Here is a 45657-nt window from a genome sequence, read left to right as displayed (position 1 = left end):
AAACAAAATGAACAAAATAATGGAAATGGCCAAGGAAATACAACACCTCCAGCAAATAACGGAGGAGGCCAAGGAAATACGACACCTCCAGCGAATAACGGAGGAGGTCAAGGAAATACGACACCTCCAGCAAATAACGGGGGAGGTCAAGGAAATACGACACCTCCAGCAAATAACGGAGGAGGCCAAGGAAATACGACACCTCCAGCGAATAACGGAGGAGGCCAAGGAAATACGACTCCACCAGCGACCACAGAACCAAATACTGGCGGTAATGCAGGAGAGGCCCCTGCTAATAATGGACAATAAGAAAATTTTATAAAAAATATTAAAAAGCACTTAAGATTTGTAAAAATTACAATCTTAAGTGCTTTTTTCTTTTAAATGCAGTAACTATGAGACAATGTATTTTAAATATTAAAAGTACCATAGAAGTTTTGAAAATAAATTGAAGGAAAATGATAAAAAATTTGAGACTGGGGTAACGGAGGATAAGCGTGGCTTTGAAAGGTGGTACTACTTGGATGTGCGCCATGATGCCAAAATGAGGGAGTAATTTGACCTGGAATTTGATATTGTTGCCAAGTTGCAGGAAGTTCAATTCCTACATCGGAACTAGCTGTATGAATGGCTGGAACGTGTATCCCAGGAGTCGAGGGAACGACGGCTGTTACTCTTGAAGAGATCCACATAACATAATCACTCCTAAATTGCGATAATAAAGTAGTATATTCTTTTCACACATATAAAGGTACAAATAAATGGGACTTTAGGCTAAAACATACGTATAAAGTTGTAAGACCAATTTAAATTGATTTTGGACCATTTATTATAAAAAGATACGTCTATTTACGGACGGAAAAGGAACGAAGAAACTGTAAAATGGAGGTGTTAATTGCAATAACTTACGTGTTTATGGAGGAATATGAATGGAACGATTATGGACGAAATCATTTATTCAAATGACTTTCGCAATGTTATTTTTATTTACAGGGTTTTATTTACTTGTTCCAACGCTCCCACTTTTTATTAAAGAGATAGGTGGCAATGAATCACAAGTCGGACTTATGATGGGAATGTTTACAATAGCGGCGGTTGTAATAAGACCGATTATTGGAGGGATGTTGGATCAATATGGTAGAAGATCCTTTACTATTTTCGGGCTCATCTTTTTTGGGTTAACGATGTACTCTTATAATTTAGCGACGACTATTATCCTTTTAGCTATTTTACGTGTTATTCACGGAGTAACATGGGCTGTTTCTACAACAGCTATTGGAACAGCGATAACTGATATTATTCCAGATTCACGCCGTGGCGAAGGTATGGGTTGGTATGGGATGGCTATGACGATTGCAATGGCAATCGGCCCAATGATTGGATTATTGGTTGTACAAAATTATTCATTTCACGGCCTTTTCTTATTAGCAACTCTTTTATCCATTATGGCAGTCTTATTATCATTAATGACGAAAATGCCATTCACACCACAAAAAGAAAAAGGGAAAATGCAACTGTTTGAAAAATCCGTACTATCCATTACGATAGTTGTATTTTTTTTATCATTTGCATATGGAGGGATTACGACGTTTTTACCGCTATTTGCATCGTCAATTGATGTGAATCCTGGGACATTCTTTCTTGTGTATGCAATTGCTTTAACAATTGTAAGGCCAATTTCAGGGAAACTATTAGATAAATTTGGAGAAGTATTCATCATACTCCCAGCATTATGCATTACTATTTTAGCTATCGTTGTATTAACTCTTTCAAATGGTTTGACGGGTGTAATGATTGCAGCAATATTATACGGTATTGGATTTGGCTCAGCACAACCAGCTTTGCAAGCGGCGATGCTTACAATTGTTGACCCGAGTAAAAGAGGAGTTGCTAACGCTTCATTTTTTACTGCATTTGATTTAGGAATTGGATTGGGTGCGATTTTACTTGGAGTTGTTTCGCAAATGTTTGGTTACCGTATTTTATTTGCGGGTAGTGCAATTTCAGGGTTAATTGCTTTAATTATTTTTGTCGTTCTTGTAAAACAACGATTAAGTAAAAAAGAATTTGCGTAAACTGGAGGAACAAAGATGAAAATTTCAATTGATGATAAAGCTCTACAATGGTTTAAAGAAGAATTACGTATATCTTTAGAGATTGTTGCAGAGCAACCAGATGGGGAAATCGTGTCAGTTGAGAAGGAAGGCATTCTATTTTTTGTAGATGTTGATGATCTTTGGTACTTTCAAAACTATGATTTAGTTGTAGGTTATCATGAGGAAATGGAAGAAATTTAATTTAATTACGTAAAATAATAACTTTATTAAAAATAAATAAATTATATATGGAAATTATATTTAGAGAATAGTGAAATAAATATAATGCGAAAAGCGAGCTGTATATGAATACAGCTCGCTTTTTTATTTAGTAAAAGCAATTGCAAAGTAGATACATATTTAATGGGATTATATGAATCAACTTTATATTTTGTTTTAAAGATAAATAAAGAGAAGTCTGTCCTTTCTTTATAAAATATGAAAATTATTGTTGAAAAACTGTATTGTTACATCGGTAAAAGTATAGGAAACTTATCATTATAAAATAAATTGAAATCTTCTAAAAACTCTGATACATTGAAATAGAAATGTAGTTTCGCAATATTGTAAAGGCTTACAGTTATGTGCACGAAGATCTATTAGGATTGGAGGAAATAATGATGAAAGCTGAAGAAAAATTTTCCCCGGGATTAGATGGTATAGTGGCAGCGGAGACGAAGATTTCGTTTCTTGACACAGTAAAAGGTGAAATTGTAATTCAAGGGTATGATTTAATCGAACTCTCAAAAACAAAAGAGTATTTAGACATTGTGCACCTTTTATTGGAAGAACATCTACCAAATGAGGATGAAAAAGCAAAACTTGAAAAGAAATTAAAAGAAGAATACGCGGTACCAGAAGGTGTATTTAACGTATTAAAGGCATTACCGAAAGAAACACACCCTATGGATGGATTGCGTACAGGTGTGTCCGCATTAGCTGGTTACGATAATGATATTGAAAATCGCTCGTTAGAAGTAAACAAAAGCCGCGGATACAAATTATTGAGTAAAGTACCAAACATTGTAGCGAATAGTTATCATATTTTAAATAATGAAGAGCCAATCGAACCACTTAAGGAATTATCATATAGCGCGAATTTCTTCTATATGTTAACAGGTAAAAAACCAACTGAACTTGAGGAGAAGATTTTTGATCGTTCCCTTGTTTTATATAGTGAACATGAAATGCCAAACTCTACATTTACAGCGCGCGTTATTGCGTCTACGCAATCCGACTTATATGGTGCTTTAACAGGTGCGGTTGCATCTTTAAAAGGTAGCTTACATGGCGGTGCGAACGAAGCGGTTATGTACATGCTTTTAGAAGCTGGTAATGTTGAAAAGTTTGAAGAGTTATTACAGAAGAAACTATATAACAAAGAAAAAATTATGGGCTTTGGACATCGTGTATACATGAAGAAGATGGATCCAAGAGCATTGATGATGAAGGAAGCTTTAAAGCAGTTATGTGATGTGAAGGGTGATTATACACTGTATGAGATGTGTGAAGCTGGAGAAAAGATTATGGAGAAGGAAAAAGGAATTTATCCAAACCTTGATTATTACGCAGCTCCAGTATATTGGATGCTTGGTATTCCAATTCAACTGTACACACCAATCTTCTTTAGCTCTAGAACAGTAGGGCTTTGTGCACACGTTATTGAGCAACATGCGAACAATCGTTTGTTCCGTCCACGTGTAAATTATATTGGCGAGCGACATGTGCTTAGTAAATAAGAACAACTGGGGAGTTGTTAGCGCCGCCCGCCAGATGGGTGTTTGACCGACACCCATCCTTAATAATAACGAATTTTCGACAGAAAGGGAAGGATAGCATGATTAAAACAAATGAAATTAAACAAAAAGATGCATTATTAGAAGAGATTACCGATTATGTATTAAATAAAGAGGTAACAAGTGCAGAAGCATTTAGTACTGCTCGTTACGTATTACTTGATACACTGGGATGCGGAATTTTAGCATTACAATATCCAGAATGTACGAAATTATTAGGACCAGTTGTACCAGGAACAATCGTGCCAAATGGTACACGTGTACCAGGTACGTCATATGTACTTGATCCTGTGAAAGGTGCATTTAATATCGGCTGTATGATCCGTTGGTTAGACTATAACGATACTTGGCTTGCAGCAGAGTGGGGACATCCATCTGATAACCTAGGCGGAATTTTAGCTGTGGCAGATTATATTAGCCGTGTTCGTATTTCAGAAGGAAAAGAACCGTTAAAAGTACGTGAAGTATTAGAAATGATGATTAAAGCACATGAAATTCAAGGTGTACTTGCTTTAGAAAACAGCTTAAACAGAGTTGGTCTTGACCACGTATTATATGTAAAAGTAGCAACAACTGCAGTAGTTGCAAAAATGCTTGGCGGAACACGTGAAGAAATCTTTAATGCATTATCACATGCATGGATTGATAATTCTAGTCTTCGTACATATCGTCATGCTCCAAATACAGGCTCACGTAAATCATGGGCAGCAGGTGATGCAACGAGCCGCGGTGTTCATCTTGCAATGACTGCCTTAAAAGGTGAAATGGGTTATCCGACAGCATTATCTGCACCGGGCTGGGGATTCCAAGATGTATTATTTAATAAACAAGAATTAAAATTAGCAAGACCACTAGAGTCATATGTAATGGAAAATGTATTATTTAAAGTTTCATATCCTGCAGAATTCCATGCACAAACAGCTGCAGAATGTGCTGTGAAATTACATCCAGAAATTAAAGAAAGATTAGATGAAATTGACCGTATTACAATTACAACTCATGAATCAGCAATTCGTATTATTGATAAAGAAGGTCCATTAAATAACCCGGCTGATCGTGATCACTGCTTACAATACATTACGGCAATTGGTTTATTAAAAGGAGATATCGTTGCGGATGATTATGAGGATGCAGTAGCAAATGATCCACGTGTAGATGAATTACGTAATAAGATGGTTGTTGTTGAAAATAAACAGTACAGTTTAGATTACCTTGACCCGAACAAGCGCTCAATCGCCAACGCTGTTCAAGTTCATTTCAAAGATGGAACTGTAACAGAAAATGTGGAATGTGAATATCCACTTGGTCACCGTTTCCGTAGAGACGAAGCAATTCCAAAAGTTGTTCAAAAATTCACTGCAAATATGGCAGGTCATTATTCTAGTAAGCAACAAGAACAAATTCATGAAGCTTGTTTAAATGAAGAGAAACTAGAAAATATGAATGTAAATGAATTTGTAGATCTATTCTTAATTTAATAATAGGGGGAATTTAGAATGGCTTGGGTTGTGAATAAACAGTCAACACAAGAGGAGCTTGCGAATCGCTTCCGAGCTTTAGTAGAAGCAAATGAAATTTTGCAAATTCCAGGTGCTCATGACGCAATGGCAGCTCTTGTTGCGAAAAATACAGGTTTTTCAGCTCTTTATTTATCAGGAGCAGCTTATACTGCAAGTAAAGGGCTACCTGATTTAGGAATCGTGACTTCTACTGAAGTAGCAGAGCGAGCGAGGGATCTAGTAAGAGCTACAGACTTACCAGTTCTTGTTGATATTGATACTGGATTCGGTGGTGTCCTAAATGTAGCGAGAACAGCAGTAGAAATGGTGGAAGCGAAAGTAGCAGCTGTTCAAATTGAAGATCAACAATTACCAAAAAAATGTGGACATTTAAATGGTAAAAAACTCGTTACGACAGAAGAATTAGTTCAAAAGATTAAAGCGATCAAAGAAGTTGCACCGAGCTTATATATTGTAGCGCGCACAGATGCTCGCGGTGTAGAGGGCTTGGATGAAGCAATTGAAAGAGCAAACGCCTATGTAAAAGCAGGTGCAGATGCAATATTCCCAGAAGCGCTTCAATCAGAAGAAGAGTTCCGTCTATTTAATAGTAAAGTAAATGCACCTTTACTTGCCAACATGACTGAGTTTGGGAAAACGCCGTATTATAGTGCAGAGGAATTTGCGAATATGGGCTTCCAAATGGTTATTTACCCTGTAACTTCACTTCGTGTTGCAGCGAAAGCGTATGAGAATGTGTTTACTTTAATTAAGGAAACTGGTTCTCAAAAAGATGCACTTTCAAATATGCAAACGAGAAGTGAGTTATATGAAACAATTTCATATCATGACTTTGAAGAATTAGATACTGGAATTGCAAAAACAGTATTATCAGAAGATCAATAGATAAAACAACTAAGGCGATGAGAGTACATCTTTGGCAAAATAAACTGCTTGATGTGAAAATTCATCGCCTTCTGTTTTCAAAAATAAGATATTCCACTCATCGTAGACGAGCATATGTAGTAGCAAGTAAGGCCGAAATGATAGGGGGATTCAGATGGAGAAAACGAAGTTACCGTGGGATGAATTTTTTTCACTTAATAAAGATGTGAATCATGCTTTCTTTACGCCAGAAGATTTTTCAGGAGATGAAGATTTAATCGCAAAAACGACAGAACAATTCGTTAAACAAGAAATTGTTCCACAAATGGAGAATATTGAACAACATAACTATAAAGTTTCTCGTCAATTGTTTGAGAAAGCTGGAGAACTTGGATTATTAAGTATCGAAGTCCCAGAAGAATATGGCGGATTCGAATTAGGAAAGGCAGTTTCAGGGCTTGTAGCAGAAAAAATGGGATACGCTGGTGCATTTAGCGTTTCATTTAATATACACGCTGGTGTAGGTACATTGCCTTACATATATTACGGAACGAAAGAACAAAAAGAAAAATATTTGCCGAAAATTGCATCAGGAGAATGGGTTGGGGCTTATGCTTTAACTGAGCCAAATGCCGGTTCTGATGTATTAAGCGCAAAAACGAGCGCAGTATTAAATGAAGATGGAACTGCTTGGAAGTTAAATGGTGAGAAGCAGTGGATTACAAATGCTCATATGGCAGATGTATACGTTGTTTTTGCGAAGACAAATAAAGGAATGACAGCGTTTATTGTCGAAAGAACATGTGAAGGCGTATCCATTGGACTAGAAGAAAAGAAAATGGGGATTAAAGGCTCTTCAACAGCGACTCTTATTTTAGAAGATGTTGTCATACCTGCTGAAAATGTTTTAGGGGAAGTTGGGAAAGGGCATCACGTAGCTCTTAATATTCTTAACTTCGCTAGATTAAAACTTGCCTTTGGAAATATTGGAACAGCAAAGCAAGCAATTGGATTGTCCGTTCAATACGGAAAAGAACGCAAACAGTTCCAAACGGAATTAGTAGACTTTACGATGATTCAAGAGAAAATTGCAAATATGATCATTGCTACATATGGAGCAGAAAGTGCAGCTTATCGTACAGCAGGTGTAATTGATGAAGCAATTCATGAGAGTGATGAGGATCTTATGAAGCAAATGTCTCAATTTGCTATTGAATGTGCACTGAATAAAGTAAATGCTTCTGAAACACTTGGTCATATCGTAGATGAAGCTGTACAAATTCATGGTGGTTACGGTTATATGCAAGAGTATGAAGTAGAACGATTATACCGTGATGCTAGAATTAGTCGTATTTTTGAAGGGACGAACGAAATTAATAGATTAACAGTTGCTAAAATGTTAATGAAACAAATGGAACAAATTGAAGATACTGAAATAGAGATTGATGTAGAAAATGTCGAAAGAAACCATCGTTACATTTTATTAGCGAAAAAATTGTTGAAACAATCTTTGAAAACGCTCTCTAAAACTCCAGGTTTAAAAATTGATCAAGAGCAAGAATATTCACGTGTATTATCAAATATGTTAACGGACGTGTACGTCATGGAATCAGCATTTTTACGTACGAGTAAAGCAATTAGTAAAAATGGTGCAGAAAAAGAGCGTACGAAACAAATGATAACTGACGTTATTTGTGAAGAAGGCTATCGCAAAGTAGAAGAAGCAGTGATTTCTATACTTTCCGCGGCTATTACAGAAGAACAAGATAGACACGTGATTTTAACTGAAATTCGTCAATTACTAGTGCCTTTATACACGAACGTATTTACAAAAAAGAGAGAAATTGCGAAAGCTATTATAAATCGCGGAAAGTATATTGTGTAAATAGGAGGAAAGCGATATGAAAAAGATTGGTTTTATCGGTTTAGGTAACATGGGTCTTCCGATGTCTAAAAATTTAGTTAAATCAAGTTACACAGTATATGGTGTGGATTTAAATAAAAATGCTGAAGCTTCTTTTGAAAAAGAAGGCGGAATTATCGGCTTATCAATTTCAAAACTAGCAGAAACATGCGATGTAATTTTTACAAGTTTACCTTCACCTCGCGCTGTTGAAGCGGTATATTTTGGCGAAGAAGGATTATTTGAAAATAGTCACTCGAATGTAGTTTTAATTGATACAAGTACTGTATCTCCACAGTTAAACAAACAGTTAGAGGAAGCTGCAAAGGAAAAGAAAGTAGACTTTTTAGCAGCACCTGTTAGTGGTGGGGTGATTGGAGCTGAAAACCGTACATTAACATTTATGGTTGGTGGATCAAAAGAGGTATATGAGAAAACGCAATCTATCATGGGTGTACTAGGTGCGAACATTTTCCATGTTAGTGAGCAAATTGATAGTGGGACAACAGTTAAATTAATTAATAACCTATTAATTGGTTTTTATACAGCTGGTGTGAGTGAAGCTTTAACATTAGCGAAAAAGAACAATATGGATTTAGATAAAATGTTTGATATTTTAAATGTAAGTTACGGTCAAAGTAGAATTTATGAACGTAATTATAAAAGTTTTATAGCACTCGAAAACTACGAGCCAGGATTTACTGTGAATTTATTAAAGAAAGATTTAGGGTTTGCAGTTGACTTAGCTAAGGAAAGCGAACTCCATTTACCAGTAAGTGAAATGTTATTAAACGTATATGACGAAGCGAGTCAAGCTGGATATGGAGAAAACGATATGGCTGCCTTATATAAGAAAGTTAGCGAGCAATTAATTTCTAATCAAAAATAAATTATACAAAGGAGAGAATACAATGATTACAACTGAAATTAAACGAGTAAAAAATCATATTAATGGTGAGTGGGTAGAATCTACTGGTACAGAAGTAGAAGCAGTTCCGAATCCAGCGACTGGAAAAATTATCGCTTACGTTCCGCTATCTCCGAAAGAAGATGTTGAAAAAGCTGTTGAAGCGGCAAAAGCAGCATACGAAACGTGGTCTAAAGTACCGGTTCCGAATCGTTCAAGACAATTGTATAAATATTTACAGCTTTTACAAGAAAACAAAGAAGAACTTGCAAAAATCATTACGCTTGAAAATGGTAAAACATTAACGGATGCAACTGGTGAAGTACAACGTGGTATTGAGGCAGTAGAACTTGCAACATCTACTCCAAATTTAATGATGGGACAAGCACTTCCGAATATTGCTAGCGGCATTGATGGATCAATTTGGCGCTACCCAATTGGAGTTGTTGCTGGAATTACGCCGTTTAACTTCCCGATGATGATTCCATTATGGATGTTCCCGCTTGCAATTGCTTGTGGTAATACATTCGTATTAAAAACATCTGAAAGAACGCCGCTTTTAGCAGAGCGACTTGTAGAGTTATTCTATGAAGCTGGTTTTCCAAAAGGAGTATTAAATTTAGTACAAGGCGGAAAAGATGTTGTAAATAGCATTTTAGAAAATAAAGATATTCAAGCTGTTTCGTTCGTTGGTTCTGAGCCGGTAGCTCGTTACGTATATGAAACAGGTACGAAACATGGGAAACGTGTACAAGCGTTAGCTGGTGCGAAAAACCATGCGATTGTTATGCCAGATTGCAATCTTGAGAAAACGGTACAAGGTGTAATTGGATCTGCATTTGCAAGTAGTGGAGAGCGCTGCATGGCATGTTCAGTAGTAGCAGTAGTTGATGAAATTGCAGATGAGTTCATCAACGTACTAGTAGCAGAGACGAAGAAGTTAAAAGTAGGTGACGGTTTCCACGAAGATAATTATGTTGGACCATTAATTCGTGAGTCTCATAAAGAACGCGTATTAGGCTATATTAACAGTGGTGTAGCAGATGGAGCTACTTTATTAGTAGATGGCCGTAAAATTAAGGAAGAAGTTGGAGACGGTTACTTTGTAGGTGCGACAATCTTTGACGGTGTAAATCAAGAAATGAAAATTTGGCAAGATGAGATTTTTGCTCCAGTATTAAGCATTGTACGAGTTAAAGATTTAGAAGAAGGTATTAAACTAACAAATCAATCTAAATTTGCAAATGGTGCAGTTATTTATACGTCAAACGGTAAACATGCACAAACGTTCCGTGATAACATCGATGCGGGTATGATCGGTGTAAACGTAAACGTTCCAGCACCAATGGCATTCTTCGCATTCGCAGGAAATAAAGCTTCATTCTTTGGTGATTTAGGTACAAATGGTACAGATGGCGTTCAATTCTATACACGTAAAAAAGTTGTAACTGAGCGCTGGTTTTAATATAAAGTAGACAGCCAAATCAGTTGTTAAAAGAAAACCACCACTATGAATAGTGGTGGTTTTCTTCTTGTTAATTGCTTTTTTCAAAAGCTAGTTTAATACCAAAACCAATTAAGACAATTCCCGTTAACCCTTGAATATAACGTTGTGTCTTCGGTTTTTTCATAAAAGCACTAATTTTATCAATTAAAAATATATAAAAAGCGAACCAAATAACTGTTAAAACTAGGTAAGTAAGGCCCATTATAAGAAGTTGGATAAACGTATTATGATTTGGATTTAAAAATTGCGGTAAAAATGTTAAAAAGAAGACTGCGATTTTAGGGTTTAATAAATTTGTAAGAAACCCTTGGCGAAAGCAAGAAGTATGCTCGTTTGCGTTATTCAAAGATATATCGTTCGTATTGACGCCTTCTTTATTTCTTACTGCTAAAAGGGCTTTAATACCAATATAAATTAAATATAGAGCTCCAACGTACTTGAAAATAGAAAATAAAAGAGCTGACTTTACAATAAGTGCGGAAAGTCCGATTACTGCTGCTAAAGTATGAATCAATAGTGCAACACATGTACCGAACACTGTTTTCACCCCGCCTACCTTACCAGCAACTAATGTGTTTTTCGTAGCCATTGCAGTATCAGGACCAGGTAAAATAATAAGACAAATAGACATAATGATGAAAAGAAAATAATTTTCAATCATAGTCGCTCCTCCTTCTTTTATTTTTAGAATATTTAATTAAAAATAGTGTAGCACATAATTTGATTTAATAAAATTAAATTTTATTAAAATTTATTAAATAGGAAAAAGGCTATATAGGCGTGTAATTATACGACTATATAGCCTCAATTTTATCCCGTATGAAAGGGCGATTGCTTCTACTAATAATAAGAGGGAGATAAACCCTACTTATTAAATTTTCACTTTACGCATTAAGTAAGTTAAAGAACCTGTTTACATCTTCTTCTGAAACATCACTTAACTGCTTATATTTATAATTTGGATTTTGGTCTTTATCAACGACAACAGATCGTACTCCTTCAAAGAAATCTTCATGTCTCATGAAGTTTTTAGCAAGTACAAGGTCAGTAGCGAAACATTCTTCAACGGACTTATCTTGTCCATCAATAAACTGTTTTAATGTTACTTTTAGTGAAATAGGAGATTTTGATAATAACGTTTCTTTCGCTTTTAAAGCAAAGGAACTTTGATCTTTCTCTAATGAATGAATAATTTCTTCAATTGTATCGAATGCAAAATGTGAATTAATTTCTTCTAATGAAGGAGCAAGCTCGCTTTCTAATGTTGGAGCAGTTGCAAATGTACGAATGACTTCTTTTAAATGAGTATGTACATCATCTTCTTTATGCCAATTTACACTTTCCAGTTCAGCAAGGAAATTTGGTAATGAATCAGATGCCATAAAATAATCAGCAGCGTTTATAAATAATACGTCAGAAGCTTTTAAAATAGATGCTGTTAAAGCGACATAGCGGCCAGCATACCCTGGAGCTTTATTCAAGAAATAAGCAGCACCGACGTCTGGGAAGAAGCCAATATTCATCTCTGGCATTGCCCATTTCGTACGCTCAGTTACAATTCGGTATTTCGCACCATTTGTAAGACCGACACCACCACCCATTACAATTCCATCTAAACAAGCGATAATCGGTTTTTTATATTGATAAATATATGTATCAATTTCATACTCTTCTTCAAAGAAACGTTCCGCATGCTGCAATGCAGCTTCATTTGAACGTGCTTCATAAAGAGTTTTAATATCGCCACCTGCACAAAAACCTTTTGTGCCAGCTCCTTTTAATACGATAAGCGCAATTCGCTCATCATTTTCCCACTCTTTCAGTTTTTGCCCAATTGGTTGCAACATGTCATAAGATAAAGAATTAAGTGCTTTTGGGCGGTTTAAAGTAATTGATGCAACGCCGTTTTCGCTAACAGAAAATAAAACGTGTTCAGTCATAATTCATCCTCCCTTACATATCTTCTTATTCTTAATTCTTTATACGTACTGAAATGTCCTTTATAAATTTTGTCTAAAGTTGGCGGTATATGTTAATTTGTTCACTGCATATTTTGACGAGTTATATTTGCAGGATTTTGGAGGTTGAAAATGAATATTACAACATTACTGTAATTGTAATTATTTGAAGTTACCATGATAAACACGCTATTATATATGTGTAAATTGTACATAATCACTTCGAAAAGAGTATTTGAAGTGATTATAATGAAAGAAAAATTGCTTTTCATTAGAAATAGAGAAAGGAGAAATCGGAATGCCAGTACCTTTACTATTGTCGGTGATTATTTTGTCTTCTTTAATGATAGGGATAACGCAGTATTTTCATCATACAGATACGACAGAGGAAGTGAAGGATAAAGTACGACTTGTATTTCCGATTTTTATCATATCTATTTCTTTTTGCATTTTATTAAATAAAGATGGGTACATTGTTGCAGTATTTTCATTTTTTGTAGCGATTGTTTTCATTACAGTTTTATATTATGTAATGAAAGACTTTATCCAAAAATAAAGATGTCGTATGAGACATTTTTATTTTTGGAAAAAATAAAATTTCACATACCGTATTATATGTGAAAATAAAAAAACATATCGCAATAGAAAAGTATGTACTTTACCGTGTATTTACTTGTCAATCTTGCATAGCCAATATACTATTAATAGTGTAGAGATTAGAAAAAGGGGTTGTATCTATCATGAAATTTGAGATGCACACAAAAATTATTTCAAATGAAAAAGAAGTAAGATTACATATAGAAGAAAACATATTTCAATTAAAATTGGATGGTTATCACTTATTTACAGTTCAAGAAATATTACCTTTATATAAATCAAATGAAGAAAGAATCGGTAGTGCAATGATACAAAAGTTAGAATGGGAGAACGGAAAAACTACAATAAACTATCAACTTGTATCACTAAATTCAGTAAATTAAAAGGAGCAGGAAACCATGAAGTTATTTCATACAGCCGATTGGCATTTAGGAAAGCTTGTTCATGGCGTGTATATGACTGAAGATCAAAAGATTGTACTAGATCAGTTTGTACAAGCTGTTGAAGAAGAAAAACCAGATGCCGTAATTATTGCAGGGGATTTATATGACCGAGCAATTCCACCTACAGAAGCAGTAGACTTATTAAATGATGTGCTGCAAAAAATAGTGATTGATTTACAAACACCAGTTATTGCAGTTGCTGGGAACCATGATAGTCCAGATCGTATTCATTTTGGAAGTAGTTTAATGAAGAAACAAGGATTATTTATTGTGGGGCAATTTCAATTTCCATATGAGCCGATTATATTAAATGATGAATATGGGGAGGTTCACTTCCATCTCATTCCTTATGCGGATCCAAGTATAGTTAGACATGTATTGAAAAACGAAGACGTACGTTCTCATGATGATGCGATGCGTATTTTTATGAATGAGCTATCTGAAACGATGGATAAAGAAGCTAGACATGTGTTTGTTGGTCATGCATTTGTAACTTCTGCTGGAGAAGCGGAAGAGAATACAAGTGATGCTGAACGACCGCTTTCAATTGGTGGTGCTGAATACGTGAATAGTCATTATTTTGATAAGTTTCATTACACAGCGCTTGGACATTTACATCAAGCGCATTTCGTACGTAATGAGACAATTCGATATTCCGGTTCGCCACTTGCCTATTCTATTTCTGAAGAAAAACATAAAAAAGGATATTATATTGTGGAACTGAACGAGCAAGGTGAAGCAACAATTGAAAAAAGGTTACTTAATCCACGCCGTAAAATGCGAACAGTAGAAGCGAAAATAGATGAATTGTTACAACATCCAGTAAGTGAAGATTACGTGTTTGTAAAATTATTAGATGAAAATCCTGTCTTGCAGCCAATGGAAAAAATACGCTCTGTTTATCCAAATGCAATGCATGTTGAAAGAGCCATTCAAAGACGAGAGTTCACTGAGTCAAATGAAGTAACTGTTTCAAGACATAAAATGGATGATTTATCATTATTAAAGGCTTTTTATAAAGAAATGAAAGGCTTAGATTTATCAGAAGAGAAAGAACGTCTATTTGTAGAAGTATTACAAACAGTGCAAGAACGGGAAGGTGAACGAGGATGAGACCGATTCAGCTTATTATGACGGCATTTGGCCCATATAAACAGAAAGAAGTAATTGATTTTGACGATTTGGGAGAGCATCGTATTTTCGCCATTTCTGGAAACACGGGCGCTGGAAAGACAACGATTTTTGATGCGATTTGTTATGTTTTATATGGCGAGGCAAGCGGAGAAGAACGAAGTGATACGAGCATGCTCCGCAGTCAATTTGCTGATGATAATGTGTATACAAGCGTAGAATTAACCTTTCAGTTAAAAGGGAAACGTTATGAAATAAAACGACAACTGGGACATAAAAAACAAGGGAACAAGACGATTACGGGACATGCAGTAGAATTATATGAAGTAATTGATGAAGAGAAGATTCCGGCTGTTGATCGTTTCCATGTGACGGATGTAAATAAAAAAGTAGAAGATTTAATTGGTTTAAGTAAACATCAATTCAGCCAAATTGTTATGTTACCGCAAGGGGAATTCCGAAAACTATTAACATCTGAGACAGAAAACAAAGAAGAAATTTTGCGTCGTATTTTTAAAACAGATCGTTATAAGTTAATGCGTGAGTTACTTGACCAAAAGCGAAAACAATGGAAAGACGTCTTACAAGAAAAACAGAAAGAGCGAGAGCTATATTTCCGTAATGTTTTTAAATTACCAATTCGAGATGGAGCATTATTAGAAACTTTAGCGGAACAAGAGCATGTAAATACACATCAAGTAGTAGAAGCATTAGAACAAGAAACAGCTGTGTATAAGGCAGAGGTTGAGCAATTACAAGTAGAACAAGATGTTCAAACGAAGCAATTAAAGGATGCTGAAACACGTTTTCATGCAGCGAAGTCTGTAAATGAGAAATTTATAGATTTACAACAAAAGAATGAGAAATATAATACTTTACAAGAAAACCGTTCAGTAATTGAAATGAAAGAAATATCTTTTAAGCGTGCGGAACAAGCGAAGCGCTTATTACCATTTGAACAATGGCACGAAGAAGCGATGGAAAATGAGCAGAAAGCTGAAAGTTTGTTAAAACAAATTATCGCTAAAAAAGAAAATATAATGAATAATTTTGAACTTGCTCAGGAGAAATATGAAGCAGTAAAGAATAAAGAACCTGAGAGAGAAAATGCAAAAAAACTTGTTCAAAGATTAGAAGAGTTACAACCGATTATTGCATCATTAGCTGAGAAACAGTTGAATTTACAAAATGCAGAAATTCAACTAGGAAAATTAAAAGAAAGTATGCAAAACTTAGATCGACAATTAGAAGAGCATACAAATCAAAAACAGCTAATGTCTGGTGAATTACAGCAATTAGAGCGAGCGCTTGAACGATATGTAGATAAAGTAGAAGAACTAACGAATATGCGAGAAGATGCAAAAGTTTTAAAGCAAGCATATGATGTATGGCAAGAAAAACAAAAATTCGAGCAAGAAAAAGAAACTGCATTTACTAAGATGCAAGAGACAGTTCGTGCATATGAGAATATGGAACGTCGCTGGTTAAGTGAACAAGCTGGTATATTGGCTCTTCATCTACATGATGGTGAATCTTGTCCAGTATGTGGCAGCACGAACCATCCGAAAAAAGCTTCAGAGCAAAGTGATGCCATTAATGAAAAAGAGTTAAATGATTTAAGAGACAAGAAGAATATTGCCGAAAAATTACATGTGCAAGTAGAGGAGAAATGGAATTTCTATCATCTTCAATATGAACAGATAATAGAAGAAGTTAAGAAGCGAGGCTACCAATCGGAAGAATTAGTTGAAACATATAGTGCGCTTGTTCAAAAAGGAAAACAATTAGCAACTGAAGTGAATACGTTAAAAGCAAGTGAAGAAACGCGTAAGCAAACAGCTGTGAAAATAAAAAGCATAGAAGAAAAAGTAGATGCACTTCAGAAACAAAAACATGAGGTAGAAACAGAACAGCACCGTATAGAAATGGATTGTATGCAGCTTCGTACGTCATATGAACATGATAAGAAAAACATTCCTGAAAACTTACAAACAGTCCAAGCTTGGAAAGTTCAGTTTGACCAAGCTATGCATGAGCTCAAATTAATGGAGGACGAATGGAAGAAAGTGCAGGAGGCGTATCAACATTGGCAAAATGAAAATATACGTATTCAAGCAGAACAGGAAGGTGCTTCTAATCAATTTGAAAGTGCAAAATTGAAGAAAGAAGAGACTTTCACGCGCTTTATGAAAGAGCTTGAACAGAGTGGATTTACAAATCAAATTACGTATAAAGAAGCGAAATTAAGTGATGCCGAGATGGATATGTTACAAAAAGAAATTCAAAGCTATTATTCATCTCTTGAAGTACTTGCAAAACAAATTGAAGAGTTACATGCTGAATTAAAAGATAAAGAGTATATGGATATTACGGCGTTAGGTGAACACATTAAAGAATTAGAAATTAACCTTGATATCATTAAAGAAAAACGTCAACGTGCGCAAAATGCGGTAACATATATTTCTGATTTACATGAAAATATTAGACGTATCGATGAGCAAATTCATGAGGAAGAAAAAGCTTTCCAAGAACTTGTTGACTTATATGAAGTAATGAAAGGTGATAACGAAAGCCGTATATCATTTGAACGTTACATCTTAATTGAGTATTTAGAACAAATTGTTCAAATTGCAAACGAACGATTACGTAAATTATCAAATGGACAATTTTATTTAAAACGAAGTGAACGAGTTGAAAAGAGAAATCGTCAAAGTGGATTAGGGTTAGATGTATACGACGCATATACTGGCCAAACACGCGATGTAAAAACATTATCTGGCGGCGAGAAGTTCAATGCCTCACTTTGCTTAGCGCTCGGCATGGCAGACGTGATTCAAGCGTATGAAGGCGGTATTTCAATCGAAACGATGTTTATCGACGAAGGATTCGGTTCATTAGATGAGGAGTCATTAACAAAAGCGGTTGACGCCTTAATTGACTTACAAAAATCAGGCCGATTCATTGGTGTAATCTCACACGTTCAAGAGCTGAAAAACGCAATGCCAGCTGTATTAGAAGTAACGAAGCAGAAGGATGGATGTAGTCAGACAAGGTTTGTGGTGAAGTAAGTTCAATTGTAATTCATATTATTTGTGATTCTTTAGTATAGAACTTTTGATAAAATAAATGCCTCCTCTGTATTGAGGAGGCATTTATTTGTTATTCAAAATTAGATAATTCATCTATGAGTTATCTGTAGACGGCGGCGTATTTTCCAAACGGTTATAAGTTTTAAAAGCCGAAATTGCCGATATAACACCACCTACTAAAAATAAAGCCGATCCACCGACCAAAATGATACGACTGACATATGTTTCGCGCGCTTCTTCAACTTCTTCTTGTAGCATTGTTGGCATTTGAAATCCCCCTTAACAACATTTATTTTGTAGATAGTATATACAAATGCCTAAAATATGTTAAAATCACTGGATAGTGTTAGGAGGAAGTGAATAGTTACATGTGAATTGTTTGAAAAATCTTCATTACAAATTTATGCGAACTTCACATAGAGCACATATTAACATTGTATTATGTATATGTACCAAATAAATAAAGTGAATTGTATTTCGTTCTGTTTTTAAAAATTTAAAATTCTATTATTTTTATATAAAGGTTTCACATCGGAGTTTTAAATATTTTGGAAATAGATCTAAATAAAAGGAATTCATATAAAAGGGGAATGTCTTATGACAACATATACGAGTGAAATGAGAAAAAGTTTAGTTTCAGAAGAAGATGTAGATATTTTAAAAATTATGGCGCACCCAATCCGATTACAAATTGTAAATGAATTAAGTACGAGAAAAACTTGTAACGTAACACAACTAACAGAATTACTAAATATTCCACAATCGACTGTTTCGCAACATTTATCAAAAATGAAAGGTAAAGTGTTACGAGCTGAGAGAAGAGGTTTAGAAATTTATTATCATATTAATAATTTAAAAGCGAGTAAGATTGTAAGTGTTTTAGGATATATAAACTAATGAAGTATTTTCATATAAAATAGCCGCTGCTGATGAGCAGGGGCTATTTTGTGTTGTTTTATCCCGCGTTAACGGACAGTAAAACTCCCATCTCAAAATTCAGTTGGAGCAAAGAAGTTAGATGGGAGTCGGGCTGTCCGTAAACGTCCGATTGGTTCAACTAATAATCAGTGGGGGATGAACAAAACCCCCACTGATTAAAGTTTCACTTTATGTATTCGTATTTAATATTTTATAGTTTTTATGATTTACAATTGTTCGTTCAAATTCAAAAGTACCACCGCTTACATTTGTAATTTCAACTAAGACCGATTCAGTATAAAGTTTTAGTACAGATCCTGTAATCTTTAAATTGTTTCGTTGAAAAAGTATAGTATCCCCTACGTTTGCTTTCATAGTACCTCCTCATTAAAGACAGAAATATTTTTTATTATATATATTAAACCACGTATAAGTATATTAGTGAATATTTAGTTTTATTTATCAAAAAAATATTTGTTGTCTATGTGTGCAGAATGAAAAGAAGTTTTAACAAAACGTATTAAAAATGCTTTCATTATGATGGAATTTGTAGAGCCGATTGTTACATTTGAAGAAACAATGATAAACGTATAAAGAAAGTCAGGATTATGAATTGACCTAATAAAACCGTCTCTTTAATGAACATTAAAGAGACGGTTTTATTGTTTCATTTTTTAGAAAGGGTTCAAAAACAAATGTGAATCAAACTTATACAAACCAATTTAAATAACTGTTACGTATTTAATAAGTAGTTTTTTGTATTTCATCCTTCGTTTTCTGTAACTGATTCCATGTTTTTGACGCTCTGTCTTGTAAGTGCTTACATAACTGAAAACATCTTATACAATGAAGGTGTTAAATCAAAAGAGGTGACCAAAATGAATATAAAAAAACAAGACTTAGCGAAAAGCATTGAAATAGAAAGAGGAGGCGGAAAGGTATGAAAAAATCAGCTGTTAATCCATGGCTTGTTGTCCTTGGTACAGTCATAGTTCAAATGGGACTTGGAACGATATATACATGGAGTTTATTCAATCAGCCTTTAGTTAGTAAATACGGTTGGAGTCTTAACGCGGTTGCGATAACTTTCTCAATTACTAGTCTTTCCTTAGCATTTTCAACTTTATTTGCAAGTAAATTACAAGAAAAATGGGGACTTCGTAAACTTATTATGATAGCTGGACTAGCATTAGGACTAGGATTAGTACTTAGTTCACAAGCTTCTTCGTTAATATTGCTTTATGTACTAGCAGGAGTTGTTGTAGGTTACGCAGATGGTACAGCTTATATTACTTCACTATCTAATTTAATTAAGTGGTTCCCTGAACGTAAAGGTTTAATCTCTGGTATATCTGTAGCTGCATATGGTACAGGTAGCTTAATTTTCAAATATATAAATGCAAAGTTAATCGATTCAGTTGGTGTATCGCAAGCGTTTATATATTGGGGTTTAATTGTTACAGCTATGATTGTCCTTGGAGCTTGTTTAATCCATCAAGCTGCTGATCAAGGTGCAGTTCAGGAAACAAACACTCATGAATATACAATGAAAGAAATGTTAGGCACAAAACAAGTATACTTATTATTCATCATGTTATTTACATCATGTATGAGTGGCTTATACTTAATTGGTATGGTAAAAGACATTGGTGTTCAACTTGTAGGGCTTAGCGCAGCGACAGCAGCTAATGCGGTGGCTATGGTTGCAATATTTAACACATTAGGTCGTATTATTCTAGGACCGTTATCAGATAAAATCGGCCGCTTAAAAATCGTTACGGGTACTTTTGTGGTTATGGCGAGTTCGGTATTAGTTCTAAGTTTCGTAGATTTGAATTACGGTATCTACTTCGTATGTGTAGCAAGTGTAGCGTTTTGCTTTGGTGGAAATATCACGATTTTCCCAGCTATTGTTGGTGATTTCTTCGGTATGAAAAACCATAGTAAGAATTACGGAATTGTGTATCAAGGATTTGGATTTGGAGCGCTTGCAGGTTCCTTTATCGGTGCACTTCTAGGTGGATTCAAACCAACCTTTATGGTGATCGGTGTATTATGTGTCGTGTCATTCATTATCGCAATTTTAATTCAAGCACCTAAACAGAAAAAAGAACAAGAAGAAGAGTATCGCAGTGTAGCATAAGTATATAAATCTTCTATAACACTATAGTTACGAAAAAGCATCCTGTTAAATAGGGTGCTTTTTTTGAGTTATTTTAACAAGGTTAAATTATTTTTTATTTTTTTTGATATAAAAGTGAGTGAAATGTCCATTTGGATTATATTGGAATATAATAAATCAATACATCATATTCGAAATATGTATTAAATCTTAAATAATAAAGAAAATATGCATTGATGTTTGCAAGATATATTTTCAGAAAAATATTGAGAAAATAAATGCTCGATTTTTTGTTAAGGCTTTGTAACTGAAGGGATCTCCAGTTTATCATCTTCAATTTTTACAAAGAGGAGTAAGAATTAAAGTATTAATGTAAGTATTTATTAATACTTTTAGATGTAATTGTATTGAAAAGCACTAAAGTTTTTTGTCTGAAAAATAAAAATAGGTTGACAAGTTTATTGAGAAAGATTATCATTTCGGTGTAAGAACGTTAAATGAAAAACATTATCAATGAATAATATTTTAATGAAAAGTACACTTGACCAATTAGTTTAGTAAGTGTATTATTTTTTGCATCGATAATGATAATCATTATCATTTTTTGTTTAATTAGATTGATTTTTAAATGAAAGGATAGAGGAAATGAACTTAGGGGAATTTGATGGGAAAACTGTTTTAGTAACAGGTGCAGCTCAAGGTATAGGTAGTGTTGTTGCCAAACTGTTTTTAGAAAGAGGAGCTACAGTTATTGCGGTTGATCAAAATGAAGAGGGATTAAACGAACTCTTAAATGAAATACATTTGAAAACGTTTTGCTTAGATGTGAGTGATAGTACTGCAGTTGAACAGATGGTAAATGATATTGAAAATGAAATAGCGCCAATAGATATATTAGTAAATGTTGCAGGGGTTTTACGTATGGGAGCGATTCACTCGTTAAGTGATGAAGATTGGAATAAAACGTTTTCTGTAAATTCTACAGGAGTTTTCTATATGTCCCGAGCAGTAAGTAAACATATGATGCAAAGAAAGTCAGGGGCAATTGTTACAGTTGGTTCAAATGCAGCAAATACGCCGAGAATGGAGATGGCTGCATATGCTGCATCAAAAGCTGCTACGACGATGTTTATGAAATGTTTAGGATTAGAACTTGCAGCGTACAACATTCGCTGTAACGTAGTTTCTCCAGGTTCTACTGAAACTGAAATGCAAAGGCTACTATGGGCTGATGAGAATGGAGAAAAAAATATAATTGCTGGTTCTCAAAGTACATATAGACTTGGTATACCGTTACAAAAAATTGCACAGCCTTCAGAAATTGCTGAAGCAGTATTGTTTTTAGCTTCAGATAAAGCTAGTCATATTACAATGCATAATTTATGTGTTGATGGCGGAGCTACATTAGGCGTTTAATAAAAAATTCAGGGGGTTACTATACAATGAAGGAATTTACGGCTGTAAAGGAACTGTCAGAAAAATTACTAGAAGATTATAAGACTGAATCTTCATTCTTTTTCGCTTCACCAACTCGAACGATATTAGCAGAAGGAGAGTTTACTACAGTAAAGCATCATGAAATTGAAAGTTTCCCAGAGCTTGTACAAGCAGTATTATGTAATGCAAAACAAGCCGGAAATCCGAATCCTATCGTTGTCGGTGCTTTGCCATTTGATCGTAGAAAAGAAGTCCAACTTATCGTACCAGAATATAGTAGGACTTCTGAGCGATTACAATTGGATACAACAAATCAGTTTGAAATAAATGAGAACTTAACATTCGAAATGACGCCTGTACCAGCGCCTGAAGTGTATATGAATGGTGTGAAGCAAGGAATTGCAAAAATAAAGGGCGGGGATTTAAAGAAAATCGTTCTATCCAGATCGTTAGATGTTAATTCTTCCGAAAAGATTGATAAGCAAAAACTTCTTCGAGAATTAGCAGCGCATAATAAGCACGGATATACATTTGCTGTGAATTTATCGAAAGATGAAAATGAGAATAGTAAGACGTTAATTGGAGCGAGCCCTGAATTACTCGTCTCACGTAATGGTATGCAAGTTATTTCTAATCCGTTAGCTGGTTCAAGGCCACGTAGTGAGGATTCAGTTGAAGATAAGAGAAGAGCAGAGGAATTACTTTCTTCTCCAAAAGATTTACATGAACATGCGGTAGTAGTAGAAGCAGTTGCTGCAGCGCTTCGTCCGTACTGTCATACATTACATGTTCCGGAAAAGCCATCCGTTATTCATAGTGAAGCGATGTGGCATTTATCTACTGAAGTGAAAGGTGAATTAAAGGATCCGAATACTACTTCTTTGGAATTAGCAATTGCTCTTCATCCGACGCCAGCAGTTTGCGGCACACCGATGGAAGAATCGAGAGAGGCGATTCAAAAAATTGAGCCATTTGACCGTGAATTCTTTACAGGAATGCTAGGGTGGAGTGATTTAAATGGAGACGGTGAATGGATTGTTACAATTCGTTGTGCTGAAGTACAAGAAAATACACTCCGTTTATATGCAGGAGCGGGCGTTGTTGCTGAGTCAAAACCAGAAGATGAATTAGCAGAAACATCAGCTAAGTTCCAAACAATGTTGAAAGCTTTAGGATTAAATGATAGTTCACTTAATGAAAAGTAGGGGGCAGAAAGAATGCTAACAGGTTATACAAAATGGCCAAAAGAATTTGCTGATCGTTATCGAGAGGAAGGGTGTTGGCTTGGGGAAACATTTGGCGTGATGTTAAGAGAGCGAGCTGAAAAATATGGCGATCAAATTGCAGTTGTAAGTGGTAATACGCATATTACGTATAGTGAGCTTGATAAAAAAGTAGATCGATTAGCTTCAGGGCTACTGAATTTAGGAATAAAGCAAGAGGATCGAGTTGTAATCCAGCTACCTAACGTTATTGAGTTTTTCGAAGTATGTTTTGCGTTATTTCGAATTGGGGCACTTCCTGTTTTTGCATTACCTTCACATCGAAGCAGTGAAATTAGTTATTTTTGTGAGTTTGGTGAGGCGAGTGCTTACGTTATTTCAGATAAAACTCTCGGTTTTGATTATCGAAAACTAGCAAGAGAAGTGAAAGAGAAAGTGCCAACTTTACAACATGTAATTGTAGTGGGAGAAGAAGAAGAATTTGTGAACATAAGTGATTTATATATAGATCCCGTTCCATTACCAGAAGTTCAGCCAAGTGATATTGCGTTTCTCCAATTATCAGGGGGGACAACAGGACTTTCTAAATTAATTCCTCGAACGCATGATGATTATATTTATAGTTTACGTGTTAGCGCTGAAATTTGTAATTTAAGTGCAAAGAGTGTCTATATGGCCGTTCTTCCAGTAGCACATAATTACCCGATGAGCTCTCCTGGAACATTTGGAACTTTCTATGCGGGTGGAAAAGTAGTGCTGGCAACTGGAGGTAGTCCAGATGAGGCGTTTGCACTTATTGAAAAAGAAAAAGTTACGATTACTGCTCTCGTACCGCCATTAGCAATGATATGGCTTGATGCTGCATCTTCACGTAATAACGATTTATCGAGTCTAGAGGTGATTCAAGTAGGTGGCGCGAAATTTAGTGCTGAAGTTGCAAAACGTATACGCCCTACATTTGGATGTACATTACAGCAAGTATTCGGTATGGCGGAAGGATTAGTGAACTATACAAGATTAGATGATCCTGAAGAAATTATTATTCATACACAAGGTAGACCAATGTCTGCACTCGATGAAGTACGAGTTGTTGATGAAAATGACAACGATGTAAAACCTGGCGAAGTAGGTAGTTTATTAACAAGAGGGCCATATACAATTCGTGGTTATTATAAAGCAGAAGAGCATAATGCACGATCGTTTACAAAGGATGGATTTTATCGCACAGGAGATCTTGTGAAAGTAAATGAACAAGGTTACATCATTGTAGAAGGAAGAGATAAAGATCAAATTAATCGTGGCGGTGAGAAAGTTGCCGCGGAAGAAGTTGAAAATCATCTATTAGCACATGATGCAGTACATGATGTAGCGATTGTATCTATGCCTGACGATTATTTAGGAGAACGTACTTGTGCATTTGTTATAGCTCGCGGACAAGCTCCGGCATTAAGTGAATTAAAAATGTTTTTAAGAGAACGCGGTATAGCAGCTTATAAGATTCCAGATCGAATTGAATTTATTGAATCATTCCCGCAAACAGGCGTTGGAAAGATAAGCAAAAAAGAATTACGTAAAGTCATTGCTGAAAAACTTATTACAGTAAAACAATAATAAAAACAGGAAGGAAGTGATTAGATGGCTATCCCATCTATTTCAGTATATAAAATGCCAATTGAATCAGAACTACCAAAAAATAAAGTGAATTGGACACCAGATCCGAAACGTGCAGTACTTTTAATTCATGACATGCAAGAATATTTTCTTGATGCATATAGCGATAAAGAATCACCGAAAGTAGAACTTATTTCAAATATTAAAATGATAAGAGAAAAATGTAAGGAACTTGGTATACCAGTTGTTTATACAGCGCAACCTGGTGGGCAAACGTTAGAACAACGAGGTTTATTACAAGACTTTTGGGGTGACGGTATTCCTGCTGGACCAGATAAAAAGAAAATTGTTGATGAACTTACTCCTGATGAGGATGATATATTCCTAACAAAATGGAGATATAGTGCATTTAAAAAGACAAATCTATTAGAAATTTTACATGAACAAGGAAGAGATCAACTCATTATTTGCGGTATTTATGCGCATATTGGCTGCCTTTTAACAGCTTGTGAAGCATTTATGGATGGTATTCAGCCGTTCTTTGTAGCAGATGCAGTTGCTGATTTTTCACTAGAGCATCATAAACAAGCATTGGAGTATGCATCTAATAGATGTGCAGTAACGACATCAACAAGCCTACTGTTAAACGATTTACAAAGTGTCAAAGGTGATGAGAGTGAAGGGATCACTATACAGGAAGTGCATGAATTAGTTGCACAACTACTTCGTGAGCCAGTAGAGAGTATTGATATTGATGAGGACTTATTAAATAGAGGGCTTGATTCGGTCAGAATTATGAGTTTAGTAGAGAAGTGGCGTCGTGAAGGGAAAGAAATCACTTTTGCAGATTTAGCAGAACGTCCAACTGTTGCGGGTTGGTACAGTTTACTATCTTCACAAACAGCACAGGTGCTGTAACAAATAGACTACATAATAAAGGGGTAGTAAAGAATGCCTAACAGTCAAAAGATTCGTCATTCGTTATCATCTGCGCAGTCTGGCATGTGGTTTGCGCAACAATTAGATCCACTTAATCCGATTTATAATACTGGGGAATATGTAGAAATAAACGGAAATATGAATCAAGAAATTTTCGAATTAGCAGTACGTAAAGTTGTAATGGAAGCTGAGGCACTTCATGTTCGTTTCGAAGAAGATGAAATTGGCCCATGGCAAGTTATTGAAGAATCACAGTTTCATATGCATTTTATTGACGTTCGTAAAGAAGAAAATCCTGAAGAGGCTGCTAAAGCATGGATGAAAAATGATTTATCTATGCCAGTCGATTTGAAAAAAGATACTTTATTTATTGAAGCGCTTATTCAAGTTGAAAATAATCGTTTCTTTTGGTATCAGCGCATCCATCACATTGTGATGGATGGCTATGGATTTTCACTTCTTAGCCAAAAGGTAGCGAATGAGTATACATCACTTATAGAAGAAACAAACAAGAATGAAAAGACATTTGGCTCTCTTGCAAAAGTTGTGCAAGAAGATATGGAGTATCGTGAGTCTAAACAATTTCAGGAAGATCGTGCTTTTTGGTTAGAAAAATTTGCGGATGAACCAGAAGTTGTAAGTTTGGCAGAACGAGCACCGAGAACATCAAATGGATTTTTACGCGAAACAGCTTGTTTATCTAGTTCTAGTACAAAAACTTTACTAGAAGATATCAATATTTCGTTAACAAGTTGGCCGGAATTCATTGTCGCTGTAACAAGTATTTATATGCATAAATTAACAGGTGAAAATGATATTGTTTTAGGTTTACCGATGATGGGGCGTCTAGGTTCTGCATCTATTCATACACCTAGTATGGTAATGAATTTAGTACCACTTCGTCTTACTGTAACTCCAAATATAACTCTCGTAGAATTATTACAGCAAGTTTCTAAAGAAATCCAAGATGTACGTCGCCATCATAAATACCGTCATGAGGAATTAAGAAGAGACTTAAAGTTATTAGGTGAAAATCAAAGATTATTTGGACCGTTAGTGAATGTTATGCCTTTTGATTACGGGCTTAACTTTGGTGGGAATCGTGGTATTACGCATAACTTATCAGCAGGACCTGTGGATGATTTATCGATAAATGTATATAAACGTTTTGATCAAAATGAGCTAATGATTCATTTTGATGCGAATCCGGAAGTATATAATGGTGCGGAGCTAGCATTGCATAAAGAAAGATTTATGCAATTATTAGAATTAATGATAAATGCTTATCAAAAAGACGAGTCGATTGGAAAGATAAATATTACTCTTCCTGAAGAAAATCATAAAGTTTTATTGGAATGGAATGAAACGAAGGAAGACGATGAGTTAATCAGTCTACCTATATCATTTGAAAAACAAGTGCAAAAAACTCCAAATAAACTAGCGATTACTTGTGACGGTGTAAACTTTACGTATAAAGAGCTAAATGAACGAGCGAATGAACTAGCACATTATTTAGTAGAAGAAGGAATACGACCAAATCAGCTTGTAGCTTTAGTATTTCCAAGATCAACGGAAATAGTGGTTAGTATGCTAGCAGTTTTAAAGGCTGGTGCAGCGTATTTACCAATAGATCCAGAATATCCAGCTGAGCGAATAAATTATATAGTAAATGATGCAAAACCAGTTTGTATCATAACACATTCATCTGTTTCATCTAAGTTAGTTATAAAAAATGATATAAAAAAAATTGTATTAGATGATGAAGAAACGAAACTAGCATTACATACATCTTCTCGTATGAATATAGCATGTAAGAATGATGTATCACTTTTAAACTCAGCCTATACAATATATACTTCAGGCTCAACAGGAAACCCAAAAGGTGTAATTGTTCCTATGAGAGGTTTAAGTAACTTTTTAATGGCTATGCAACAAAAGTTTTCGTTACATGAACATGATCATTTATTAGCAGTTACAACATTTGCGTTTGATATTTCTGCTCTAGAAATTTATTTACCTCTTATTAGTGGTGCGAGTTTAACAATTGCGCAAAAGGAAGACATACAAGAGCCTTCTGCATTAACGACACTTTTACATGAAGAAAGAGTGACCATTATGCAGGCTACACCGACGCTTTGGCAGGCGTTAGTAACTGATTATCCAGAGAAGTTACAAGGGCTAAATATACTTGTTGGTGGTGAAGCTCTTCCAGGGCATTTAGCAAATAAATTAAGAGAATTAGGCTGCTCAATAACTAATTTATATGGACCAACTGAAACGACGATTTGGTCTACCTTCATGAACATTGATGAAAGTGAAAAGGGGATACCTCCTATCGGAAAGCCAATTTGCAATACAGAAGTGTATGTATTGGATGCAGGGTTACAACCAGTTCCAACTGGAGTTATTGGTGAATTATATATTGCAGGGGAAGGACTTGCAAGCGGATATTTAGGAAAACCAGAGTTAACAGCTGAACGGTTTGTTGCAAATCCTTATGGAAAACCAGGGCAGCGCATGTACCGTACAGGTGATCTAGTAAAATGGCGCAGTGATGGTGTTTTAGAGTACATGAACCGCGCAGATCATCAAATTAAAATTCGTGGTTTCCGAATTGAATTAGCTGAAATCGAAATGGTAATACAACGACATGAAAATGTTAAGGAAGCAGTGGTTATGGTACGAGAAGATCGTCCCAATGATAAACGAATCATTGCGTATATTGTTGCCAAAGATAAGGAAATGATTAACCTTGCAGAAATTCGTTCTTATGTTTCAGAAAGTTTAGCGAATTATATGGTGCCATCAGCATTTGTATTGCTAGAAGAATTACCATTAACGCCAAATGGTAAGGTTGACAGAAAGAAATTACCTGCTCCTGATTTTAATGGAATGAACAATGAGAGGGTTGCTAGAAATCCGAAAGAAGAAATATTATGTCATTTATTTGCAGAAGTACTTAGTGTTTCTCGCATTAGCATTGATGATAATTTCTTTGAAATGGGTGGACATTCGCTTCTTGCATCGCGTTTAATGGCAAGAATTCGTGAAATGTTAAGTGTCGAATTAGGAATTGGAAAACTATTTGAATCGCCAACTGTTGCTGAATTAGCGAAACAATTGGATCAAGCGAAAACTGCAAGACCAGCGATTAAGAAAGTAAGAAGACCAAATGAAGTTCCACTTTCATTTGCACAACGTAGATTATGGTTCTTGAATTGTTTAGAAGGTCCAAGCCCTACTTATAATATTCCGTTAGTTATACGTTTGTCTGGAAAGTTGAACGAGGAAGCATTGCAAGGTGCCTTTAATGATGTAGTCGAGAAACATGAAACACTTAGAACAATTTTCCCTAACGTATTAGGTAGTTCCTACCAGGAAATTTTACATATGGAAAATTTAAATCTAGAAATGATTAAAACAAAAACATGTAAAGGTGAATTAGAAAGTGCACTTGCGGAAGCGGTAAGATATAGCTTTAACCTCGATGTTGAACCAGCAGTTCGTTTGCAACTTTTTACAGTGAGTGAAAACGAACATGTAATATTAATTCTATTACACCATATTGTAGGGGATGGCTGGTCATTACAACCGTTAACGAGAGATTTTACAGCGGCGTATAAAGCGCGATGTCAAGGTAACAAAGTACAGCTAGAGACACTTCCGGTTCAATACGCAGATTATGCACTTTGGCAACAACAATTGTTAGGGGATGAAACTACACAAGAAAGTCTCATTTCAACACAATTAGATTTTTGGAAGAAAGAGTTAAAGGGATTACCAGATCAATTGGAGTTACCTACAGATTATCAGCGTCCAATGGAAACGAGTTACAGAGGAGAAACCATTCATTTTCATATAGATGCAGGTATGCATAGTAGGTTAGTAGAGCTCGCACGGAAAAACGGAGTTAGTTTGTTTATGGTATTGCAAGCAGGACTAAGTGCGCTATTTACAAGATTAGGTGCAGGTACTGATATACCAATCGGTAGTCCGATTGCTGGAAGAAACGATGATGCACTCTCTGACATAGTCGGTTTATTTGTAAATACGTTAGTGTTACGTACAAATACTTCAGGAGATCCAAGTTTTAAAGAATTATTAAATAGAGTGAAGCAGGCAAATCTTGCAGCTTATGAAAATCAAGATGTTCCATTTGAACGACTCGTTGAAGTGTTAAACCCGGTGCGTACTCGAAATAGTCATCCGCTATTTCAAGTTATGTTAGCTTTCCAAAATACGCCAGAAGCAATCTTTGATGTCCCGGATATAGAAGCGAGCCTTGAAATTCAAAGTGTTGGCTCTGCGAAGTTTGATTTAACATTTGAAATTAGTGAGAGTAACGGGGTTGATGGTACTCCGAACGGTTTACATGGATTACTAGAGTTTAGTACCGATTTATATAAACGTGAAACGGTTCAAAAACTAATAGAACGATTCATTTTGTTATTAGATGATGCGGCGATAAATCCGAATCAATCAATTGGCAAATTAGAAATATTAACTTTAGCAGAGAAAAATGCAGTGTTAGAAAAGTGGAATGGTGGTTTTCAAATTGTACCAGAAATGACATTATTACAATTATTTGAAAAGCAAGTTCATATAAATCCAAATGCTATTGCTGTCGTCTTTGAAAATAAGAAATTAACTTATGAAGAGTTAAATAGAAAAGCAAATAAAATAGCTCGATTCCTAATAGCAAAAGGAATTGGTCCTGATCAACTCGTTGCTTTAGCGATGCCAAGATCATTAAACATGGTTGTAAGTTTATTAGCTGTTCTTAAAGCTGGTGCTGGATACCTTCCGTTAGATCCAGATTACCCAGCAGACCGTATTTCATTTATGCTACACGATGCGAAACCATCATGTGTTTTAACGAATTCAGAAGTGGAAATTGAATGTAATGAGGCACTAAAAGTTTTAGTTGATAATGTAAAAGTAATAGAAGAAATTGAGAAACATAGTGAAGACAATATTGATGAAATGGAGCGCGTGAAGCCATTAACTCCATCACATATTGCTTACGTTATTTATACATCAGGTTCAACAGGTAGACCGAAAGGTGTTATGATACCTCATCAAAATGTAGTAAGACTTTTAGGAGCAACTGATCATTGGTTCCAGTTTGATGGAAACGATGTGTGGACGATGTTCCATTCATATGCTTTTGATTTCTCGGTTTGGGAAATTTGGGGACCTTTATTATACGGAGGGCGTTTAGTTGTAGTTCCACATACTGTAAGTCGCTCGCCGAAAGAATTTTTACAACTTCTTGTTAAAGAAAAGGTAACTGTTTTAAACCAAACTCCATCAGCGTTCTATCAATTGATGCAAGCAGATCGTGAAAATGAAGAGATTGGGCAAAAATTATCTTTACGATATGTTGTTTTTGGAGGTGAGGCACTTGAGCTAAGTCGATTAGAAGATTGGTATAGTCGACATCCTCATGACGCACCGAAGCTTATTAATATGTACGGTATTACTGAGACGACAGTACATGTTAGTTATATTGAGTTAGACGAAACAATCGTTTCTTTACGAGCAAACAGTTTAATTGGGTGCAGTATACCTGACCTTAAAGTATACGTATTAGATCATTATTTACAACCAGTGCCACCTGGAGTAGTGGGAGAAATGTATGTTGCAGGTGCAGGGCTTGCTCGTGGATATTTAGGAAGGGCAGGTTTAACTGCAGAACGTTTTATTGCAGATCCATTTGGCAAGCCAGGTACAAGAATGTATCGTACTGGAGACTTAGCTCGTTGGCGTCATGATGGGACGCTCGATTATATAGGACGTGCAGATCATCAAATAAAAATTCGCGGATTCCGAATTGAATTAGGAGAAATAGAAGCGGTCATAATGAAACACCCTACAGTTGAGCAAGTAGCAGTTATTGTGCGGGAAGATCAACCAGGGGATAAACGATTAGTTTCTTATATCGTCGCATCAAATAATGAAGCGATTGATACGAATGAAATGCGTCTGTTTGCTAGTGGTAGTCTACCAGATTATATGGTTCCATATGCTTTTGTAGTAGTAAATGAGTTGCCTTTAACTCCAAACGGTAAATTAGATAGAAAGGCATTGCCAGTTCCAGAATTTATCGCATCATCTTCTAGTCGTGGACCAAGAACACCGCAAGAAGAACTGTTATGTGACTTGTTTACAGAAGTGCTAAGTGTACCTCAAATTGGAATTGATGACGGATTCTTTGATTTAGGTGGTCATTCACTCCTTGCAGTGCAGCTTATGAGCCGTATTAAAGAAGCGCTTGGGATCGAATTAAATATCGGAACTTTATTTGCAGCACCTACTGTTGCAGGCCTTGCTGAAAGACTTGAAGTGGGAAATGGACAAAGTGCACTCGATGTGTTGCTTCCGTTACGAGCAAGCGGAAACCAATTGCCACTATTTTGTGTACACCCAGCAGGTGGATTAAGTTGGTGCTATGCAGGACTTATGAAATCTTTAGGAACAGATTATCCAATCTACGGCGTGCAAGCACGTGGTATCGCTAAAAATGAAGAACTTCCAAGAAGTTTAGAGGAAATGGCAGCGGATTATTTAAAACACGTTCGTGAAGTACAGCCTCACGGACCATATCGTTTACTCGGTTGGTCGCTCGGAGGAAATGTTGTGCATGCAATGGCAGCGCAACTACAAAATGAAGGGGAAGAAGTAGAATTACTCGTTATGCTAGATTCTTATCCTGGTCACTTCCTACCGAATACGGAAGCGCCTACTGAAGAAGAAGCGTTAATCGCACTACTGGCTCTAGGTGGATATGATCCAGACAACATGGATGGCAAACCACTTACGATGGAAAGTGCGATTGAAATACTTCGTAAAGATGGAAGTGCATTAGCAAGTCTTGAAGAAGAGACCATTTTAAATTTGAAAGAAACATATGTAAATTCGGTAGGATTGTTAGGGAGATACGTACCGAAAGTTTATAACGGAGATATTTTATTCTTTAGATCTACTGTAATACCGAACTGGTTTGATCCTATCTCTCCAAATACGTGGTTAAATTATTTAGACGGACAAATTGTGCAACATGATATTGATTGTAGACATAAAGATTTATGTCAACCAGGGCCACTTACGGAAATTGGACAAGTATTAGCGAAATATTTGCAGAATAAGAAAGGGGTAGGGAGAGTATGACGAATCCATTTGAAAATGATAATTACACATATAAAGTATTAATAAATGAGGAGGGCCAGTATTCTCTCTGGCCTGTCTTTCTTGATGTACCTATTGGGTGGAATGTCGTACATGAAGAAGCTAGCAGGCACGATTGCTTACAATATGTTGAGAATAACTGGAAAGATTTGAATCCAAAAAATAATCAAGCTGACGAAAAAATAATAGTAGGAAAACGATAATGAAAGAAAAAATAAATCCAAAAGTAGTGGTAAGTATCGTATATATAACAGCGATGTTTATGGCTGCTATGGATGCAACGATTGTAAATGTAGCACTACAAACGATAAGTAAGGAACTGCAAGTGCCACCATCTGCTATGGGGACAGTTAATGTTGGATATTTAGTTAGCTTAGCTGTTTTCCTTCCGATTTCTGGTTGGCTAGGAGATCGATTCGGTACGAAAAGAGTATTTCTAACTGCTCTTTTCGTATTTACAACCGCATCTGCGTTATGTGGGATAGCGAACGATATTACTTCATTGAATATTTTTCGTATTATTCAAGGTGCTGGTGGGGGGCTTCTAACACCAGTTGGGATGGCGATGTTATTCCGAACATTTTCACCAGAGGAAAGGCCGAGAATTTCTCGGTTTATTGTGTTGCCAATTGCTGTCGCACCGGCAGTAGGACCAATTATTGGTGGCTTTTTTGTAGATCAAATGTCTTGGCGCTGGGCATTTTATATTAATTTACCATTTGGAATTATGGTGTTACTATTCGGTCTTCTATTTTTAAAAGAGCATATTGAAAAATCAGCTGGTCGCTTTGATTACCTCGGTTTTGTTTTTTCAGCACCAGGGTTTGCGATGCTAATCTATGCGCTCAGTCAAGGACCATCAAGAGGCTGGATTTCTACAGAGGTTATAAGTACTGGAATAGCTGGGATTGTATTTATTACACTGTTTATCATTGTAGAACTTAAAGTAAAGCAACCGATGCTAGATTTACGCTTATTCAAAGAACCAGTCTTTAGAAAAATGAGTCTTATTTCATTGTTTTCTTCAGCTGGTTTACTAGGAATGTTATTTGTTTTTCCGCTTATGTATCAAAATGTAATAGGGGTATCCGCACTGGAATCAGGCCTTACTACATTCCCAGAGGCCATTGGATTAATGATATCGTCACAGATCGTACCATGGTCATATAAGAAATTAGGAGCTCGTAAGGTAATTTCTATAGGGTTAATTTGTACGGCGATTATCTTTATTTTATTAAGTTTTGTAAATCACGATACGAACCCTTGGCAAATACGGGTATTATTGTTTGGCATAGGTATTTTCTTAGGCCAATCAGTTGGAGCAGTTCAATTTTCTGCATTTAACAATATAACGCCGCCTTCTATGGGGAGAGCAACTACTATATTTAATGTGCAAAATCGATTAGGTTCAGCGATAGGAGTTGCTGTTTTAGCTAGTATACTAGCCGGTTTTGGAAATAGCAGTGTACAACATAATACTCATTCAGATTTATTGCCATATCAAGCAGCATTAATTGGATCAGCAATATTTTTACTCGTAGCATTACTATTTTCTTTACGTATTTCTGATAAAGAGGTAATGTCAAAAAAGAAGAAAAAACCGTTACCTGTATTACAAAAAGAGAAAGAAATTGTCAATGAATAAGTTTGGTAATATTATTTTGGAATAAATCTACATTGGGTATTTAGAAGGAGAGAGTTTACATGATAGAAAGTAAAGCTGTAGATTCTATACCAATTTTGAATGAGAATGATTGTCAAATATGGTGGGGAAGGATTTCGGATTTACAATCATGGCATTACAATTTACTAAATGATGTTGAACGAGAAAAAGCAAATTCATATCATCATTCGGCAGATCGTGCCCGTTTTATAATAGGCTGTGTAATTAGTAGATTAGTTCTAGGTAAAATGTTTTCTATGTCGCCAGTTCAAGTTCCAATTAATCGAATGTGCCCAGTATGTAAGCTACAACATGGTAGACCACAATTACCAGAGGGGATGCCGCAGTTATCGGTTTCACATTCGGGTGAGTGGGTTGTTGTTGCATTTACAAAGTCTGCACCTGTAGGCGTTGATGTTGAACAAATGAATCCAAATGTTGATGTTATGAAAATGGCAGAAGGCGTATTAACCGACATTGAAATAGCGCAAGTTATGAAATTACCTAATGAACAAAAAATAGAAGGTTTTTTAACATATTGGACTAGAAAGGAAGCTGTGCTCAAAGCGACAGGTGAAGGTCTAATGATTCCACCAGTGGATATTACTATATCAGCTCCAAATGATTCTCCAAACTTGTTAGTTTTTAAGGATAGACAAGAGTTAGTAGAAAATACAGTGATGAGAGATTTAAGGCCAAGTGTAGATTATATGGCTTCAATTGCAATATTTAGTAAAGAAGTCACCGAAATCATACAGCTGGATGCAGTAGCGCTTTTAAATTATAAATAAGTTTAATAAAATATTTTATAGAAGAGGTGTTCCTCATGCTAGTAGCGGAAAATAGAACAAATGAATTCACTTATCATGTACAAGCAATTAAAAATATTTTATTTTCTGGAGATACATCATCTATTCATGCTTTAGAAAAGTTATTGAATGATACAGTTCAGTTTGATGTTCTAGAACAAGAGGTGCTGGATAGGCAGTATATCCCGAAAGAAGCAAAGAGTTTCTTTGATAAAAACGGAACATTTCTTTACCGTGTATCCAATATTAGTTATAAAGGAAAAGTATTATCTGAAAATCTCATTTTTGCGGATACCTCGTTTTTACCAAATACAATAAAGAGGGAGCTAGAGAGTGGAAACATTCCAGTTGAAAAACTTATAGAAAAGATGGAAGTAAGAAGGAACGTATTATATGAAGGATATCAGCCTTCTGGGAATATTATTGAATTGTTCGATGGATGCTCTGTTTCGGCGCATGTGTATCCAACAAGAAAATATCAAATTGTAAGTAACTGCAGATGCATATTTTATATTTGCGAGGTGTATCATGCAGAAAATATAAAGCAATTACTAAATTAAAACAAGAAACCAGCCTATAAAATGGCTGGTTTCTTGTTTATTTCACAGCTTCTTTTAACTCTTTACCTGCTTTAAATGCAGGAACTTTACCAGCAGCGATTTGAATTTCTTCGCCGGTTTGTGGATTACGTCCTGTACGAGCAGATCTTTCACGCACTTCAAAAGTTCCAAAGCCGATTAATTGAACTTTATCGCCAGACTGTAATGCAGTAGCAATTGTGTCAAATACAGATTGTACAGCTGCAGAAGCATCCTTTTGAGAAATATCAGCTGATTGTGCGACATTTTTAATTAATTCTGTTTTGTTCATGTTTTCACCTCATAAAAAAATTTTTTGGAATGAATGATTTAGTATAATAGATAGTAAAGATAAAGCTATTTATATTGTTAGAAAGAATGCTATATAGTTATGTTAATTTCGTTGCAAGAAACTGAATCCCTGCTAACAATTAGGGATTAATTAAGAATTGATGAATAGAAAACGCTGTAATATGAGGATGAGGGGGAGTATACGGATGATTTTTCGTGAAAAGGATGAGAAAGAAAGTATATTAATTCGTCAACATGATCATGGTTTTTTAGCTGGAGAGATTGCAAAGCATATAAAAGAAGATTTTTTTGAAGATGATACATATTTAAAAGAGACAATTGATGCAATATATGAGCATGATAGAGGATGGATAGAACTTGATAAAGTACCAATTTTAAATGATGCTAAAAATATCCCATATACATTTATGGATTGTCCAAGTTCATTACGTTTTGTCTTTTATACGATTGGTTTGAATGAAATTGAAGATTCCAATCCATACGGAGCATTACTTTGTAGTAAGCATTTTTTATCATTTCCATTAAATGAGGAAGATGAAGAGATGATGTCATTTTATACAGGGGAATTGGAACGACAAAAAAGAATATTGACAACGCTAACAAAAGAACAATTTGCGATGTTCGATAAACATTATAGATTATTAAAGTTTTGCGATGAACTTTCTTTGTATGTCTGTATGAATAAACCAGGTGTAGAAAAGAAAGATGAAATTGATTTGTTTAAAGATGGTTTTGAAGGAACAGAAATGTTTAATAGTAAAGAAGAGAAACCTATTCAAGCTGAATGGATAGATGAGGAAACTATTCGGATTACACCGTTTCCATTTCAAACGGAATTTCATACGTATGTAAAATATAAAACTATAAATAAACAAGAAATTGAAGAAAAAGGAATTGCAAAAGCTGATAGAGAATCAGAAATAAAGAAACAAACTATTCGTTTCATACAATAAGGAGGCGATTTCGATTGAAAGAGTACATGTTAAAACAAGTGGATTACCATGCTTGGGCTAATCTACGATTATTCAATCGACTAAAAGAATTACCAAACTATGATACTATTTTTACTGAACAGATGCAGAGTGTATTTCCATCAATCAAGGATACGTTTGCCCATATTTATATTACAGATCAAGTGTGGTTACACATATTGCATGGTAAAAGTATGAATGAAGCAATACAAGGCCGAGAAGAATTACGAAAACAAATGGAAAACAAATCGTTACATGAATTAGAAAAAATGTTTGAAAACATGGCAAATCAATATAAAGACTTTTTAAGTACAATACAAGATGTGAATGCTGTATTTGTTATCGAGAATCCATATGTAGGAAAATTAGAAACTTCAATTTTAGAGTTAGTACAACATGTTGTAAATCATGGTACATATCATAGAGGGAATATAACAGCGATGATCCGTCAACTTGGTCATTCGTCGACAATGATGGATTTTGTTCTGTATTTACATATGGTTAAAAAGCAGGGAGAGTAATATAGTTTATAAGAAGGAGAGGCTTTAGTTGTGGAAGTCTCTCCTTCGATTTTATTCCGCATGAATGGTAGATCAACTGATTAAAGTTTTACTTTATTTCTTAAGAAGCTTTATTTTCTTGTAATTGCTTCGCATATTGTACAGCCTTATATGCATTGACTCTACCGTTTTTCCAGTACGTACCTGTACCACTAATTTTATCAGAAGATGACTCAATAATTTGGCGAATTTGTGTATTGCTATATCCTTGATTTGCTAAAAGAGCAGCGACTCCTGCAACGTGAGGTGTTGCCATAGATGTACCACTTAATGATTGATACGTGCTTCCTTTATAAGTAGAATATATATTTGATCCTGGAGCTGCAACATCTACCCAGCTACCATAAGTAGAGAATGAAGATTTCTTATCTGATTGATCTGTAGAAGCGACTGAAATAACTTCGTTGTAATAAGCAGGGTAATTAGCTTTTGTATTTCCAGCATTTCCAGCAGCTGCAACTATAACAGAGCCTTTATTCCATGCATATTGAACGGCTTGTTGTAATGCAGTACCACCATTTGGAGCTCCTAAACTTAAACTAATTACTTTTGCACCCGAATCAGCAGCTTCTCGAATACCTTGCGCTACAGCATCGAGAGTACCACTTCCTTGATTATCTAATACGCGAACAGCATAAATGGAAGCTTGTGGGGCAACACCAGCAATTCCGACGCTGTTATTCGTAAGTGCTCCAGTAATTCCAGCGCAATGTGTACCATGACCATTACCATCATCAGATGTATTGTCGTTATCAACATAATCATGCCCGTAAATTACTTTCGAAGCCAAATCAGGGTGTGAGCCTTGAACTCCTGTATCAATAATGGCTACTTTTACACCAGGGTCACTTCGTTGGCTATCCCAAGCTTGTGGAGCTTGAATCTTTTGTAATCCATATTGATTATTAAAATATGGGTCGTTTGGAGTCCAAAAGGCGTGAACGTAATAATTCGGTTCTGCATATTCCACATCTGGATTATTTTTATAACTCTTTATTTTTTCTTTTACAGTACCTTTTGAAAATTGTACGACTTCAAAACCTAACTTATCATCTTTAGATAAGACATTAGCCCCGACAGATTTATGAAAAGATTGCACATTACTTAAAGATGCATTTTGTTTGAACTTAACGATTAATTGGTTAGGAACGTAATCAGTAGATGATGTTTCAGCACTTGAAGTATTCGTGTTAAAGAAGAAACCACCAATAATAAATGATAAAACAGATAGGAAAACAATGATTTTGTTTTTCAAAAGATTTTTCCTCCCTTTTCTTGGATGAGTTTTTCAGCGACACTTTAATGTCGCATTCCTTTTCAACTATATAGTTAGACCATACGATTTATGACATTTATGTGAAAAACTTTTAGTGGAATAAAAAAGAGAAAGATTTATATAAATATATTTTTAATGATATTTACTGAGTAAGAAAACGAAAAAAGGAATGCTCATTATGTATGAGTCATTCCTTTTTTTAGATTAACTTGCTTGTTTTTTATGGTTTTCTTTCAATTTCTCTGCTTGTAAAAAGCGATTCGTTTCAGCAACAACAATACCACTTAACCCAATAAGACCAATTAAGTTTGGAATCGCCATAAGTCCATTTGCAATATCCGCAAATGTCCATACGATGCCTAATTTTAAATTCGCACCAATAGCAATCATGACAATAAAGATTGCTTTATAATATTTAACAGCACTTTCTCCAAATAAATAAGCTACACATTTCTCACCGTAATACGACCAGCCTAAAATAGTAGAGTAGGCGAATAAAATAATTGCGATACCAAGAATCATACTACCAGCAGTACCGAATACAGATTGGAACGCAAGTGTTGTAGCTTCAACGCCAGTTTTACCAGACTTCCATGCGCCTGTAGTAATTAATACTAGCCCTGTAATTGTACATACAATAAACGTATCTAGAAAAGTACCAGTCATTGAAACTAAAGCTTGCTTTGCAGGGGAATCAGTTTTTGCAGCCGCCGCGGCAATAGGGGCACTCCCTAAACCAGCTTCGTTCGCAAATACGCCGCGCGCCATTCCAATTTGAATAGCTGATGCAACTGTTGCACCGATAAAACCACCAGCAGCTGCAGTACCGCTAAATGCACCAGAAAAAATAAGTGAAAATGCTTCAGGAATTTGATCGTAGTGATAGAAAATAATGATAAGACCAGCAATGATATAAAAGAAAGCTTTAATAGGAACAACATATCCTGTTACTTTCCCGATTTTTTTTACACCGCCTAAAATAACGATAGCGATTAAAAATGACATTACTATACCAGTTAAAGCAGGAGGGAAAGAGAAATTAATTCGCATTGCCTCTGCAACTGAATTAGATTGCACCATATTCCCGATACCGAAAGAAGCAGTTGTACCGAATATAGCAAATAAAACTGCAAGCCATTTCTTACCTAGACCACGTTCTAAATAGTACATTGGCCCACCTGAATATTCACCATTTTCATTACTAACACGGTATTTCACCGCAAGAATTGCTTCGGCATATTTTGTTGCCATACCGAATAAAGCAGTAATCCACATCCAAAAGATTGCACCAGGCCCACCAATCGTCACAGCAGTTGCAACACCAGCTATATTTCCCATACCGATCGTTGCCGCCATAGCTGTCATAAGTGCTTGGAAGTGGCTAATATCTCCGGAGGAAGATGTATCTTCTGATTTTTTAAAAGCTAGTTTGTGAGCGTATAATAGTTTACTAAACTGTAAACCTTTTAAACGCACTGTGAGAATGATACCAGTACCAACGAGTAACAACAACGTTGGTAATCCCCACACATAGTGATTGATTTGTTCTAATACTTTACTTACTGTCTCCATCTTTATTCTCCTTTTTTAGAAAAAATAAAAACCACTTCAAGTAAATGAAATGGTCTCTGGAGAAACAAGGGATAGAAAAATAAACCGATACAAATCGGCATTTTCTTTCGCTTGTCTCTGTCCTTTTACCTGAGAGATTATCCGCTATAGTAGCGGATTTGCTCCTTCGGTGCTCGTTTTCCTCTACGCTATATAAAGCGAGAGGGAGTCTCTCCAGAGATTCGTCCCCATGCAGTTCTACTTGTAAACAAGACCTGAGAGTTTCAAAGTCGGTTAACAACTTTTTGCCCCGTCGGTAGATCAATAGACCTTCTCCTGAATGGTTCATCCGAATTATAAAATTAATAACCTATACGCATTGAATGTGTATAAGATCAATAAAAATATTATAGATATACTATTAGTGAAATGCAATCATTTTTTATTTTAAAATAGTAAAGAATTCTATTTTTTCGAAAGTCCTAATTTCTCTTCAACTTCAGTTAAAGTAGATAAAGCAATAACAATATGTTGATCCGCAAGCCCTAAAGCATGTTTCGTATTTTCAATTGTTGCACTGTTTAGAGTAGAGTTAGTGGCTCCATCTATAATTAAATCTGCCGCGTTTTTCATAAATTTAGAAGCAGCCTTAAATTCAGTTGTGAAATAAAGAAGTTGTTCTTGTATTTGTACTTCCGATATATTTTCTTTAATTTTCAAAATGTCTATTTCATTCATAATGTTTTCATATTGTTTGGAAACAGCATTCATTGTAACTAATAGTTTATCTCTGTCTACTGAATCACCGTTCGTGTTAATCTCTTCCCAGGCAGGCAACCAATCCTTTTCGATGATATCATTATAATTAGTAGTCAATTCATTAATTTTAGGCTGTAATTTCGTTTTGAAAGTTTTTGTATCCGCTGTTTCTACAGGGGCTTTTTCGGTGTTATTTTTACCATTCGTAACGTAGAAAATTGTACCGAAAATGATGAGAATAGAAATAAAAACTGTCCATTTAGTAAAAAGTAATTTTTGCAATATGTAACGCCTCCAAAATTTAAAAACTTATAATTATAATATATAACAATAATGTTGTTTAAAGTAGAGAAAATAGGAGTTTTAGTGAAAATGAATAGAAGAAAACTAGTTTCAAATATTTCAATGACTGTATTATTAGTTGGTTTAATTGCATTCATATTTATGAATAAAGAATCTAAAATTAAAGATTTTCCAGTGCTAATGTCAGTAATTCATATTAATGATGATAAGGAAGAGGAGTATAAATATATGAGTGTAATGCTTATTACACTGGTAAGTGGAGCGGAGGGGAAAGCGGGTATACTGTTAGTTTTAAAAAGTGGAAAGAAAGGTAAAGATATTACATTACCCAGGAGAAATTACGTATTATATATTTGAAAAATAATTGATAATAAAAGAGATAGGAAGTGAATGATATTGTAGAATTGTTTACTTTCTATCTCTTTTGATTTTTAATTCTGAATTATTTAAATTATAATTACTATGTGTATAGAATAAAATAATATTTAGTATGGAGATGAGATAATAAATTGCCAAATATAAAAAAGATAGGTCGTTTTTGTCCTACTGATGATGAAGGATATATTATAAATGATGCACATATTGAAAAAGTTCAACCTATATTTATGGAGGTAATACAAGAAATAAAAAATACTTGTTGTGAATTGCTACAGGATGATTTACACAGTGTTTATATAAGAGGCTCAATTCCAAGAGGGATTGGAATTGAAGGAATTGCAGATATAGATGTGATTATAGTAGTACGAAAGGATCCTAAATTAATAGACTTAAGCTGGCGAAAGAAACTAGAAGTTCAAAGTTTGCAAAAGTTTAATTGTATAACAGGAGTGGAATTGAGTTTTTACAGTGAAAAAGAAGTGATAAATTCCAAGAGTTTTTCTTTTATAAGCTTTATGATACAGACACATGGAGTATGTATATTTGGTCAAGATGTAACATTGTCTTTACCTAAATATAAAGTAAGTGAGGAGTTAGCCTATGAACACCTTATTCAATTGCGGAAACAAATTGGACAAGCACGCGAAGAATTAATTCATAATAAAGGCGTGGATGATATTGTGGATTGTTGCCGTTGGATTATGAAGATAATAATCAGGTCAGGTCTAGCATTGACAATTGAGAGAGAAGGACTTTACTCCAGAGACTTATATCCTGCCTATGAATTATTTAGTAAGTATTTTCCCGAACAAGAAAAAAATATGAGAAAGGCATTACAATATGTAATTGAACCGATAAATGATATAAATGAAATTTTATTATTTTTAAGTACGTTTGGTGAATGGCTGATAGAAAGAGCGGATGATTTTTTGAATACTATAGATAACTAGAAGGATATAATTATGTTATGTAAACAAACAGGTGATCTAAATGTTCGTGATTTTGCAGACTATTATGGGATTCCGAAAGACGTGGCAACAGGAAGTTCAAATGGATGTTTAACAGCGTATCTTTTAAAGTAAAAAGATAAATATGCGTGTTGAACAAGGATACGAGATGAAATGGTCCTCTTTAATATATAAGAGCTGAAGAAATAGAGAGTAAAAATAATGTTCGTTTAGGGGAAAAGTAGAAAGTATTGCAGATGAGAAATGGAATGTAAGATAAGGGGGAATTAGATATGCTACTAAAAACAATCTATTGTAAGGTAGAAGAAGAGAAAAAGGAATTGTTTTCAAAAGCACAAGAAAAATGGCGTGATATACAGCATCTAGATGGATTTCATTGGCAATTTGGTGGATGGAATGAAGATGAGGCGTGTGTATTTACTTTATGGGAAAATAAAAGTGCATATCAATCATTTATGAATGGTGCCCACGATACAATTTATTTAAATAGTAATCAAGAGGATACGTTTCTTTCATGTGAAATTGAATTATTCCAAACTTTGTATGATATAACTGATACGCCTCTGAAAGACGTTGTTACAGAGGGATCATTCGTAAGAGTTGCTATATGTGATATTAAAGTGGAAAAAGAAAAGTATTTTTTACATAAACAAGAAACAATTTGGAATAAAGGGATGGAAAAAGCAAAAGGAATGTTAGCTGGCGTTGTTGGGAAGTCTTTAAAAAATGAAAATCGTTACATAGTGTTAACTTATTGGAAAGATGGAATGGCGCATCAAAATTATGTAGAAGAGATTTTCCCTGAGTTGTATAAACTAGCTAATATTCATGAAGATATAAGAGGTAAACAAGCTATATGTAAGGAAGAATGGCTTGTATATTAAGCACAGAAAAAGTGCATAAATGAATGTATAATAAAGATAATTTCTTATAAACAAGAAATTAATAGAAGACGTTATATACCCTTTCATGTTAATATATTTAAGTTATAATAGGAGGCTTACCCTTTTGTATTGTACGGTAGAAGCAGTGTGAGCTTGAAATTTTTTTAGAAAAGGATGTGCCTAATTTGCGTATCAATAAATTTATTAGTGAAGCTGGAAAAGCGTCTCGACGCGGAGCAGATAAATTAATTAATGAGAGAAGAGTAATTATTAACGGTAAGGTTGCAAAAATTGGTGACCAAGTGAATCCAGGTGATGATGTACGCGTAAATGGAGAGCAACTTCGTATTGCTCGAGATCACGTATATATCGCTTTAAATAAACCAGTAGGTATTACATGTACGAGTGAAAAATCAGTAAAAGGTAATATTATCGATTTAGTGAATCACCCTTTACGAATTAGCCATATTGGACGTCTTGATAAAGACTCAGATGGTTTAATTTTGTTAACGAATGATGGTGATATCGTTAATGAAATTTTACGTGCTGAAAACAAACATGAGAAAGAATATATCGTTTCAGTAGATAAGCCAATTACACCTGATTTCTTAGAAAAAATGGCAGCGGGTGTTAAAATTCTAGGTACAAAAACACTTCCTTGTGAGATCACACAGTTATCAAAATATGAGTTCAAAATTATTTTAACACAAGGGTTGAATCGCCAAATTCGTCGTATGTGTGAAGCTTTAGGTTATCAAGTATACACGTTAAAACGTACGAGAATTATGAATATCGAATTGAATAATTTACCTGTTGGACAGTGGAGAGATTTAACGAAGAAAGAGAAACGACGTCTATTTGCAGACTTAAATTATGAACCACAAGATTGGTAAAATTGAGAAGGAGAAACCAAAAACATTTTTTGGTTTCTTTTTTTATTAAATAAAAAATCTTTTCCAAACACTTGCAAAAATAAAATGAATAAGATATAGTAAATAACAATTAATGGATGTATTAAAAAAAGCAAAGAAAAGGACACGAGTTATTTTCCCCGGTTATACAGAGAAGGAAGGAAAGCTGAGAACTTCCTAACGCAGAAAAATAACTTACCACCTTAGAGCTGCACTAGGGAAACGAAGTATCTAGTGCCGTGTAAGCGACGTTATCGCAAAAGAAGCCATTATGTTTTTTGTGATGGGAATCTGGGTGGAACCACGGATATAAGCATATTCGTCCCTATTTTAGGGATGAATATGCTTTTTTGCATTCAATTTCATAATAAGCGAAGAAAAGGACACGAGTTATTTTCCCCGGTTATACAGAGAAGGAAGGAAAGCTGAGAACTTCCTAACGCAGAAAAATAACTTACCACCTTAGAGCTGCACTGGGGAAATGA

37 protein-coding genes, 2 pseudogenes, 1 riboswitch and 1 other annotated feature are annotated in these 45657 nt (G+C 35.1%); of the genes and pseudogenes, 30 read left to right on the top strand and 9 right to left on the bottom strand.

All coding sequences use genetic code 11. The annotated features are described in order from the left end of the window. Positions 1 to 309: pseudogene (locus MR083_RS14880) on the top strand (penicillin-binding protein); the annotation flags it as partial. Positions 310 to 410: 101 nt separating this feature from the next. Here MR083_RS14880 and MR083_RS14875 read toward each other — a convergent pair. Further along, on the bottom strand, positions 411 to 692 hold the full coding sequence (locus MR083_RS14875) for a hypothetical protein (RefSeq protein ID WP_000265000.1): 282 nt from the start codon (positions 690 to 692) through the stop codon (positions 411 to 413). Between the two features lie 237 nt (positions 693 to 929). Here MR083_RS14875 and MR083_RS14870 point away from each other — a divergent pair, with 237 nt between their 5' ends. The 8 genes from MR083_RS14870 to MR083_RS14835 all read left to right on the top strand — a co-directional run bounded on the left by MR083_RS14870 (position 930) and on the right by MR083_RS14835 (position 10551). After that, a complete protein-coding gene (locus tag MR083_RS14870; RefSeq protein WP_000440678.1) occupies positions 930 to 2075 on the top strand; it encodes an MFS transporter in 1146 nt (381 codons plus the stop codon). 15 nt (positions 2076 to 2090) lie between these two features. Further along, positions 2091 to 2297: a HesB/YadR/YfhF family protein gene (locus tag MR083_RS14865; RefSeq protein WP_242269515.1), complete on the top strand. Its 207-nt coding sequence runs from the start codon at positions 2091 to 2093 to the stop codon at positions 2295 to 2297. Between the two features lie 416 nt (positions 2298 to 2713). Continuing rightward, positions 2714 to 3835: a citrate synthase gene (gene mmgD / locus MR083_RS14860; protein ID WP_041184530.1), complete on the top strand. Its 1122-nt coding sequence runs from the start codon at positions 2714 to 2716 to the stop codon at positions 3833 to 3835. A 98-nt stretch (positions 3836 to 3933) separates the two neighbouring features. Next, entirely contained in the window at positions 3934 to 5370 is a 1437-nt protein-coding gene (gene prpD, locus MR083_RS14855) for a 2-methylcitrate dehydratase (protein WP_000598132.1), read from the top strand. An 18-nt stretch (positions 5371 to 5388) separates the two neighbouring features. Next, positions 5389 to 6297, top strand: coding sequence for a methylisocitrate lyase (gene prpB, locus MR083_RS14850; protein ID WP_000312650.1), 909 nt, complete (start codon positions 5389 to 5391; stop codon positions 6295 to 6297). A 154-nt stretch (positions 6298 to 6451) separates the two neighbouring features. Continuing rightward, positions 6452 to 8161, top strand: a complete 1710-nt coding sequence (locus MR083_RS14845; RefSeq protein ID WP_242269514.1) for an acyl-CoA dehydrogenase family protein — start codon at positions 6452 to 6454, stop codon at positions 8159 to 8161. Between the two features lie 16 nt (positions 8162 to 8177). Continuing rightward, positions 8178 to 9068, top strand: a complete 891-nt coding sequence (locus tag MR083_RS14840) for an NAD(P)-dependent oxidoreductase (protein WP_242269513.1) — start codon at positions 8178 to 8180, stop codon at positions 9066 to 9068. Positions 9069 to 9090: 22 nt separating this feature from the next. Beyond that, positions 9091 to 10551, top strand: a complete 1461-nt coding sequence (locus MR083_RS14835; RefSeq protein WP_000633360.1) for a CoA-acylating methylmalonate-semialdehyde dehydrogenase — start codon at positions 9091 to 9093, stop codon at positions 10549 to 10551. Between the two features lie 70 nt (positions 10552 to 10621). Here MR083_RS14835 and MR083_RS14830 read toward each other — a convergent pair whose 3' ends face one another. Beyond that, positions 10622 to 11254: a LysE family translocator gene (locus MR083_RS14830; protein ID WP_000572338.1), complete on the bottom strand. Its 633-nt coding sequence runs from the start codon at positions 11252 to 11254 to the stop codon at positions 10622 to 10624. Between the two features lie 223 nt (positions 11255 to 11477). Next, positions 11478 to 12533: an enoyl-CoA hydratase/isomerase family protein gene (locus MR083_RS14825; protein ID WP_242269512.1), complete on the bottom strand. Its 1056-nt coding sequence runs from the start codon at positions 12531 to 12533 to the stop codon at positions 11478 to 11480. Between the two features lie 316 nt (positions 12534 to 12849). Between MR083_RS14825 and MR083_RS14820 the strand changes: the two genes are divergently transcribed. From MR083_RS14820 to MR083_RS14805, 4 genes are all read left to right on the top strand, one after another. Beyond that, positions 12850 to 13107 (top strand): hypothetical protein, encoded by a 258-nt coding sequence (locus MR083_RS14820; RefSeq protein ID WP_001145040.1) that lies wholly within the window; start codon positions 12850 to 12852, stop codon positions 13105 to 13107. A gap of 184 nt (positions 13108 to 13291) precedes the next feature. Further along, positions 13292 to 13531 (top strand): DUF2584 domain-containing protein, encoded by a 240-nt coding sequence (locus MR083_RS14815; protein WP_000667348.1) that lies wholly within the window; start codon positions 13292 to 13294, stop codon positions 13529 to 13531. 15 nt (positions 13532 to 13546) lie between these two features. After that, positions 13547 to 14704 (top strand): exonuclease SbcCD subunit D, encoded by a 1158-nt coding sequence (locus tag MR083_RS14810; RefSeq protein ID WP_000765139.1) that lies wholly within the window; start codon positions 13547 to 13549, stop codon positions 14702 to 14704. Next, on the top strand, positions 14701 to 17790 hold the full coding sequence (locus MR083_RS14805; protein WP_242269511.1) for an AAA family ATPase: 3090 nt from the start codon (positions 14701 to 14703) through the stop codon (positions 17788 to 17790). The genes MR083_RS14810 and MR083_RS14805 overlap by 4 nt, the downstream gene beginning before the upstream one ends. Before the next feature lie 114 nt (positions 17791 to 17904). Here the strand turns inward: MR083_RS14805 and MR083_RS14800 are convergent, their stop codons facing one another. Next, complete coding sequence (locus tag MR083_RS14800) at positions 17905 to 18078, bottom strand: hypothetical protein (RefSeq protein ID WP_001142748.1); 174 nt, start codon at positions 18076 to 18078, stop codon at positions 17905 to 17907. Positions 18079 to 18408: 330 nt separating this feature from the next. Here MR083_RS14800 and MR083_RS14795 point away from each other — a divergent pair, with 330 nt between their 5' ends. Then, entirely contained in the window at positions 18409 to 18708 is a 300-nt protein-coding gene (locus tag MR083_RS14795; protein WP_000214798.1) for an ArsR/SmtB family transcription factor, read from the top strand. 210 nt (positions 18709 to 18918) lie between these two features. On the opposite strand, the gene MR083_RS14790 is transcribed toward MR083_RS14795, so the two are convergent. Beyond that, positions 18919 to 19104, bottom strand: a complete 186-nt coding sequence (locus MR083_RS14790; protein WP_000646794.1) for a YkvS family protein — start codon at positions 19102 to 19104, stop codon at positions 18919 to 18921. Between the two features lie 565 nt (positions 19105 to 19669). Here MR083_RS14790 and MR083_RS14785 point away from each other — a divergent pair. The 10 genes from MR083_RS14785 to MR083_RS14740 all read left to right on the top strand — a co-directional run bounded on the left by MR083_RS14785 (position 19670) and on the right by MR083_RS14740 (position 36281). After that, entirely contained in the window at positions 19670 to 20872 is a 1203-nt protein-coding gene (locus MR083_RS14785; protein WP_000747888.1) for an L-lactate MFS transporter, read from the top strand. A 624-nt stretch (positions 20873 to 21496) separates the two neighbouring features. Next, positions 21497 to 22267 (top strand): 2,3-dihydro-2,3-dihydroxybenzoate dehydrogenase, encoded by a 771-nt coding sequence (gene dhbA / locus MR083_RS14780; protein ID WP_242269510.1) that lies wholly within the window; start codon positions 21497 to 21499, stop codon positions 22265 to 22267. Between the two features lie 26 nt (positions 22268 to 22293). Continuing rightward, positions 22294 to 23493, top strand: coding sequence for an isochorismate synthase DhbC (dhbC, locus tag MR083_RS14775; protein ID WP_242269509.1), 1200 nt, complete (start codon positions 22294 to 22296; stop codon positions 23491 to 23493). 12 nt (positions 23494 to 23505) lie between these two features. After that, complete coding sequence (locus MR083_RS14770) at positions 23506 to 25122, top strand: (2,3-dihydroxybenzoyl)adenylate synthase (RefSeq protein WP_242269508.1); 1617 nt, start codon at positions 23506 to 23508, stop codon at positions 25120 to 25122. A gap of 24 nt (positions 25123 to 25146) precedes the next feature. Then, complete coding sequence (locus tag MR083_RS14765; RefSeq protein ID WP_001007250.1) at positions 25147 to 26040, top strand: isochorismatase; 894 nt, start codon at positions 25147 to 25149, stop codon at positions 26038 to 26040. 33 nt (positions 26041 to 26073) lie between these two features. Further along, entirely contained in the window at positions 26074 to 33231 is a 7158-nt protein-coding gene (locus MR083_RS14760; protein WP_242269507.1) for an amino acid adenylation domain-containing protein, read from the top strand. Next, positions 33228 to 33452 (top strand): MbtH family protein, encoded by a 225-nt coding sequence (locus MR083_RS14755; RefSeq protein ID WP_016717437.1) that lies wholly within the window; start codon positions 33228 to 33230, stop codon positions 33450 to 33452. The genes MR083_RS14760 and MR083_RS14755 overlap by 4 nt, the downstream gene beginning before the upstream one ends. Then, positions 33452 to 34894: an MDR family MFS transporter gene (locus tag MR083_RS14750; protein ID WP_242269506.1), complete on the top strand. Its 1443-nt coding sequence runs from the start codon at positions 33452 to 33454 to the stop codon at positions 34892 to 34894. The genes MR083_RS14755 and MR083_RS14750 overlap by 1 nt, the downstream gene beginning before the upstream one ends. 59 nt (positions 34895 to 34953) lie before the next feature. After that, on the top strand, positions 34954 to 35703 hold the full coding sequence (gene sfp / locus MR083_RS14745; protein ID WP_242269505.1) for a 4'-phosphopantetheinyl transferase Sfp: 750 nt from the start codon (positions 34954 to 34956) through the stop codon (positions 35701 to 35703). A gap of 35 nt (positions 35704 to 35738) precedes the next feature. Beyond that, positions 35739 to 36281 carry a hypothetical protein gene (locus tag MR083_RS14740; RefSeq protein WP_000959131.1) on the top strand — a complete coding sequence of 181 codons (543 nt, stop codon included), beginning with the start codon at positions 35739 to 35741 and terminating at the stop codon, positions 36279 to 36281. A gap of 37 nt (positions 36282 to 36318) precedes the next feature. Here MR083_RS14740 and MR083_RS14735 read toward each other — a convergent pair whose 3' ends face one another. Continuing rightward, positions 36319 to 36591: an HU family DNA-binding protein gene (locus MR083_RS14735; protein ID WP_001043907.1), complete on the bottom strand. Its 273-nt coding sequence runs from the start codon at positions 36589 to 36591 to the stop codon at positions 36319 to 36321. 205 nt (positions 36592 to 36796) lie between these two features. Between MR083_RS14735 and MR083_RS14730 the strand changes: the two genes are divergently transcribed. Both MR083_RS14730 and MR083_RS14725 read left to right on the top strand, forming a co-directional pair. Beyond that, entirely contained in the window at positions 36797 to 37564 is a 768-nt protein-coding gene (locus MR083_RS14730) for a DUF3891 family protein (RefSeq protein ID WP_242269504.1), read from the top strand. A 14-nt stretch (positions 37565 to 37578) separates the two neighbouring features. Next, positions 37579 to 38103 carry a DinB family protein gene (locus MR083_RS14725; RefSeq protein WP_000666444.1) on the top strand — a complete coding sequence of 175 codons (525 nt, stop codon included), beginning with the start codon at positions 37579 to 37581 and terminating at the stop codon, positions 38101 to 38103. A 100-nt stretch (positions 38104 to 38203) separates the two neighbouring features. On the opposite strand, the gene MR083_RS14720 is transcribed toward MR083_RS14725, so the two are convergent. The 3 genes from MR083_RS14720 to MR083_RS14710 form a co-directional block, all read right to left on the bottom strand. Continuing rightward, the gene (locus tag MR083_RS14720) at positions 38204 to 39397 is read right to left on the bottom strand and encodes a S8 family peptidase (RefSeq protein ID WP_242269503.1); all 1194 of its coding nucleotides are present in this window, start codon (positions 39395 to 39397) and stop codon (positions 38204 to 38206) included. A 225-nt stretch (positions 39398 to 39622) separates the two neighbouring features. Further along, positions 39623 to 40990, bottom strand: a complete 1368-nt coding sequence (locus tag MR083_RS14715) for an alanine/glycine:cation symporter family protein (RefSeq protein ID WP_098925133.1) — start codon at positions 40988 to 40990, stop codon at positions 39623 to 39625. A gap of 107 nt (positions 40991 to 41097) precedes the next feature. Next, a riboswitch (glycine riboswitch) is annotated at positions 41098 to 41217 on the bottom strand. A gap of 217 nt (positions 41218 to 41434) precedes the next feature. Beyond that, on the bottom strand, positions 41435 to 42010 hold the full coding sequence (locus tag MR083_RS14710) for a hypothetical protein (protein ID WP_001170864.1): 576 nt from the start codon (positions 42008 to 42010) through the stop codon (positions 41435 to 41437). 51 nt (positions 42011 to 42061) lie between these two features. Between MR083_RS14710 and MR083_RS14705 the strand changes: the two are divergent. The 4 genes and pseudogenes from MR083_RS14705 to rluF all read left to right on the top strand — a co-directional run bounded on the left by MR083_RS14705 (position 42062) and on the right by rluF (position 45154). Continuing rightward, positions 42062 to 42395: pseudogene (locus MR083_RS14705) on the top strand (hypothetical protein). A 145-nt stretch (positions 42396 to 42540) separates the two neighbouring features. Beyond that, entirely contained in the window at positions 42541 to 43359 is an 819-nt protein-coding gene (locus MR083_RS14700) for a nucleotidyltransferase family protein (protein ID WP_242269502.1), read from the top strand. Between the two features lie 290 nt (positions 43360 to 43649). Further along, the gene (locus MR083_RS14690) at positions 43650 to 44261 is read left to right on the top strand and encodes a YdbC family protein (RefSeq protein ID WP_242269501.1); all 612 of its coding nucleotides are present in this window, start codon (positions 43650 to 43652) and stop codon (positions 44259 to 44261) included. A gap of 185 nt (positions 44262 to 44446) precedes the next feature. Continuing rightward, complete coding sequence (rluF, locus tag MR083_RS14685) at positions 44447 to 45154, top strand: 23S rRNA pseudouridine(2604) synthase RluF (RefSeq protein ID WP_001222167.1); 708 nt, start codon at positions 44447 to 44449, stop codon at positions 45152 to 45154. A gap of 124 nt (positions 45155 to 45278) precedes the next feature. Further along, positions 45279 to 45502: a binding site (T-box leader), on the top strand. Positions 45503 to 45657: the final 155 nt, after the last annotated feature.

Origin of the sequence: Bacillus cereus group sp. BfR-BA-01408 (genome assembly GCF_022663305.1) — a bacterium.
In the GTDB taxonomy this organism is placed as follows: Bacteria; Bacillota; Bacilli; order Bacillales; family Bacillaceae_G; genus Bacillus_A; species Bacillus_A pacificus.
Note: the sequence above shows the minus strand (reverse complement) of the source record. Positions and strands in the feature narration are given on the sequence as shown.

Bases quoted from the DNA above. Each gene is read 5' to 3' on its own strand.
- MR083_RS14875 (WP_000265000.1), bottom strand. From the start codon at position 692: ATGTGGATCTCTTCAAGAGTAACAGCCGTCGTTCCCTCGACTCCTGGG.
- MR083_RS14870 (WP_000440678.1), top strand. From the start codon at position 930: ATGGAACGATTATGGACGAAATCATTTATTCAAATGACTTTCGCAATG.
- MR083_RS14865 (WP_242269515.1), top strand. From the start codon at position 2,091: ATGAAAATTTCAATTGATGATAAAGCTCTACAATGGTTTAAAGAAGAA.
- mmgD (WP_041184530.1), top strand. From the start codon at position 2,714: ATGATGAAAGCTGAAGAAAAATTTTCCCCGGGATTAGATGGTATAGTG.
- prpD (WP_000598132.1), top strand. From the start codon at position 3,934: ATGATTAAAACAAATGAAATTAAACAAAAAGATGCATTATTAGAAGAG.
- prpB (WP_000312650.1), top strand. From the start codon at position 5,389: ATGGCTTGGGTTGTGAATAAACAGTCAACACAAGAGGAGCTTGCGAAT.
- MR083_RS14845 (WP_242269514.1), top strand. From the start codon at position 6,452: ATGGAGAAAACGAAGTTACCGTGGGATGAATTTTTTTCACTTAATAAA.
- MR083_RS14840 (WP_242269513.1), top strand. From the start codon at position 8,178: ATGAAAAAGATTGGTTTTATCGGTTTAGGTAACATGGGTCTTCCGATG.
- MR083_RS14835 (WP_000633360.1), top strand. From the start codon at position 9,091: ATGATTACAACTGAAATTAAACGAGTAAAAAATCATATTAATGGTGAG.
- MR083_RS14830 (WP_000572338.1), bottom strand. From the start codon at position 11,254: ATGATTGAAAATTATTTTCTTTTCATCATTATGTCTATTTGTCTTATT.
- MR083_RS14825 (WP_242269512.1), bottom strand. From the start codon at position 12,533: ATGACTGAACACGTTTTATTTTCTGTTAGCGAAAACGGCGTTGCATCA.
- MR083_RS14820 (WP_001145040.1), top strand. From the start codon at position 12,850: ATGCCAGTACCTTTACTATTGTCGGTGATTATTTTGTCTTCTTTAATG.
- MR083_RS14815 (WP_000667348.1), top strand. From the start codon at position 13,292: ATGAAATTTGAGATGCACACAAAAATTATTTCAAATGAAAAAGAAGTA.
- MR083_RS14810 (WP_000765139.1), top strand. From the start codon at position 13,547: ATGAAGTTATTTCATACAGCCGATTGGCATTTAGGAAAGCTTGTTCAT.
- MR083_RS14805 (WP_242269511.1), top strand. From the start codon at position 14,701: ATGAGACCGATTCAGCTTATTATGACGGCATTTGGCCCATATAAACAG.
- MR083_RS14800 (WP_001142748.1), bottom strand. From the start codon at position 18,078: ATGCCAACAATGCTACAAGAAGAAGTTGAAGAAGCGCGCGAAACATAT.
- MR083_RS14795 (WP_000214798.1), top strand. From the start codon at position 18,409: ATGACAACATATACGAGTGAAATGAGAAAAAGTTTAGTTTCAGAAGAA.
- MR083_RS14790 (WP_000646794.1), bottom strand. From the start codon at position 19,104: ATGAAAGCAAACGTAGGGGATACTATACTTTTTCAACGAAACAATTTA.
- MR083_RS14785 (WP_000747888.1), top strand. From the start codon at position 19,670: ATGAAAAAATCAGCTGTTAATCCATGGCTTGTTGTCCTTGGTACAGTC.
- dhbA (WP_242269510.1), top strand. From the start codon at position 21,497: ATGAACTTAGGGGAATTTGATGGGAAAACTGTTTTAGTAACAGGTGCA.
- dhbC (WP_242269509.1), top strand. From the start codon at position 22,294: ATGAAGGAATTTACGGCTGTAAAGGAACTGTCAGAAAAATTACTAGAA.
- MR083_RS14770 (WP_242269508.1), top strand. From the start codon at position 23,506: ATGCTAACAGGTTATACAAAATGGCCAAAAGAATTTGCTGATCGTTAT.
- MR083_RS14765 (WP_001007250.1), top strand. From the start codon at position 25,147: ATGGCTATCCCATCTATTTCAGTATATAAAATGCCAATTGAATCAGAA.
- MR083_RS14760 (WP_242269507.1), top strand. From the start codon at position 26,074: ATGCCTAACAGTCAAAAGATTCGTCATTCGTTATCATCTGCGCAGTCT.
- MR083_RS14755 (WP_016717437.1), top strand. From the start codon at position 33,228: ATGACGAATCCATTTGAAAATGATAATTACACATATAAAGTATTAATA.
- MR083_RS14750 (WP_242269506.1), top strand. From the start codon at position 33,452: ATGAAAGAAAAAATAAATCCAAAAGTAGTGGTAAGTATCGTATATATA.
- sfp (WP_242269505.1), top strand. From the start codon at position 34,954: ATGATAGAAAGTAAAGCTGTAGATTCTATACCAATTTTGAATGAGAAT.
- MR083_RS14740 (WP_000959131.1), top strand. From the start codon at position 35,739: ATGCTAGTAGCGGAAAATAGAACAAATGAATTCACTTATCATGTACAA.
- MR083_RS14735 (WP_001043907.1), bottom strand. From the start codon at position 36,591: ATGAACAAAACAGAATTAATTAAAAATGTCGCACAATCAGCTGATATT.
- MR083_RS14730 (WP_242269504.1), top strand. From the start codon at position 36,797: ATGATTTTTCGTGAAAAGGATGAGAAAGAAAGTATATTAATTCGTCAA.
- MR083_RS14715 (WP_098925133.1), bottom strand. From the start codon at position 40,990: ATGGAGACAGTAAGTAAAGTATTAGAACAAATCAATCACTATGTGTGG.
- MR083_RS14690 (WP_242269501.1), top strand. From the start codon at position 43,650: ATGCTACTAAAAACAATCTATTGTAAGGTAGAAGAAGAGAAAAAGGAA.